Annotated in this window: 36 protein-coding genes, 1 tRNA gene and 2 pseudogenes (1 of these 39 cut by a window edge); 18 read left to right on the top strand and 21 right to left on the bottom strand. The window is 47.1% G+C overall.

Features of this window, described 5'->3' with window-relative positions:
• Nucleotides 1–902 carry the 3' portion of an MBL fold metallo-hydrolase RNA specificity domain-containing protein gene (locus G8759_RS35325; protein WP_167218476.1) on the top strand. It extends 493 nt beyond the left edge of the window, so the window shows 902 of its 1,395 coding nt (coding positions 494–1,395); the start codon falls outside the window, past its left edge; it ends in the stop codon at nt 900–902.
• A 138-nt stretch (nt 903–1,040) separates the two neighbouring features.
• On the opposite strand, the gene G8759_RS35320 is transcribed toward G8759_RS35325, so the two are convergent.
• Nucleotides 1,041–1,256 carry a hypothetical protein gene (locus tag G8759_RS35320; RefSeq protein WP_167218475.1) on the bottom strand — a complete coding sequence of 72 codons (216 nt, stop codon included), beginning with the start codon at nt 1,254–1,256 and terminating at the stop codon, nt 1,041–1,043.
• 122 nt (nt 1,257–1,378) lie between these two features.
• Between G8759_RS35320 and G8759_RS36535 the strand changes: the two are divergent.
• From G8759_RS36535 to G8759_RS35305, 4 genes and pseudogenes are all read left to right on the top strand, one after another.
• A pseudogene (locus G8759_RS36535) lies at nt 1,379–1,681 on the top strand (BatD family protein); the annotation flags it as partial.
• Between the two features lie 108 nt (nt 1,682–1,789).
• On the top strand, nt 1,790–2,830 hold the full coding sequence (locus G8759_RS35315) for a BatD family protein (RefSeq protein WP_232074074.1): 1,041 nt from the start codon (nt 1,790–1,792) through the stop codon (nt 2,828–2,830).
• A gap of 88 nt (nt 2,831–2,918) precedes the next feature.
• Nucleotides 2,919–4,022 (top strand): chorismate synthase, encoded by a 1,104-nt coding sequence (gene aroC / locus G8759_RS35310; RefSeq protein ID WP_167218473.1) that lies wholly within the window; start codon nt 2,919–2,921, stop codon nt 4,020–4,022.
• Nucleotides 4,023–4,100: 78 nt separating this feature from the next.
• Entirely contained in the window at nt 4,101–4,673 is a 573-nt protein-coding gene (locus tag G8759_RS35305; RefSeq protein ID WP_167218472.1) for a Uma2 family endonuclease, read from the top strand.
• A gap of 17 nt (nt 4,674–4,690) precedes the next feature.
• On the opposite strand, the gene G8759_RS35300 is transcribed toward G8759_RS35305, so the two are convergent.
• Nucleotides 4,691–4,894, bottom strand: coding sequence for a hypothetical protein (locus tag G8759_RS35300; protein ID WP_167218471.1), 204 nt, complete (start codon nt 4,892–4,894; stop codon nt 4,691–4,693).
• 208 nt (nt 4,895–5,102) lie between these two features.
• On the opposite strand from G8759_RS35300, the pseudogene G8759_RS36530 reads away from it, so the two are divergent.
• A pseudogene (locus G8759_RS36530) lies at nt 5,103–6,001 on the top strand (FAD:protein FMN transferase).
• 1 nt (nt 6,002) lies between these two features.
• Here the strand turns inward: G8759_RS36530 and G8759_RS35290 are convergent.
• Both G8759_RS35290 and G8759_RS35285 read right to left on the bottom strand, forming a co-directional pair.
• Nucleotides 6,003–7,097, bottom strand: coding sequence for an acyltransferase family protein (locus tag G8759_RS35290; protein ID WP_232074072.1), 1,095 nt, complete (start codon nt 7,095–7,097; stop codon nt 6,003–6,005).
• 288 nt (nt 7,098–7,385) lie between these two features.
• A complete protein-coding gene (locus G8759_RS35285; protein ID WP_167218469.1) occupies nt 7,386–8,738 on the bottom strand; it encodes a Gfo/Idh/MocA family protein in 1,353 nt (450 codons plus the stop codon).
• Between the two features lie 423 nt (nt 8,739–9,161).
• Here G8759_RS35285 and G8759_RS35280 point away from each other — a divergent pair, with 423 nt between their 5' ends.
• A complete protein-coding gene (locus G8759_RS35280; RefSeq protein ID WP_167218468.1) occupies nt 9,162–12,179 on the top strand; it encodes a TonB-dependent receptor in 3,018 nt (1,005 codons plus the stop codon).
• Nucleotides 12,180–12,431: 252 nt separating this feature from the next.
• Nucleotides 12,432–13,862, top strand: coding sequence for an APC family permease (locus G8759_RS35275; protein WP_232074071.1), 1,431 nt, complete (start codon nt 12,432–12,434; stop codon nt 13,860–13,862).
• On the opposite strand, the gene G8759_RS35270 is transcribed toward G8759_RS35275, so the two are convergent.
• Complete coding sequence (locus G8759_RS35270) at nt 13,831–16,377, bottom strand: GEVED domain-containing protein (protein WP_167218467.1); 2,547 nt, start codon at nt 16,375–16,377, stop codon at nt 13,831–13,833. The genes G8759_RS35275 and G8759_RS35270 overlap by 32 nt on opposite strands.
• 258 nt (nt 16,378–16,635) lie before the next feature.
• The gene (locus G8759_RS35265) at nt 16,636–19,593 is read right to left on the bottom strand and encodes an FAD-binding and (Fe-S)-binding domain-containing protein (RefSeq protein WP_167218465.1); all 2,958 of its coding nucleotides are present in this window, start codon (nt 19,591–19,593) and stop codon (nt 16,636–16,638) included.
• A gap of 474 nt (nt 19,594–20,067) precedes the next feature.
• Between G8759_RS35265 and G8759_RS35260 the strand changes: the two genes are divergently transcribed.
• From G8759_RS35260 to G8759_RS35235, 6 genes are all read left to right on the top strand, one after another.
• Nucleotides 20,068–23,214: a SusC/RagA family TonB-linked outer membrane protein gene (locus tag G8759_RS35260; RefSeq protein ID WP_167218463.1), complete on the top strand. Its 3,147-nt coding sequence runs from the start codon at nt 20,068–20,070 to the stop codon at nt 23,212–23,214.
• Nucleotides 23,215–23,341: 127 nt separating this feature from the next.
• Entirely contained in the window at nt 23,342–24,820 is a 1,479-nt protein-coding gene (locus tag G8759_RS35255) for a RagB/SusD family nutrient uptake outer membrane protein (RefSeq protein ID WP_167218461.1), read from the top strand.
• 200 nt (nt 24,821–25,020) lie between these two features.
• The gene (locus G8759_RS35250; RefSeq protein WP_167218459.1) at nt 25,021–28,509 is read left to right on the top strand and encodes a VCBS repeat-containing protein; all 3,489 of its coding nucleotides are present in this window, start codon (nt 25,021–25,023) and stop codon (nt 28,507–28,509) included.
• A gap of 83 nt (nt 28,510–28,592) precedes the next feature.
• Nucleotides 28,593–31,943, top strand: coding sequence for a VCBS repeat-containing protein (locus tag G8759_RS35245; RefSeq protein ID WP_167218457.1), 3,351 nt, complete (start codon nt 28,593–28,595; stop codon nt 31,941–31,943).
• 111 nt (nt 31,944–32,054) lie between these two features.
• Entirely contained in the window at nt 32,055–33,410 is a 1,356-nt protein-coding gene (locus tag G8759_RS35240; protein ID WP_167218455.1) for a vanadium-dependent haloperoxidase, read from the top strand.
• A 95-nt stretch (nt 33,411–33,505) separates the two neighbouring features.
• Nucleotides 33,506–34,171 carry a hypothetical protein gene (locus G8759_RS35235; RefSeq protein WP_232074070.1) on the top strand — a complete coding sequence of 222 codons (666 nt, stop codon included), beginning with the start codon at nt 33,506–33,508 and terminating at the stop codon, nt 34,169–34,171.
• 299 nt (nt 34,172–34,470) lie between these two features.
• On the opposite strand, the gene G8759_RS35230 is transcribed toward G8759_RS35235, so the two are convergent.
• The 3 genes from G8759_RS35230 to fabD all read right to left on the bottom strand — a co-directional run bounded on the left by G8759_RS35230 (nt 34,471) and on the right by fabD (nt 36,586).
• Nucleotides 34,471–35,148: a TetR/AcrR family transcriptional regulator gene (locus G8759_RS35230; protein WP_162388804.1), complete on the bottom strand. Its 678-nt coding sequence runs from the start codon at nt 35,146–35,148 to the stop codon at nt 34,471–34,473.
• 375 nt (nt 35,149–35,523) lie between these two features.
• Nucleotides 35,524–35,594 (bottom strand) — tRNA-Gln (locus tag G8759_RS35225).
• Between the two features lie 116 nt (nt 35,595–35,710).
• Nucleotides 35,711–36,586: an ACP S-malonyltransferase gene (fabD, locus tag G8759_RS35220; protein WP_167218453.1), complete on the bottom strand. Its 876-nt coding sequence runs from the start codon at nt 36,584–36,586 to the stop codon at nt 35,711–35,713.
• 414 nt (nt 36,587–37,000) lie between these two features.
• On the opposite strand from fabD, the gene G8759_RS35215 reads away from it, so the two are divergent.
• The 3 genes from G8759_RS35215 (at nt 37,001) to G8759_RS35205 (ending at nt 40,570) form a co-directional block, all read left to right on the top strand.
• Nucleotides 37,001–37,696, top strand: coding sequence for a succinate dehydrogenase cytochrome b subunit (locus G8759_RS35215; RefSeq protein WP_167218450.1), 696 nt, complete (start codon nt 37,001–37,003; stop codon nt 37,694–37,696).
• A gap of 93 nt (nt 37,697–37,789) precedes the next feature.
• Nucleotides 37,790–39,727, top strand: a complete 1,938-nt coding sequence (locus G8759_RS35210; protein WP_167218448.1) for a fumarate reductase/succinate dehydrogenase flavoprotein subunit — start codon at nt 37,790–37,792, stop codon at nt 39,725–39,727.
• Between the two features lie 90 nt (nt 39,728–39,817).
• A complete protein-coding gene (locus tag G8759_RS35205) occupies nt 39,818–40,570 on the top strand; it encodes a succinate dehydrogenase/fumarate reductase iron-sulfur subunit (RefSeq protein ID WP_162388800.1) in 753 nt (250 codons plus the stop codon).
• Between the two features lie 115 nt (nt 40,571–40,685).
• Here G8759_RS35205 and G8759_RS35200 read toward each other — a convergent pair whose 3' ends face one another.
• The 10 genes from G8759_RS35200 to prfA form a co-directional block, all read right to left on the bottom strand.
• On the bottom strand, nt 40,686–41,990 hold the full coding sequence (locus G8759_RS35200; protein ID WP_167218445.1) for an enolase C-terminal domain-like protein: 1,305 nt from the start codon (nt 41,988–41,990) through the stop codon (nt 40,686–40,688).
• Nucleotides 41,991–42,004: 14 nt separating this feature from the next.
• Nucleotides 42,005–43,120: a mannonate dehydratase gene (locus tag G8759_RS35195; protein ID WP_167219413.1), complete on the bottom strand. Its 1,116-nt coding sequence runs from the start codon at nt 43,118–43,120 to the stop codon at nt 42,005–42,007.
• 136 nt (nt 43,121–43,256) lie between these two features.
• Nucleotides 43,257–44,114, bottom strand: a complete 858-nt coding sequence (locus tag G8759_RS35190) for a 2-hydroxy-3-oxopropionate reductase (protein WP_167219412.1) — start codon at nt 44,112–44,114, stop codon at nt 43,257–43,259.
• Between the two features lie 82 nt (nt 44,115–44,196).
• Complete coding sequence (locus G8759_RS35185) at nt 44,197–45,642, bottom strand: GntP family permease (RefSeq protein ID WP_167218443.1); 1,446 nt, start codon at nt 45,640–45,642, stop codon at nt 44,197–44,199.
• Between the two features lie 71 nt (nt 45,643–45,713).
• Nucleotides 45,714–46,493 carry an HpcH/HpaI aldolase family protein gene (locus G8759_RS35180; RefSeq protein WP_167218441.1) on the bottom strand — a complete coding sequence of 260 codons (780 nt, stop codon included), beginning with the start codon at nt 46,491–46,493 and terminating at the stop codon, nt 45,714–45,716.
• A 116-nt stretch (nt 46,494–46,609) separates the two neighbouring features.
• Nucleotides 46,610–48,139: a SusD/RagB family nutrient-binding outer membrane lipoprotein gene (locus G8759_RS35175; RefSeq protein WP_167218438.1), complete on the bottom strand. Its 1,530-nt coding sequence runs from the start codon at nt 48,137–48,139 to the stop codon at nt 46,610–46,612.
• Between the two features lie 42 nt (nt 48,140–48,181).
• Nucleotides 48,182–51,679 (bottom strand): SusC/RagA family TonB-linked outer membrane protein, encoded by a 3,498-nt coding sequence (locus G8759_RS35170; protein ID WP_167218436.1) that lies wholly within the window; start codon nt 51,677–51,679, stop codon nt 48,182–48,184.
• A 136-nt stretch (nt 51,680–51,815) separates the two neighbouring features.
• On the bottom strand, nt 51,816–52,946 hold the full coding sequence (locus tag G8759_RS35165) for a FecR family protein (protein ID WP_167218434.1): 1,131 nt from the start codon (nt 52,944–52,946) through the stop codon (nt 51,816–51,818).
• Nucleotides 52,947–52,970: 24 nt separating this feature from the next.
• The gene (locus tag G8759_RS35160; protein ID WP_167218432.1) at nt 52,971–53,570 is read right to left on the bottom strand and encodes an RNA polymerase sigma factor; all 600 of its coding nucleotides are present in this window, start codon (nt 53,568–53,570) and stop codon (nt 52,971–52,973) included.
• A 249-nt stretch (nt 53,571–53,819) separates the two neighbouring features.
• Nucleotides 53,820–54,893 carry a peptide chain release factor 1 gene (gene prfA, locus G8759_RS35155; protein WP_167218430.1) on the bottom strand — a complete coding sequence of 358 codons (1,074 nt, stop codon included), beginning with the start codon at nt 54,891–54,893 and terminating at the stop codon, nt 53,820–53,822.
• Nucleotides 54,894–55,100: 207 nt separating this feature from the next.
• Here prfA and G8759_RS35150 point away from each other — a divergent pair, with 207 nt between their 5' ends.
• Complete coding sequence (locus G8759_RS35150) at nt 55,101–55,682, top strand: hypothetical protein (protein ID WP_197933073.1); 582 nt, start codon at nt 55,101–55,103, stop codon at nt 55,680–55,682.
• A gap of 1 nt (nt 55,683) precedes the next feature.
• On the opposite strand, the gene mnmH is transcribed toward G8759_RS35150, so the two are convergent.
• Nucleotides 55,684–56,712 (bottom strand): tRNA 2-selenouridine(34) synthase MnmH, encoded by a 1,029-nt coding sequence (mnmH, locus tag G8759_RS35145; protein ID WP_167218426.1) that lies wholly within the window; start codon nt 56,710–56,712, stop codon nt 55,684–55,686.
• Between the two features lie 89 nt (nt 56,713–56,801).
• Nucleotides 56,802–57,548 (bottom strand): pyridoxine 5'-phosphate synthase, encoded by a 747-nt coding sequence (locus G8759_RS35140; protein WP_167218424.1) that lies wholly within the window; start codon nt 57,546–57,548, stop codon nt 56,802–56,804.
• Nucleotides 57,549–57,671: the final 123 nt, after the last annotated feature.

The raw sequence follows: 57,671 nt of genomic DNA, 5'->3' as shown, positions 1-57,671 counted from the left end.
GCGCATCGGTAAGTCTCACGATCCGTGAGAATGGCGCAGAAAAGCAGCTGTTCTTTAGTGGCGATATTGGGCGGCCTGACGACAAAATTCTCCGCTCACCTGACAAATTTCCACAGGCTGACTATATCATCTGCGAATCGACCTATGGTGACAGGCTCCATGAGGCCGAGCCTGACATGAAAGCGCATTTGTTACGAATTGTTAAGGAAACGTGTGTGGAAGGGCGTGGTAAACTGATTATTCCTGCTTTCGCCGTTGACCGGACCCAGGAATTGATTTATGCGCTGGACCAGCTATCGAGTGAAGGAAGCCTGCCCCGACTGCCTGTTTATATCGACAGCCCAATGTCGGTAAAGGCAACCGAGGTTATGCGCGATCATGAAGAAGATTTTAATCCTGATATTCTGGCTTATATCAAAAAAGACGGCGACGCTTTCAATTTCCCTAACCTGCACTACATAGCGGATGTTGAAAGCTCAAAAGCGATCAATGATAGCCGTGAACCGTGTATCATCATTGCGCCGTCGGGGATGGCTGAGGCTGGCCGTATCAAGCACCATATCAAGAATAATATCGAAAAGCCAAACACAACTATTTTATTGGTTGGATATGCATCGCCTACCAGCCTGGGCGGTGCGATCAAACGGGGCGATAAGGAGGTTACTATTTTCGGTGATCGTTATCCGGTTCGGGCGAGGGTAGAGATTATGGATTCTTTCTCTGCTCATGGTGATTACCGGGAAATGATCCAGTTTCTGAGCTGTCAGGACCCGGCACGCGTCAAAAATGTATTTCTGGTACATGGTGAGTATGACAAACAGGTCATCTGGAAAGAGAAGTTAGAAGCCGTTGGTTTCAGGAATATTGACATTCCTGATATGAAGCAGAAAGTGACGCTGTAAGAACGGTACCTGGTATACGGTTGCCTAATTACATTCGTATAGTAGCCCTGTGTTAACTCATTTAAATCACGAACATAAAAATACCCCGGCTTCATCAACCGGGGTTTATTAATTTTGCAGGAAAGTAGAGTTGCTTTGTCAGGTAAAACGAACCCGGGCGAAGCCTCGCGTAAAGCAACGGTTCAGTACAACACGATACACTTTACCAAATTGGGCGTAACACCAGCGTTTAAGCTGTCTTACTTCTTTAGGGATAAGCATTTTGATGGCTTTAGCCAATTCTTTTTCAAACAGGGCTTTATCAAAACTCACCTTCTGAAGGATGGTTTTGATATACTCAAGCATAGAAAGCATGGTCTGTCATTTTTTTTGGTTAAAGAAGCTTATGGATACTGAAAGAGGTTGACTGGTTCGTTCTTATTGGGCTACTTAAACCGTAACGGCTGATGGCATAAAATTGTTGCCCCAAATTAACAATGATGCTTGCAATATTCCGCAATTTTCTTGCATTATTTTTTTGTGTCTCAATTGCTGGCTTTAGCCAAGTAATTGAAAATGATATAACTATTGAGTTAGGTCAAACAAATTTTCCGATTGAACGGCCCTTCACTATTTCTGTTATCATTCCTAACAGTGATTCCCGCCCATCTATCACTTTTCCTGATATCGCGGGATTTACCAAAAAAGGAACCTCTGCGAGTGTTACGCCCAGTGAAATTGGTGGAAAAACAATTACTAATCAAGTTATTACGCAAAATTATCAGGCACGGGCACCGGGACGTTTTCGAGTCCCGCCATTTAGTATTCAGGTCAATGATGAAACGGTGCAATCGGAGGGTACAATTTTGGTAGTCCGTTCGTCGGCAACGGCGTCAATTCCTACTAATTTGACGACCACAGCCATTGTTCCTCCGCCTAATGGGTCGGCCTTCCTGTCGCTTCGAGCCTCTAAATCCATAATTTTTTCGGGCGAAAGTGTAGCACTGACCCTGTCGTTTTTTGTCGCCGACAATTATCCTTATAAGCTAAGTTTTACTGCTCTGGATAAGCAGTTGCAGGCAATCAATAAAAAAATCCGGCCGGCCAATGCGTGGGAAGAAAACCTGAATATAACCGAGCTAAATCCTGTTCCTGTATCGGTTGGCGGAAAAAAGTTTCGGGAATTCCGGCTTTATCAATCCGTTTTTTTTCCATTATCGAATCAGACGTTGAAATTACCGGCAGTGACCCTGTGGCTGGGCAAGGAGCCTATAATTGGCCCCCCATCGGCTAAGCCAGAAACGATTGTCTTTACCAGCAAACCGCTTGTTGTAGCCGTTCGGCCGTTACCGGCGCATCCCTTGCGGGGGCGGGTTCCCGTTGGATTATTCCGCCTGGACGAAGGCCTGGAACGGCAGCGAGTGAGCGTCGGTCAAAGTGTTCGCTATACATTTTCTGTGACAGGTGAAGGTAATATTGCGACGCTTCCGGCACCAGAAACGCTTAGCGACACCACCGCTGTTGATGTGTTTCCCCCCAAAGAGCGCCATACCGTTAATAATTCGGGCACGGAGGTTACGGGGCATAAAACGTTTACTTATTTTGTTGTACCCCATCAGAATGGCGTGATTTCATTGGTCAATCGCTTTCAATGGATTTATTTTAATCCGCAAACAGCCCGATATGATACACTTCGACCACGTTTACAGCTACAGGTCGGCAAAAAAGGATCGGCGATCGCCATAAATTCAACCGTAGAAGCTGCGTTGTCTGGCACAAACGGCGAAACCGTTGTTGTAACACCAGCCGGCGACTCCCTGTATGCCGGTATCGAAACGATAGATAGCACGCATCAACCCCTGAGTATTCCGGTTTTAATTCGAGCGATTGCCAATGTGTTGATTGTATTGATGCTATTAGGAATGATCTTTGTATTTTTTAAGAGGTAAATGAGTGGATTCGAGATGGTGCATTCGAGAAAAGATCGCTTATGCGATTCTGTATCTGAGCATCGGCATCCACTATCCATAAGCAAGCATGAGTAGTACGTACGGAACACTATTTAAAATTTCTACTTTCGGCGAATCACACGGGCCAGCCATTGGCGTGGTTATAGACGGTTGCCCGGCCGGATTGACGTTTGATACTGATTTTATTCAGCACGATTTAGATCGGCGTAAACCCGGTCAGTCACGAATTACAACCCAACGGCGTGAAGCTGATGAATTTGAGGTATTGTCGGGCGTGTTTGACGGGAAAACACAGGGAACACCCATCGCACTATTAATTCGCAATACCGACCAGCGAAGTAAAGACTATGGCCATATTGCCGAACAGTTTCGGCCTTCCCATGCCGACTACACCTATCAAACTAAATACGGCTCCCGTGACTATCGGGGTGGTGGGCGGTCATCGGCACGAGAAACAGCAGCGCGGGTTGCTGCGGGTGCGGTAGCTAAACTGCTTCTGGCGCAGCAGGGTGTTCAGGTTCAAGCTTATGTTTCGCAGGTTGGTACGATGAAACTCGAAAAAGCATATGCTGACCTGAATCTGGCCCTTGCCGAAGAGAATCCTGTTCGTTGCCCTGACCCCGAAATGGCCGAACGCATGTTTCAATATATTGACGAAACTCGCAAGCAGGGCGATTCGATCGGCGGAATAGTCGATTGCGTCGTAACGGGGGTCCCGGTTGGTTGGGGCGAGCCGGTTTTCGATAAACTCCATGCCGAATTGGGCAAAGCGATGTTGAGCATCAATGCTGTTAAAGGATTTGAGTACGGCAGTGGATTTGCGGGTGCAGGGTTGTATGGTTCGCAGCATAACGACGAATTTTATACGGATGAACAGGGGCGAGTTCGTACCAAAACGAACCAGTCGGGCGGAATTCAGGGTGGAATCAGTAATGGCGAAGACATTTACTTCCGCACAGCTTTCAAACCCGTAGCAACCATCATGCAGGACCAGGACAGCGTAGATATTCATGGCCAGCCGGTAACGGTGTCAGGAAAAGGCCGACACGATCCCTGTGTTGTACCACGTGCCGTGCCTATCGTTGAGGCAATGGCCGCCTTAGTACTCGTGGACATGTACCTGCGCAACAAAGTCTCGCAGATAGACCGCCAGGAGGCCGGAATTTTGTAGATTTGATTTCAGCCTGGAATAAATTCTTTCAGTGCAGACTTATATTGGCAATAACGGTTGATAAACCAACTGCTCAACATGGAAACGAAGATAACCACCTCCCGCACGAAACGTCGATCGGCACCGCAAACGGTTGCCGAATTCGAAAAGTGGCTTGCCCGTAAAAAAACGGATGCAAACTATGAGTTCGTTCGGGGGAAAATCATCCGAAAACCCGCGATGAAGCAGGAAGAATTGTTTATTGCTCGATTTTTAATGCGTGCCTTCGCCAAAACGCAGTTATACCAGCAAGGAGCAGAAATGTTGTCAGAAGGAGATGCGTATGTCGATGCGTTTCGCAAACGAATTCCTGATTTGGCTATTTTCACCGATGAGCAGATAAAAGAGGCTAGAAGGGGTAAACGCTTTATGCCTCCCTTAGCCATCGAAATTTTATCGGACTCAGAGTCGCAGAACGATGTGCTGGAGAAAGTGCAGGATTACTTTGATGCCGGTGTTCAACTGGTCTGGTACATTGCTCCGAAACAACAGAAAATTTATGCCTACTCCTCGCCCGATGATATCAGGGTATTTAAAGGGCAGGATGTTTGTTCAGCTGCCCCTGTTGTACCCGATTTTCAATTTGTGATCGAGGATTTATTCAAGGCTTGATCCAAGAATGAGCATACCTACTTTTTCTTCAGAACAGCCTGCATAATGGCAAACCCCAAAAAACCAAAGCCAATAGCCTGCCCCAGAATACCCAGTGTCAGTAAGGTCCCGGCTGCATCGGAAGAGTGATTTCGTGCCCACGCACCAATCAGGAGAAGCACAATTCCGATTATCCAGAAGGCTGCGGCCAGTAAAACGAATTTATTTTTGATCGTGACCATAATACGATTAGCAAAATTTCCCGTAGAAGCCTTATCTCAATGTCAGGGTAGACGCTTCTACGGGTTAATAAATTTACACTACAAACGCTTAAGACGCATCCTATTTTCTTCCCAACTGGCAATCCGTCTGCTGATCGCCAATTTATTACTTCCCGCTTTCTGTACGGCACAATCGGTCGCACATCGCTTTACGTTTCATCGGGGATTGATGGGCACACAATTCAACGTAATTTTTTATACTGCTGATAGTGTGATGGCGCAGCGAGCCAATGCCGCCGTTTCTGCCAGAATGGACTCCCTGAATCAGATCATGAGCGACTATCTGGACGGGTCCGAAATTAATCGTTTATCGGCAACTAGTGGTTCCGGCCAGTGGGTACCTGTGTCTGCGGAGTTGTTCGATGTCTTGACTAAGGCACAAACCATAGCTCAACTCTCAAACGGGCGCTTTGATCCCACCGTCGGGCCATTGTCGCTTTTATGGCGCAGAGCAGTTCGGCGAAAAGAATTTCCGACGGCAAAAGAACGCCGTCGGGCCAGACGATCAGTGGGTTATCGGTTGATGGAATTGGATAGCAGTCGCCGTTCAATTAGACTTCGACGGTCTGGTATGCGTCTGGATGTGGGTGGTATTGGGCAAGGTTTTGCTATCGATGAAGCGTTAAAGGTATTGCACCGGTTCGGAATCCAGTCGGTTCTGATTGACATAGGGGGGATATTCTGGTAGGCGATGCACCGCCAGATAACCCGGCAGGCTGGCGTGTCGGAATTGGATCAGGAAAGGCCGAAGATGCCGATACAACAACCGTTTTTCTCAAAAATGCAGCGATAACGACATCGGGCGACACCTATCGGTTTCTGGAGTATAATGGTCGACGTTACTCACACATTATGGACCCGCGTACTGGTCTGGGCCTGCATCATTTTGTGCGGGCTACTGTGATGGCTCCCAACGGTTACCATGCCGATGCGCTCACGAAAGTATTTAGCGTGGCCGGGTTGACGAAGAGTCGTCGGTTAATTGACCGTTGGCCGGGGGCAAACCTGTTGATTATCGAAAACAAAAAGGGCCAATTACGCCAATGGCAATCGGCCCCTTTCCGGTAATCTACACCTGTTCCACATAAGCAAGCTTCTCGTTCAGTTTGATCTGCTTTGGTTTTAAGCCGTACAAGATACGGGTGAGAACAAAAGGACGGATCAGGAAATGATATAGCGTAAATAAAAACAGAAAGCAAACAAGGATCAAAGCCGCCAACTTCACTGCAATGGGGCTGTTCCATTGAACTATATAATAGCCTGTTGCTACAATAATCGTTTGATGAAGAATGTAAAATGGGTAAATGGCTGAAGTTAAATATCGGAGTGTTGGATTCGTGAAATTTAAATACCGTTTGGCGAAACCAATACTAGTCAGAATGGTTGACCAGATATGCAGACCGTCACAAAGTCCGTATAAATAGAGTGAATTATCCTGTTGTTTCGGCAAACTGACCGCCCAGTAATAGTTCCAGAATAAAACGGCCATACAAAGCAGGGAAACTGATAAAAAAAACTTGCGGTATTTTTCGCAGGTAATCCAGAAGGATGATAAATCGCCGAGAAAGTAACCGAAAAAATAGAACGTAATTGAGGAGTTAAATACAAACCAATCATCAAATAAACTGCCCTGAGCTGGCCATTGAATGTATAACGTAAAATAGTATAGTATAAAGGGAATAGCGAGTGATAGATTGGCGAGTGGATGACTAAAAAATGGATTGATTTTTTGCTTCCAGGTTCGAAGGGCTCGAAGGTTTAATAAATAGAAAATGGGCAACAGCAAAATTGTAAATACGAATAAGTAGACTACAAACCATAAATGACTCCAGGTAAGAGTTCCCTCAGGATAGGGGATAAAGGTCCAGACTGAGGGATAGAAATGCCAGTAGCTTTCATCGATCCGCTTTTCCTGTAGCCGCTCAAAATACACCTGCAGGGGAATAACAAAAAGCATGGAGAACAGCAACGGGATGAATAACCGGATAACTCGCTCCCCGAAAAATGAAAGAACCGACCGTTTCCGTAAGGAAAAGCTAACTCCGACTCCTGAAATGAAAAATAATAAGGGTAGCCGCCACTGGTGCAACCAGATTATAAGCCGATCGAGGATTATCGAATGTTCTTCGTTTTTGATCTCCCAGCCAAACTGCACAAAGGGCATGGAGCAATGAAAAAAGATTAAGACCATGAAGGCGAGAACTCTGATCCAATCGATGTAGTGTTCTCTTGAGTGCTGAATGGTAGCCATAAAAAGGATTAATACTTGTCCAGATAGCTACCAGATGCAAGACCGGTTGTTGGGGTTGCATCTGCCACTCAAACTATTTATTAATCAGGGAGATATGCATGGTTTTGCATACTGAAATAGTTTATCTCTGAAACACAATAAGGCCGACTGCACAGTTGGCAATCGGCCTTATCTTAACTAGATAAACCAAAGTATCCGGACTTACACAGCTATTGTTTTACCCGGTACTGCTATGGGGTAGAAACCGTCTTTATCGGGTAAACTCTTTGGCATGGCATCCCAGGCCAGCGTTGAGGGAAAAAGGTCGATCTGTGAATTTAGTGCTTCATCCCACTTCACAACTTTACCGGAATAAGTAGCCATACGACCCATAATGGCCGTCATTGTGCTTTTGGCGACACGTTCGGCATCCGCAAACTTATATTCACCTTTGGCAATGGCTTCGAACAATTCGTCGTGTTCAATCTGGTAGGGGTTCCCATCGGCTTTGCTATCGTGGGTATAGATCGGCTGACCGTTATAGCCTACCAATGCGCTGGTTTTCTTTTCCATCCCTTCAACCTTCCCTTTGGTTCCCAGGAACATTTCGTCGACCCGGCTGTAGGTGCCTTCATAGTGTCGGCACTGGCTGTTTATGGTTGTGCCATCGGCATAGACAAAATCGACAATATGGTGATCGAAAATTTCGCCATAGTCTTTGCCTGTTCGGACCTGCCGACCGCCCGTTCCCTGGCAGGATACGGGATAACTGTTTTTCACCCAGTTGGCCACATCAATGTTGTGAACGTGCTGTTCATTGATGTGGTCGCCACAGAGCCAGTTGAAATAATACCAGTTGCGCATCTGGTAGTCCATTTCAGTCTGATTTGGTTTGCGGGGTTTCTGCCAGACTCCTCCGCTAACCCAGTACACCTGTCCGCCCACGATGTCGCCTAACGCACCGTCGTGGATGCGCTTAATCATATCGCGGTAGCTGGGTTGGTAGCGCCTTTGCAAGCCTACGACTACGTTCAGTTTTTTCTTTTTGGCCTCTTCCGCAGCTGCCAGCACCCGACGAACGCCCGGTGCATCGGTAGCAACGGGTTTTTCCATGAAAACTTGCTTGCCCTGCCGAACAGCCTCTTCAAAATGACTTGGCCGGAAACCAGGTGGAGTGGCCAGAATTACGACATCCGCTAAGGCCATAGCCTGTTTGTAGGCATCAAACCCAACGAACTTATGGTCTTCCGGGACGTCTACTTTTGGTGTTCCGTCAGCCGCTTTAGCGCCACGTCCGATCAGAGCTTTATAGGCATCGTCAAGACGGTCGCGGAAGGCATCAGCCATGGCAACGATTTTGACGTTTTGTTTTGTGCTAAGAGCCTGTTGAGCAGCACCCGTCCCACGACCACCACAGCCAATCAAAGCTACTTTTATTGTATCGTTCGCTGAAAAATGATAGCCGGGATGGCCAGCTTCGGCCTTTGCGCTGAACGGTAGGCTGCCAAGCAGGGCACCACCTGTCAGCAGGCCGGAGGTTTTGAGGAAATCACGCCGGTTTGATTCGTTCGTCATTGTGGTAAGAGAGTATCGGTTGAGAAATAAGATGCTTAACAATGAAAAGGCATCCTTATGAGATATTTACTACTTTATCTGTGGTCGAAGATCCACGAATTTGTGGGCTATTGTTTAGTGAATTAGTCCATCAGGCGATCGACGTGGTATCGGTTTCTTAAAACCGATAAGGCTGGAACGGTTCTCTGGTGCGATTCTCAAAACCTCGTTGTTCATGCCAGATGCAGTTAAGCAAACCACAGGGGTCAGGTTTAAAAATATGAATAGATGTGAAAAACACTCTTTAGGTCTAATACGACAGCAAAGCCATTGAGGAAATAATTAATTAATGTCAAGATTTTCTTGCACAGAATAAAGACTTATCCGTATGTTTAGCATCAAAGTAGGTATTCTCTAAGTTAACTATTTATTAACCAGCCACCTATGCAAAAATCAATTACTCACACATTCCTCTTGCCTGTGTTTTTCTGCTTGTTTTGTGTGGGGGCTATGGCTCAAACGCGGATTTCAGGCAAAATAACTGCAGAAGCGACGAAAGAGGAATTAGCCGGTATCAGCATTATCGTTAAAGGAAAAGTTATTGGTACGATAACTGACCAGAAAGGTAATTTTTCCTTAACGACGAATACGCCTACTCCTTTCACTATTGCTATCTCTTCGATTGGTTTTCAGTCACAGGAAGTGGTAATTAATGGCGATCGAAGCGACCTGAACGTTGCGTTAAAAGAACAGGTCACTTTAGGGCAGGAAGTCGTTGTATCGGCCTCACGGGTCGAGGAAAGCGTTCTTAAATCGCCGGTATCGGTCGAACGGCTGGATATTCGAGCGTTTCAAGCTACGCCATCAGCATCGTTTTATGATGCGATCCAGAATATCAAGGGCGTTGATATGAGCACCCAAAGTCTGACCTTCAAATCAGTCAACGTACGTGGTTTTGGTGCTAACGGTAACACAAGAGTTGTTCAATTACTGGACGGGATGGATAATCAGGCACCGGGCCTGAATTTCTCCGTTGGCAACATTGCCGGTGTGTCGGAACTGGATCTGGAAAGTGTTGAACTCTTACCTGGCGCGGCTTCTGCCCTCTACGGTCCTAATGCAATCAATGGGCTACTCTTAATGACATCGAAAAGCCCGTTCCAGTATCAGGGGCTCAGCGCATATGTGAAAGGTGGCGTGATGAGCGCCAGTAACCGGTCAACGGCAACCACACCGTACTACGATGCGGCCTTTCGTTATGCCAAGGCATTCAATAACCGTCTGGCGTTTAAGGTAGGCGTTTCGTACCTATCGGCTAAAGACTGGCAGGCGACCGATTATCGGGATCAGGGATTTTCAAATGGGTATACGCTTGAAACGGGTAATCGGGCCAACAATCAGGGCTACGATGGCATCAATATATACGGTGATGCCAGTGCTAACCTATATTCCAATCTCTATGGAAATGGTCAGCCCGGCACTGGGGCCGACGGTTCATCGCAGATATTGGGCCTGATTGCCAGTACGCCAATTCCGCAGGCAGGCAATAGAACCTTGCCGCAACTTACTGGCCTTACACCCCAACAGATCTTCAATAACATTATTCCGAACCTGAATATCTCGCGGACAGGCTATCAGGAAAGCGAACTTGTCAATTATGATGCTACTAATCTAAAGCTAAATGGAGCTTTGCATTACCGTTTGAACGAAAACGTAGAAGCCATTCTGCAGGCAAACTGGGGTACTGGAACAACGGTTTACACAGGAGCTGATCGCTATTATATCAAAGGCTTTAAGTTAGGGCAGTATAAACTCGAACTGAAAGGGTCCAACTTTTTCGTACGGGCTTATACCACGCAGGAACGCTCGGGCGATGCTTATGCTACTGGTATATTAGGGCAAGGGATCAATGAAGCCTGGAGCGGTAGTGCTGCCAAGTGGTTCCCAACCTACTTTGGTACTTATGCCCAAACTGCGTTTCAGGGATATACCACCGCTTTTTTAACGGCTCTTGGTTCAGGACAGTCACCTGCAGCTGCTTTGGCTGCCGCACAGGCAACGGTTACGAATCAACAAAGTGCCTGGCTTAATGTGGCTCGGGGCGCGGCTGATCAGGGGCGCTTACTACCTGGTACCGCTGGTTTCCAGCAGGCTTTCGATGCGGTCACCGGGAAACCTATACCAGGTGATGCAACGGGCGTTGGAGCCCGGTTTTTAGACAAAACCAATCTCTATCATGGTGAAGTGATGTATAACTTCAGCAAGGTAATTGATCCAAAACTGATTGAGTTGATTGTAGGTGGAAATGTGCGACGATATGCCTTGAACTCAGAAGGAACCCTGTTTGCCCGTGATGAAAACGGCAAAGAGTTTACGATCGATGAATATGGGGTTTATGCGCAGGCATCGAAAACGCTGGCTGACGTACTAAAACTGACGGGATCGCTTCGTTACGACAAAAACCAGAATTTTAAAGCACAGGTAAGCCCTCGGTTATCGGCGGTGTTGACAGTGGCCAAGGTGCATAATTTCCGGGCATCCTTTCAACGCGGTTTCCGCATTCCAACAACGCAGGATCAGTACATCGATTTGACTACACCTACTGCACATTTAATAGGTGGTCTGCCTTTGTTTAAGCAGCGCTATAATTTTGCTGGCAGCCCCATTTATACCCTTCAGTCTGTACAGGCATTTGGAGCCGCCTTGCAGACGGGTGGTGCTGCGGCCTTGCCACAAGCCCTCGGATTACTTAAAACCGCTGTTGATCCTGGCTATGACCCTGAGCGGGTAGAAACGTATGAAGTGGGTTATAAAGGGCTGATTGGTAATAAGTTATTTATTGATGCTTATTACTACTACAATCGATTCCTTAATTTCCTGGGTACACAAACAGTAGTACAGGGAAAGCAACCTGTTTCGCCAACGAACCCTACGTCAACGTTACAGCTTATCAGTGCGGCAGGTCGAAATGTTTATTTCTATCCTGTCAATTCGACAACCCAGTTGAAAAATGCTGGTTGGGCAATTGGTTTGGATTATCTGCTACCAGGCAATTATACTATCGGAGCTAACGTATCATCGAACTATTTGATTGATCAGGATCAGATTCCGACTGGATTCGTGACATTCTTTAATACGCCGAAGTATCGGTATAATCTATCGTTTGGCAACCGGAATATTGCGGGCAGTAATTTCGGGTTTAACGTCGTATGGAGGGCGCAGGATTCGTTCCGATGGGAATCAAGTTTTGCCAATACCGAAGCTACAGGCCGTCAGCAGACAATCATTCCGGCATATAGTACGCTGGATGCTCAGATTAGCAAAAAAATACCTGGCGTTAAGTCTATTCTAAAAGTTGGAGGCACCAACCTGATTGGTAAGCTGTATCAGCAGTCATGGGGTAATCCAAGTGTTGGGTCGATGTATTACATCAGCCTTACCTTTGATCAACTGATGAATTAAATCAGGTAAATTCTAAAAAAGCGTCGCTGCCAAATCTTATGGCAGCGACGCTTTTTTGTTTTTCATACTAATTGGCTGACATTATAAAGACTGTATGTCCTTTACTGATGGATCAACGAGCTTCGCTTAAACTCATTTACGCGTTATCCGGACACAAGCTCCCAAAAATACGGGTGGGAAATCGAACTTTTACGCTTCGAATGACCGTTGCCTGATCGTTTGGTAGATCATTCTCTTTTTTCCATTACGCTATTGATTGATTCTACACCTTCCAATCCTTCAGAGCCACCGATCCCCCCATTATCGGATACGGATTCAGCGTTACCACGCCGACTAAATCTGCTTCAGGGCACGGCTCTTAACATGATTGATATGGTCGGAATCGGCCCGTTTGTCGTGTTACCCCTGGTTATTAAAACGCTGGGCGGACCTCAATTTCTATGGGCCTGGATATTAGGAGCGTTCGTTTCGGTGATCGATGCGTTTGTCTGGGCGGAATTGGGCGCAGCTTTTCCTCAGGCCGGAGGAAGCTATAATTTTCTGAAAATTTCGTACGGAGAAAAACGCTGGGGACGTTTGCTATCCTTTTTGTATGTCTGGCAAACACTGATTCAGGCTCCTTTAGTGATGGCTTCAGGAGCAATCGGTTTTGCGCAGTACATGTCTTACCTGATGCCGCTGGAAGAATGGCAGCGTAAAGCGGTTTCTGGCGGAGTTGTTCTGGTTATTATTGTATTATTATACCGGAAAATCGACTCGATTGGGAAAATCGGATTGATTATGTGGGGTGCGGTGCTGGTAACACTAGGCTGGATTATTATCGGTGGATTAAGTAATGCCAGAATTCCATTGTCCGACACATTTGAGTCGATGAGTTCAGTGAGTGGTGGATTGCTGGCAGCTGGCCTTGGTCATGCGTCCGTGAAAACAATTTATTGTTATCTGGGCTATTATAACGTTTGCCATTTAGGTGGTGAAATTCAGCGGCCAACCCGTAATATTCCGGCCAGCATGTTTATTTCCATTGCCGGCATTGCTGGTCTTTATCTACTCATGAATCTCAGTGTAGTCAGTGTGGTTCCCTGGCAGGAAGCCCAAAACAGTGACTTCATCGTTAGCCTCTTTATCGAAACGCTTTACGGGCCAAAAGTGGCACAATTTGCTACTGTGCTGGTGTTACTGGTGGCTTTTTCGTCTTTATTTGCGGTCTTGCTCGGGTATTCTCGGGTGCCTTATGCTGCTGCTGTTGATGGGCAGTTTTTTCCAATCTTCGCCCGTTTACACCCGACCCGCCAGTTTCCTTATGTTTCGTTGCTGTTTTTGGGCGGATTAGGTTTCGTCTTTAGCTTACTTTTTCGCCTTGGCGATGTCATTACGGCCATTCTGGCTATGCGGATCGTTGTGCAGTTTGTCGGGCAGGCCATTGGTTTATTGCTCCTCCACCGCCGACGGGCAATTACTGAATTTCCGTTTCGAATGCCGCTTTATCCATTGCCGGTGCTTCTAGCGATCAGCGTATGGCTCTTTATTTTCTTTTCAACGGGCCTGACATTCATGCTCTCCGGGCTCATTGTCATTGGTGTTGGCATAGTAGCGTTCCTGCTCTCAGCTGGTTTGCGTCAGCAATGGCCGTTCAATCGGAGCGATACGGCTATGGGACTACACGAAGATCAATCCAGCTAACATCGTCTTCCCCATTGAGGTTATTGCCGGTAGGATTTGCTGACCCTGGCGTTGAATCAGGATCCAGCGTAGAAACTGACCAGATCTGAGCCGCGTTCATAATAGAACCGGTTGTATTGGGTATTGCCGTAAACACCATCTGGGCCGATCCGCCTGAGGATAGCGAATTTATCGTTCCTTCGATGATGGTGTAGTTAGCTCCTGTTGCCACAACAATAGCTCCTGTGGGCGAATTGGTTAGGGTCAACCCTCGCAATGTATCACGTACAACAATAGTATTCGCTGATACTCCCCCGGCATTTATAACTGTGACGGTAAACGTAACTGGCTGCCCAGTCGCTGGAGTACGGGTACTTGCGCTCATAAGCACAGACAGATCAGCTTTTGCCGGGTCAGGAGTTGGCTGACTGGAAATAACGGTGGGGAGCGGTGTCTGATTCGGATTGGGCGAAGCATACACTATTGTGCTACTGAGTGAGGTACGAATATCTACTGTTGCCGCATCGTCCTGGCCGTCACCGGTTCCTGATCCCGGTTGTGAATTAGGATCGTATAGACTACTTGTTAGTATCTGGGCCGAATTGACATAGACACCCGGCTGAGTAGGCTTCAACTGATACACAAAGGTAGCCGAAGCCCCACTGTTGAGCGTGATACCGCTCCCACTTACGGCTGTGCCAGAGCTTGATACACTGGCATCACTACTGACAAAGCTAAGATTAGGCGGCAGATTGTTTTGCCAGCTGATGCCCGTTGCGTTACCAGGACCTCTATTTTGTAGGGTCACCGAAAAGCTGACCGGTTGATTCGTGGCTGGCGTTCGGGCATTCGTTTGCATACTTAAGCTAAGATCTGCTGAAGGTTGAGTACCAACTTGTATCTGATAATCTTCCGTTTCGCCATAGAGATAGATTCCGCATGGATCGGCAGGAATGGTATTGTAGGCGTCGACTATTCGTAACGCCAAATTACCGCCCGTTAAATTGGCCGGGAATGCGATGCTTCCGGAAAATTGCCCTGTGAGTGTAGCAGGGGTCTGGTAGAGGAGTTCATTACTTTCATACGAACCATTCCGGTTCAAATCTGCCCATATTGTAACGCCCTGCTTATAGCTTGATGGTAATAATGTGACAGTAAATGACGATGATTGCCCTGCCACAACCGTTGTAGAAACAACCGTGCTGGAGCTATAACCTCCTAATGAACAACCAGAACTTTGGCTCAGGATACTGCCATTAAGTACAAAACCACTTAAGCCGTCACCTTCTGTACAGGTATAGGAACTGTAGATGGGATGGCAGGTAGGCGTCGTGACATTAGCCGTTGGGCTGATTCCCTGCGTTGTGGCGTTTGATGGTTTGATACGATAATAATAGGTGGTTAAAGGGGCCGTTTTGGTGTCTGTGTAACTGGTGCTGTTGGGAGCTACACCACCAATGGACACGAAACCAGTGTTGGGCAATGTAGATCGTTCAATGAAATAGCCCATTTCATTGGTTCCATTATCCTGCCAGGCTATTAATACGTTACCATTATTGATCGTAGCCACGACGTTACTGGGTGCTGAAACACTCGTGGGTGGACAATCCAGTGAATAAGCGGTGTGCGATTGCCGTAATGCCAGCCCTGCCTGCATTCGATCATACTGCCCCTGCGTAAAATCATGCGTACAGGGAAAGTAGTATGACATAATGTTAGTCGTTGATGGTGCAAAAGAGGCCCCCTGCGAATCTTTAGCGGTGCCATTATATGTTTCGCAGCCATTGATATAAATTGTGGTTGCACCCGGTAAACCATAAGGGTCGGCAGGGGTGTCGCACAACTCGTCGCCTGCCAGTGCGCAATTGGCTCCTGCACCTCTGGTTACCAATTCGTCGGTACCTGAACTCAGGTTGCCAAACGTATGGAACAAACCAAAGTTATGACCAAGCTCATGGGGAAGTAAGCGGTTGCCCAGATCGACCTCATCCGACTCATTCAAAATAAATGAACGCGTCGCCTGAATTGTGTTGTCCGGAAAATACGCATAGCCTCCTAATCCACTCTGGCTAAAGGCATTGACATAATATTGATTTAAAGCATTGGTGGCATCATGTCCATTAACGGATGTTTCATTAAAGGCCTGAAAGCTGTTATAGAGGTTATCGTTATCTATATATTCAGGTGAAGTGCCACAAAAATAAAATTGAATGCCACTACCGTTGAGAAGGTAGTAGCTATTCGTGGTTGCTATAATATTATTCATTTTAGCCAGCGTTATGCCACCAGTACCATCGCTACGCCGGTAAATGTGAGGGCGGATTGGTACATAGGTAAGGCTGGCCAGCGGCTGCCCCGAAGCCTGCTTCATACTTAATGCGAATGCTGCCAGACTAGTGAGTGTATGGCGTTCTTTGGCAGATAAATCGGGTGTAGCACACACGAGCGAAACGCTGGACGGAGCACGTTGAGCCGATGAAAAAAATGGAAGCAGAAAGCTAAGGCAAGCAATCCATACCCGTAAATAATATACCATTCCTATGAAATCGTAGTTAGAAAGGCGGCATTTGTTTATCAAATCTCAATTATTGTAGCCCCAATACCAACGGGCAAGGGGACTTTTTACTAGTGTTTTGATTATATGGGTAAATGAGCTGGGAGCCAAGGTTTAAAAGTACAAGATTTAACCTATCTAAATAATATAGTGAATAAAAAGGCGTATAGCCGACATTTAACATGGATACAAAGGGCGTACTGTCTCTGCATAGCGCTCAGTTATGCAGAGACAGTATAGTTATTTCAAAGCCTCAAATAAAATCTCGGCAGGGTGTTTAGCCTTACGGGCTGTTCCATCTTTAATCTGGTGACGGCAGGAGGTGCCGGGCGCGGCAATAATCACATCGTCGGGCTGCTGACGAACAGTAGGGAACAGTACCAGCTCTCCAATCTGCATGGAAACGTCGTAGTGCTCAGCTTCGTATCCAAATGAACCGGCCATACCGCAACAGCCCGAAGGAATCAGCTGGGTGGTGTAGTTCTGAGGTAATGACAAAGCCTTTTTTCCGGGCACCAACGAGGATACTGCTTTTTGCTGACAATGCCCATGCAGTTTAATAAGCCGTTTTTCATCCGTGAACTGCTCGGCGCGAATGCGCCCGGCGTCTGATTCACGAGCAATAAATTCTTCAAAGGTTAATGCATTCTGTGCCAGATGCTTAGCATCAGCCACCAGTGATTCATCGACCAGATCAGGATATTCATCACGGAAGGTCAGAATGGCCGAAGGCTCCAATCCTACTAATGGGGTTTCGGCTGTAACGACATCCTTCAATAATCGGATATTACGCTCCGCCAGTGTTTTTGCGTATTTAAGCATCCCTTTCGACAGGGCAGCACGACCGCTTTCGCCATGCTCAGGAATGACGACGATATAGCCCAGCCGGGCAAACAACTGAATCGCTTTCTGACCAACTTCAACATCGTTATAATTCGTGAACTCGTCGCAGAACAGAAAGAGTTTCTTGTTGGTAACGGTTCGTTTTTGGTCGTTAGCCATACGACTGGATGCCCAGCTCTTTAACGTTGTGTTGCTCAATAAAGGCATTGTTCGGTCGGGGTGGAAACCAACCAATCTGTTGGCAATGCGCCGGAGTGAGGGTGTTCCTAATACGCCGTTCCATGCCCAGGGAACAAGGGCTGCCATACTCGACAGCCGGGCAAAGTTAGCAATCAGCCTCGAGCGGACGGGTACACCGTTTTTGTCGTAGTATTGTTGCAAAAATTCGGCTTTTAACTTAGCTACATCTACATTCGATGGGCATTCATTTTTGCAGCCTTTGCAGGACAGGCATAAGTCGTATACCTCTTTAATTTCTTCGTGATCAAATCGGTTTTCCTTCGGTGAGCGCGTCAGCATCTCCCGCAGAATATTGGCCCGCGCCCGTGTTGTATCCTTCTCATTACGGGTAGCCATGTAACTAGGACACATTGTTCCGCCAGATACCTGCGTTTTTCGACAATCGCCCGAACCATTGCACTGCTCAGCGTGCTGCAGAACATTTTGATCTTTATAGCGGAAATAAGTCTTAAACTCTGGCGTTTGCTGGCCTGCTTCATACCGCAGGAACGTGTCCATCGGGGGCGTTTCTACGATTTTTCCAGGATTGAAAATGCCTTCCGGGTCCCAGGTATGCTTAATCTGCCGCATTAGTTCATAATTATGCGGTCCAACCATTTGCGGGATAAATTCCCCCCGTAATCGCCCGTCGCCGTGTTCACCGGAAAGCGAACCGTCGTATTTTTTTACCAGCGTTGCAATCTCTTCGGCAATCATTCGATATTGCCGGTGGCCTTCTTCCGTTTTAAGATTTATGATCGGGCGAAGGTGTAATTCTCCTGATCCTGCGTGAGCATAGTGCACGGAATGCATGTTATGCTTTTTCAGAATCTCGTTGAAATCATGGATGTAGTCAGGCAGATCGTGGACATCTACGGCCGTATCTTCAATGACGGCTACCGCTTTTTCGTCGCCGGGGAGGTTACCAAGCAGGCCGAGTCCGGCTTTGCGGAGTGTCCAGATCTTTTTAGTATCCTCGCCAAACAGTAAAGGGTAATGATAGCCTAAGTTTGCCGCCCGAAGCTCAGTTTCCATTTCAGCTGCCAGCGACTCGATTTCGGCACGGGTATCGCGCGAAAGGTCTACAACCAGAATGATCGGAAAATGGTCTGTGGGCGTTTTTTGGACAAAAAAGCTGTTTTTCCGTTGTTCAGGATTAGAATCGGCCCGTTCCAGAATAATGTCATCAATTAATTCAACGGCGTAGGGCTTATAAAGAAGCGATACTAGGGTAGCCCGTAGTGCCTCATCAATGGAATGACAATGGATACAAACTAACCCGCTTTCTTTGGGCGGGAGCGGAACAAGGTTTAGTTTAATTTCTGTCAGAAAACAAAGCGTTCCTTCTGAACCTGCGATGAATTTGGCCAGATTAAATGGCTCTCCACCCGGTGTAAAAGGTTCCATATCGAGCAAGGCATCTAATGCATAACCCGTATTCCGTCGTTCGATGGTTTTTTTAGGGAAGTTTCGGCGGATTTCTGCCTGATTTTCCAGATCAGACAAAATCGCGTTTGTCTTCAGTAGAATGTTATCGGCTACTGTTGCGGAGCCATTCTTTCGGCTTGCTTCACTGACCTGTTTTGTGAAATCCCAGTTACTCAAACTGCTAAACTCTACCTCTTCTCCATCAGCAAGTAGCGCTTTTACGGATAAGGTATGCTCGCGCGTTGCCCGGTAGACGACCGAGTTCGATCCGCAGGAATTATTGCCGACCATACCACCAATCATGGCCCGGTTCGCCGTGGAGGTTTCGGGCCCAAAATATAGACCATATGGTTTTAGAAACAGATTCAACTCGTCTCTGACAACACCCGGCTGTACACGTACCCAACGCTCTTGGGGATTGACTTCCAGAATTTTTGTAAAGTGCTTGGATACGTCAACGACAATGCCGCTGCCAACAACCTGCCCCGCGAGAGATGTTCCGGCTGTGCGTGGAATGAGCGATGTTTTATGCTGCCGGGCAAAGGCAATCAGTGTCTTTAAATCATCAATTGTTTTGGGCACCGCAACAGCCGTTGGTACTTCACGATAGGCCGAGGCATCCGTTGCGTAAAGTGTACGATAGGTGCGGTCGTCGTAGACATTGCCGGACAGTTGTTCAGACAAACGGCGTATAACTTCTGAATCCATAATACTAAAACAGTGGCATTAGCCAGAATTTAGGCAAAATTAGCTGTTAATACGCCAAAATTATCAACCGGACCTGTGAAATTCATAAGTCTGTCCAACAGGAAATAGTTATAATAATCTGAAGCATTTATATTAATTATCTGCTTGATTATAAAGAAGATATATTCTAAATAAGTAATAGGTAAAATATAATCGATCAGATTTAATTCATGGTTTTTAACAATAATTATGATACAATATTGACTGTAGTTAATCCGATTTTAACTATAGTCGTTGTATTTTAAGCATGAGATTTAGTAATTTGCCGTCTGGTTCGGGTATATGTTCTATAAAATCTAACCAAGTTACCAAAACGTTCGTATGGACGTAAAAACCAATCGGACAGGTAGAGTTTTGGAGGACGAAGCGGATAAATAGCATACCATCTTTAACCTAAATCAACATACCATATTTTAAACTTTTTACTGTAAACCTATGATGGACAAATCCTACACTAGTAGCCACTTATGTGGTTACGTAGGTCCGGTTGGGCCTTCCCAACCCCAGTCATTGAGACGGAACACTTTATTCGGGTTTCTGACAATGCTGGTAATGCTGCTGTTGAGCAATTCAACGGCGTGGGCGCAGGGACGCACTGTAACAGGAACAGTAACTGATCCGGCTGGATCGAAGCTACCAGGGGTAAGTGTCCAAATTAAAGGTACGCAACGCGGTACCAACACGGATGCTGAAGGCAAGTATAACCTGACTAATGTACCTGACAATGCGACGCTGGTTTTAAGTTTTATTGGTTATACATCGCAGGAAGTGGCAGTTGGAAACCGTTCGACGGTAGACGTAAAATTAGCTGATGATACGAAAGCACTCGAAGAGGTTGTCGTTGTTGGCTATGGTACGGCTAAACGGAAGGATTTAACAGGTTCAGTAGTACAGGTTACGGCGAAAGACTTTAATGCGGGTGTCAATCCAAACCCGTTGCAGGCTATTCAGGGTAAAGTGGCCGGTTTGGTTATTACATCGCCGTCGGGTGACCCGAACCAGCAGCCAACGGTTCGTTTACGGGGCTATACTTCGCTGGCTGGTGGTAGTGACCCGCTTTATGTGGTTGATGGTATGATTGGTGTGCCAATCAGTACAATTTCTCCACAGGATATTGAATCAATGGACGTGTTGAAAGATGCTTCTGCTGCGGCTATTTATGGTTCACGGGCTGCCAATGGTGTCATTCTCGTTACCACCAAGCGTGGTAAGTCGGGTAAAACAACGGTATCATTCAACAACTACGTTGGTATTGCCACTATATCGAAACGGTTCGACATGCTGGATGCTCAGGGATATCGTGATGCCGTTACTGCAATTAAAGGAGCGTCTGCATTAACGGATTTGCAGCGCTTTCCAGCGGGTAACTACAATACAGACTGGGTGAAAGAAATCACCCGTACTGCCGTTACCAACAACCACGATCTTGCTATTGCCGGTGGTTCACCGAATTTTAGTTATCGTGGATCGTTAAACTACATCAATCAACAGGGGATCGTTAAACGATCAGGTTTTGATCGTATTACGGGACGAATCAACCTTGACCAGAAGGCGTTCGACAACCGGTTAAATGTTCAGTATAACCTGTCGTATGCAGAAACCAACAAAGATTTTCCCGATAACAGTAACACTGGAGCTCCGAGCGTTGGTGGTTTTCTTAACCGGGCTACTACCTTTCTTCCTACACTGCCCGTTCGCAATGCCGACGGTTCTTATTATGAAGTAGGGGGTAGTTTCGATTTATTCAACCCTGTAGCTGCTCTGGAAAACTCGGTTAATACCGCCGTTCAGCGCTATTTGCAGGGTGGTATTACCTTGCGTTACGAGATTCTGGATGGATTGACGTTAGGCGTAAGCGGGCAGTTGCAACGCGATAATACGACAAGCAATTTTTATACAAACCCAACAATAAAAGCATTCGCTGCCAATAATGGGCGGGCAGGCCGGAACTATACCGAGTCGAACACCCGATTGCTGGAAACGACGGCTACCTATACGAAAGGATTTGGCGCTCAAAACAGTAATTTCTCGGTCTTGGGTGGATACTCGTTCCAACAATTTGATAATGACGGTTTTGGCGCAGCTAACTCAGGTTTCCTTACCAGCAATATTAACTACGATAACTTAGGTTTAGGGTCTGGTACATTGGTATTGCCAGGTAATGGGTATGCCACCTCTTATCGGAATCAGTCGAAACTGATTTCGTTCTTTGGCCGGGCAACGGTTAATCTAAATGATCGCTATAACATTACAGCCACGGTACGTCGTGATGGTAGCTCTAAATTTGGCGCTAACAACAAATGGGGTATTTTTCCATCCGTTGGCGCAGGTTGGACAATTACAAACGAGTCGTTCTTTCCAAAGAGCAACACGCTTAATTTCCTGAAACTACGTGTAGGCTACGGTCAGACAGGGAACTCCGAAGGTATAGCCGCCTATAACTCCATTCAGTTATATGGTCAGAAAGGTACCTACTATGACGGATCGCTGGGCGACTTCCTGCCGGGCTATGGCATCACGCAAAATGCGAATCCAAACCTGAAATGGGAGGTTCTGACTTCATCTAATATCGGGTTGGATTTCCAACTGTTTGGTGGTCGTTTTGCCGGTACGCTCGAATACTACAACAAGCTAACGAAGGACATGTTGTATCCTTATTCTGTACCAGCTGATGGTATAACCTACTTTGCCAATACAATTCTGGCCAATGTTGGCTCGATGCGGAATGCTGGGGTTGAGTTCTCGTTCGGTGGCGATATTATTCAGAAGGGTGACTTTTCCTGGAATTCCAAGTTAGTAGCTGCCTACAACAAAAACACGATTGTAAACCTTAAGAGCGATCAGTTTGACTCGGGTACCGTTCGGTTCAATGCTTTTGGCGGTCGTGGTTTGTCTGACGTATTCGCGTCATACATTACAGTTGGTCAGCCATTAGGCGAGTTTAATAACGTTCCAACGTTCGTTGGCTACAATGCAGATGGCTTACCCTTACTGAAGGCAGGTTCTGGTGACACACCAGTTACTGATGTATCGAAGGCCGATGCAGCTGCCGCTATTGCTGCCGGATCTCCGCTGAAACAAGGTAATCCACAGCCATTCCTGACGGGAGCATTTATTAATACATTCCGCTACAAGGGTTTTGACTTATATTTCCAGCTCCGCGGTACTTTTGGCAACAGCATCCTGAATAACGTCCGGTCAAACCTGATGCTGCCGGGTTCTATTCTGGAAACGAACATGTTGAAAGAAGTAACGACATTGCCAAAAGGCTATGGGGTGAACGTATTGTCGACAAACTGGATTGAAAGTGGCACGTTTGTGCGCTTCGATAACTGGCAGATCGGCTATAACGTACCGCTACCGGCCAGCAAGTATATTACCAATGCCCGCATTTATCTGGGTGGCAATAACCTGTTTGTCATTACAAAATATAAAGGCATTGACCCCGAACTGCAGGTAAAAGCTGATTTACAAACAAGCGGTGGTGTACTTCAACAAGCGCCAAACTCTGTAGGTCTGGACAATAGCGGAATTTATCCAAAGACCCGCCAGTTCCAGTTAGGTGTAAATCTGACATTCTGAGTTGTTTTTCACAAACTGAATTAAATCCAAAAAATAATTCAGTTTGTGAAAACTGTTCTATTTAACACATCGTTAGTATATCACATGAGGTTTTAACGATGTAACTCATTAATTATCAAAAACTTCTATGAAACGAGTAACCATAAAAGTGCTTCTGGGCTGTTCGGCACTGATGCTGGCAGGTCAGTCCTGTACAGATCTTACCGAAACTACCTACGATGTCATCCCTACCAGCGGGACATTTGGGAGCACAGCAGCCCAGCAGGCTGCACTCATCGGGCCACTCTACAATGGCTTAGGTGACTACTACGGTAATATGGCTAACCTGAATACTACCACAGACGAACAAATTGTTCCGACCCGTGGTGGTGACTGGAAAGATGGCGATAACTGGGTACGATTATATACCCACACCTGGGACCCTGTTACTGATAATGGTCAGTTCAATGGCCCCTGGACGTGGTGCTATAATAACATTACGTCCATCAATCAGCAGTTAGGGACGCTCAGTGATGCAAAAACCAAAGCCGAATTACAGGCTTTGCGTGCCTTCTTCCATTATGAAGCAATGGATCTGTTCGGGAACGTGATCATTTCTAATGCCGTTGGCGCTGGCACACCGAAACAAAGTACTCGGGCCGAAGTATTTGCATTCGTAGAGAAAGAATTGCTGGCGGCTTATCCGAATTTGAGTGATGTATCGGGTGGTGCTTATTATGGCCGCATGAATAAGTACGTGGCCGATATGATTCTGGCCAAATTGTATCTGAATGCTCAGGTGTATACGGGTACGGCTCGCTGGGCTGATGTTGTAACGCGCACAAATAATGTTATTAGCTCAGGCAAATTTCAGATCGTTGGCGATTTCTTCAGCAACTTCGTTACGCAGAATCAGAACTCGGCGGAAATTATTCTGGCCACCCCGTTCGACAAATCGAAGCGGACAGGCTTCCGTCCACAGATGCAGAACCTGCATTACCTGAACCAGTTGACCTATAATTTGGGTACGGCTCCCTGGAATGGTTTCGCTACGGTAACAGAGTTCTACAACTCCTTCGATGACAAGGATATCCGCAAAAAAATGTGGATTGTTGGCCCGCAATATAAAGCAGATGGCACTCCCCTCCTTGAGGATGGTGGTGTACCATTCGCGTTCAATCCTGATATTCCGGCACTGGTTTTACCCGCTGGAGCTGTTGGACGAATGGCGGGGGCACGGAGCCAGAAATATGAAATTCAGAAAAACAACAGTTTTACGGAACAGGATAACGATTTTGTCGTTTATCGCTTAGCCGATGCATACCTGATGCGGGCCGAAGCTAATCTGCGCTTAGGCAATAATGCATTGGCGCTGACCGATGTCAATGTAATTCGTAAACGGGCAGGTATGCCAGACTTTACGGCATTAACGCTGGATGACATTCTGGCTGAACGCGGTCGAGAACTGGCCTTTGAATACCATCGCCGTCAGGATCTGATTCGTTTTGGGCAGTTTACCAAAGCTTGGCGCTTCAAACCAGCTTCACAAAGTTTCCGTACGCTGTTCCCAATTCCAAAGGATCAGTTGTCGCTGAACCCGAACCTGAAGCAAAATCCAGGTTACTAATTCAATTACTATTATCTGGTAAAGAGCAGGCTCATTAGGGCTTGCTCTTTGCTTTTATGACTTATTTAAAGCCAACTAATTGCCGGAAAACGGCAAAAAAGCCACTAGAGATTTCTTATCTTTGTAGTCCTTTTCTACGACTCTTTCCAGACCTTTTGCTACTTCCATAACAATACGTTTTTATTTATGTACCTGTGCTAATGCGCATCAGTTTCCTACTTCTGACAATAGGTCTATTAACCGGTTGTCATTCCAAACAGCAGACCCCCTCAGATCCGCTATTTCAAAAACTGCCTGCTGAAGAGACACAAATCAATTTCACCAATTCAGTAACCGACGATAAAGATTTTAATATCTTCAATTACCGTAATTTCTACAATGGCGGTGGGGTTGCAATTGGTGATGTCAACAATGATGGCTTATCAGACGTGCTGCTGATTGCCAATATGGGAGATAATAAACTATTTCTCAATACCTCAAATCGGGAGTCAGCATCAATGGAGTTTTCCGACGTTACGGCTAAAGCTGGCGTTGCCGGTAAACGAGCCTGGAGTACGGGTGCAACGTTCGCTGATGTAAACGGCGATGGACTACTGGATCTGTACGTGTGTAATGCGGGTATCAGACCGGGTGATAAGAGAGGTAATGAACTCTTCATCAACAATGGAATCGGGTCAGACGGTATTCCTACATTTACTGAACGGGCCGCCGAATATGGACTGTCAGATGGTGGATTTTCGACACATGCGGCTTTCTTCGACTACGACCGCGATGGCGACCTGGATATGTATCTGCTTAATAACAGCTTTATGCCGGTCGGTAAACTAGTTTATGCAAATATCAGATCGCAACGTGATTCGCTGGGTGGGCATAAGCTATTTCGGAACATGACTGTTGAGAAGGGCGATCAGCAGAAAACGAAGAGTAAAAAGAAAAAAGTGGGCGGAAGCGCGCTTTCTGTCCCTCACTTTATTGACGTTTCAGAAGAAGCCGGTATTTATGGGAGTTTGATTGGGTTCGGGCTGGGCATTACCATTGGTGATGTTAACGAGGATAACTGGCCGGATATTTACATTTCAAACGACTTTTATGAACGGGATTATCTCTATATCAATAACCGCAATGGTACCTTCCGGGAGTCGATCAAAGAGGCCATGCCTCACACGAGCCTTTCGTCGATGGGGGCCGATGTAGCCGACATCAACAATGATGGCCGATTGGATATCTTCATCACCGATATGTTACCGGGAAATGATCGTCGGCTCAAAAAAACATCCACTTTTGAGAGCCATGATCTAGAGCAGATTAAACTGAGTCGCGATTTTCATTACCAGATCATGCAGAATATGCTGCATCTGAATCAGGGCAATCAACCCGGAAATGCAGGTTTGCCGGTTTTTAGTGATATCGCACGGTTTTCAGGCGTTCAGGCAACCGATTGGAGTTGGGGTGCACTAATTTTTGATATGGACAACGATGGCTTGAAAGACATATTTGTTGCGAATGGTATTGCCAAAGACGTAACGGATCAGGACTTCGTGAATTTTTTGGCCGATCGCGAAAACATGGCTCAAATTGCCAGACAACGAGCGTTTAACTTCAAAGAATTTCTGGACAAAGCCCCCTCCGAAGCCGTTCCTAATTATGCTTTTCACAATGAGGGAAATCTGCAATTCACAAACAAAGCTTTCGATTGGGGGCTATCTGAACCCGATTTTTCAAATGGCGCAGCTTATGGCGATCTAGATAATGACGGAGATTTAGATCTGATTGTCAATAATGTAAATGCTCCGGTCGCCATTTATAAGAACCTGTCTATCGAGAATAATAAAACGAACTACCTGAAAATAAAACTGGAAGGAATAGGTCTCAATCGAAACGCAATCGGTGCGAGCGTGTTTGTGTACCAGCATGGTATAGATAGAAAGCCACAAATGCAGGTGCTACAACAGATGCCGAATCGTGGATTTCAATCGTCGGTTGATCTCAACATGGTTTTTGGCCTTGGAAAGCATCCTCAGATTGATTCTGTTGTGGTTATATGGCCGGATGACCGTATGCAAACGCTACATCAGCCCAAAGCGAACCAAATGCTGACCTTACGACAGGAGGATGCTTCTCAACGTTGGAAAGCAGCTATTATCCAGCAGGGACCCATCTTTCTGGATAATTCAAGTACATCAGGACTGAATTTTGTTCATAAGGAGAGCCCATTCGTAGACTATAACCGCGATGCACTAGTAAAGCAACAGTTTTCTACCCAGGGGCCAGCTTTAGCGACTGGTGATGTAAATGGAGATGGCCTGGATGATGCCTTTTTAGGAGGAGCTAGCGGGCAACAGCACCGGTTATTTATTCAGCAGGCTGGCCGATTTGTGGATAAAACACCGGCTGCGATTCGGCAGGATACAACTTATGAGGCTGTCGATGCAGTTTTATTTGATGCTGATGGCGACCGGGATTTAGACCTATACGTTGTGTCTGGAAGTAATGAGTTTGGAGCCGAGGCCGACGAATTACTAGATCGCTTATACCTGAATGATAGCAAGGGGGGATTTACGCGTTCAGAAACCGGCCTTCCAAATCTGAAAGCCAGTGGCTCCTGTGTAGCGGCTGCCGACTTTGACCAGGATGGAGATATCGATCTATTTATTGGCTCCCGATTGATTCCGGGCCAATATGGTCGGAATCCTGCCAGTTATTTGCTTACAAACGATGGTACGGGGAATTTTAAGAATTACACCAAACGGTCGTTACCAGATGCTGACCAGTTAGGTATGATTACCGCTGCAACCTGGGCTGACCTCAATGGCGATCACTATCCGGAACTGATTGTGGTAGGAGATTGGGAGCCAATACGCGTATTTGAAAACAAGCATGGACGATTGAGCCAGACGCCGGAAATGACGATTTCTGCGGCAACGGGAGAGAATCTGAAAACAGAAGGTTGGTGGAATTGTGTTACTGCGGGTGATGCAGATGGCGATGGGGATCTCGATCTATTGGTTGGTAATCTGGGGCAGAATTCGCGAATACGAGCTACCCAAAGCACGCCCGCTGAACTTTATGTTGGGGATTTTGATCATAATGGTACAGTCGAACAAATTATTAACTGCGCCGATGAAACAGGAGAACTGTATCCGATGGTGCTGAAGCAGGATTTGCAGAAAGAGATGCCCAGTATCAAGAAGAAGTATGTCAAATTCGGCGATTATGCAGGCAAAAAAATAACTGATCTTTTAGATGAAGATCAGTTAAAGCAGGCAGTAATAAAACGATCGTTTACCGGCGCATCAGTATTGCTGCTGAATACTGGCAAAGGCAAATTTATGTTTCAACCACTGCCTATCGAAGCTCAGATTTCGCCCATGTGCAGTGCTGTATTTATGGATTATGATGGCGACGGCCGACCAGATCTGGCCTTGGCGGGAAACTTTTTTGATGTGCTCCCCGAAATCGGTCGCTATGATGCCAGCTATGGTGTTGTACTTCACAACGAAGGCAAAGCAACCGATCATTCTATTCAGTATAAGGCGGTAAATCCGGCTGTCAGTGGATTCTTCGTCCGTGGGCAAGTCAGGCGGATGAAGCTTTTAGCCCAGAGACAGCTCATTCTGGCTAAAAATAATGACCGTGTTCAAGTGTTTGCGTTAAAACAACCACCGGCAACGGCCAGAAAACCCTTATAACACCCGGAAAATTGGCGACCATTAGCATCCAGATGCACCGTCTGGATAAGTATCATGGCAGAAACGTCAATAACTTACCTACAATGAAAAGAATTAGTCTATTACTGGTTGCCTGTACGTTTTTGTTGACAGGCTGCAATTCATTTAAATCGGAAAAGCCGCTTTTCCAGACTCTTGACTCAACGCAAACGGGTGTAGGTTTTATCAATCATCTCGTACCGACCGAAAAAATCAATATCCTTGATTACCTCTACTTTTATAATGGTGGCGGTGTTTCTGCTGGTGATATCAACAACGACGGCCTTACCGATTTATACTTTGTTTCAAATCAGGGCAAGAATAAGTTATACCTTAATAAAGGCAATTTTAAATTCGAGGATATTACGGCCAAAGCAAGTGTCGAAGGATTTTCGGATTGGCAAACGGGTTCGACTATGGCCGACGTGAATGGTGATGGCTTTCTCGATATATACGTTTGTGCAGTGGGTAATTTTCGGGGATTAGAGGGTGCCAATGAATTATATATCAACAATGGAGATGGAACATTTTCCGAAAAAGCGGCTGATTATGGGTTAGATTTTACAGGCTTCTCTACCCAGGCGGCCTTCTTTGACTATGACCACGATGGCGACCTTGACTGTTATCTGCTTAATCATGCCGTGCATACATCCCGCAGTTATGACCGGGTTTCTGCCCGTAACCTACGCCACAATGAGTCTGGCGATTACCTGTACGAAAATCAGACTGTATCAAAAGCGGGAAAGAGCCCGGCTGGAAAAATTGCCCGATTCACCAACGTGAGTGAAAAAGCGGGCATTTTCGGAGCCGCTATGGGCTATGGACTTGGTATTTCGGTAGCTGACCTTAACAACGATGGTTGGGAGGATTTATACATTTCAAACGATTTTCACGAAGACGACTACTATTACATCAATAACCAGAACGGCACATTTACTGAGAGCATAAAAAAATCGTTTCAGCATACTAGTCGCTTCTCAATGGGTAACGACATTGCAGACGTCAATAACGATGGATTCGCTGATATTGTGACACTAGATATGTACCCAGAGGATGAAACAGTTGAAAAATCATCTTTGGGCGAAGATCCACTTGATATTTACCTCTATAAACTGGCCTTCGGCTACATGAACCAATATAGCCGGAACTGTCTGCAACTAAACCTATCCGGAAAGAAATTCATGGATATTGGTGCTATGGCGGGTATGGCTGCTACCGATTGGAGCTGGTCACCATTGCTGGCAGATTATGATAATGATGGCATAAAAGACCTGTTTATTACGAATGGTATTGTACATCGGCCTAATAATCTGGACTACGTCAAGTTTGCGGCCGATGACTCGTTACGGTATGCGGTTGAAACATCACGTTCACTTGATGAACGAGCCGTCAAGCTGATGCCTGAAGGAAAAGTACACAACTATTTATATCGGGGTACACCTTCCCTGAGATTCGACGATAAATCGGTTGCCTGGGGGTTTGAGGTACCAAATTATTCGAATGGGGCTGCTTATGCTGATCTGGATAACGACGGTGATCTTGATCTGATTACGAACAATATTGATGACCCTGCCGGGCTTTATCGAAATGAAGCTAATTCTCTATTTCCTGATAACAAATACCTGACGGTTAAATTGAAGGGCGATTCACCGAATACATTTGGGGTAGGGGCAAAGGTTATCCTGAAGTATAACGACACTACATTAGTGCAGCAACTGATGCCAACGCGGGGTTTTGAGTCGTCGGTAGCTCCTGAATTATTATTTGGCCTTGGCCACCATGACAGCATTGACTCGCTGATCGTGATCTGGCCAACTCAGCGCATGGAGGTTCACAAAAATGTAAAAAGCAACCAGCAAATCATTCTGAATCAAGCCGATGCTAAACTCGATGGAGCAACTTTTCAGTATACTGCTCCCGCTAGGCAAGCCCGCTTCGTCGATGTGACAAAATCAGACTCAATTCCATATCGCCATCTCGAGAATAGCGAATATTTCGATTTCGTCCGCGAGTCATTAATGCCGTTTAAAGTATCGACAGAAGGTCCGCATCTGGCCATTGGTGATGTAAATGGCGATGGTTTAGCTGATGTATATGCAGGCGGAGCCAAATGGCAGTCAGGTAGTTTACTGATTCAGCAACCTACTGGCCGATTTACTACGTCGAATCAACCGGACTTTGTTCGTGACTCAACGTACGAAGACGTTGACGCCGTTTTCTTCGATGCTGATGGCGACAAAGATCTGGATTTGTACGTAGTATCGGGAGGGAACGAGTTTTACGGTCAGATGACCGAGCAGTTTGATCGACTTTATCTGAACGATGGGCAGGGTCATTTCAGCCGTTCGGCAACTGCATTACCGCCTATGTACGATAATAAAAGCTGTGTTCGGCCAGTTGATATTGATCGAGATGGTGATCTGGACTTGTTTGTTGGCGGGCGAGTGGTAGGGTTTGGCTATGGTAAATCACCCAATTCATATGTACTGATCAATGATGGAAAAGGCAGATTTTCGGATCAGACCGATAAGCTTGCTGCCGGATTGCGTAAAGCCGGGATGATTACAGACGCTGTCTGGGCCGATTCCGACGGCGATAAAGATCAGGATCTGATTCTGGCCGGTGACTGGATGCCTATCCGGATCTTTGCCAATGACAAAGGCAGGTTTTCTGAAGTCAAACCGATCACGGCAGACGAGACCCCCTTAAATGGATTCTACCAGCGAGTCATTGCTGCTGATTTTGACCGCGATGGCGATATCGATCTGATGGCGGGTAATCTTGGGACGAATACCAAATTCCGAAAGGCGCCTGATTCGCAGTTACGCATGTGGGTAAAAGATATAGACGGGAATCAAAGTACGGAGCAAATCATAGCCTATAATCGTGGAAAGGACTGGTATCCGCTGGCCTTTAAAGATGAGTTGGGTAAACAGATGCCCAGTATTATTAATAAGCGATTTACCGATTATGTGTCATTTGCGGGCCAAACACTGGATAATATCTTAAAAGACGATGATTTAAAAGGGGCTGAGGAGTATTCCGTTAATCAATTCGCGTCGATTTATCTGGAAAACCAGAATGGTAGGTTTGTTATCCATGAACTACCCATGATGGCCCAGGTTTCAAAGTTATTTGCGCTACAGGCTATAGATATTGACAACGACGGCGATCTCGACGTGTTAGGCGGTGGGAACTTCTATGGGGTTAGTATGTATCAGGGGCGTTATGATGCTAGTTATGGATTAGTATTGATAAACGATGGAAAGGGGAATTTTACTGCGTTGTCGCCCGTAGATTCTGGATTTCTGCTTAATGGTGAAATTCGTGATATTCGCCCCATCCAGACACCAAAGGGATTACTGATTGCCGTCGCTCGAAATGGAATGGGAATACAACTCTTTAAGCCATTGTAATTAGTCAGAATCGGTATCTGACTCCATTTTGTCCGATATTTTCCCTTAATTTTGTAACAATTGGTTGGTAAACAACTGATCAGATTCCGTATTAACTTGTCAAACTATATTATGAACGTTTCGCTTCGATTCAGTCTTCTACTGGCCATTCTGCTTGTTACATTTGCCAGTTGCCAGAAGCCTGCATCTTCAGCCGAATACAATGCCAGGGCTGCCAATGCAGAAAACTATAATGCGGCTTTAAACAAACTGACACAGGTTATTATTCACGATATTTTTTCACCACCAGTTGCCAGCCGGATTTATGCGTATGCTAATCTGGCGGGTTATGAAGCACTTGTGCCTTATGATGCTCAATATGAGTCATTAGGTGGGAAATTAAAACGATTTCAGGCAAGCCCGAAGCCTCAGGCTGGAAAGGAGTATTGTTTTCCACTCGCCAGTACACATGCATTGCTGACCGTTGCGCGTGCGCTCACGTTCACTGTTGAATACTACGACGAATTTGAAAAGTCGTTTTACCAGCAGTATAAAAAAGATGGCCTGCCTGATGACGTTTACGATCGTTCGATGGCTTACGGAGAAACGATTGCCAAGCATATTCTGGATTATGCTGCGAAGGATAACTACAAGCAAACCCGTGGTTTTAAGCATACCGTTACCAACGAAGAAGGAACCTGGGTACCAACGCCCCCGGCCTATATGGATGCTGCCGAGCCGCAATGGAACAAAATACGTTGCTGGGCAATGGATACCTGCAACCAGTTTATGCCTCCACGTCCTTTACCGTATAGTTTAAAAAAGGGAAGCCCTTATGAAAAGGAACTGGATGAAGTGTATCAAACCGGCAAAAACCTGGATAAGCAGAAGCAGGACATTGCCTATTTCTGGGATGATAATGCCTTCGTTATGAATGTTGCTGGCCATGTTATGTATGCCAGCAAGAAAATGACTCCCGGCGGTCATTGGCTGGGAATTGCCCAAACTGTGGCCCGGAAGAAAAAGCTGAATATGATGCAAACTGTTGAGGCATATGCACTTACTTCATTTGCGTTGACCGATGGTTTCATTTCCTGCTGGGACGAAAAATACCGGAGTAAAACGGTTCGGCCCGAAACCGTTATCAACAAGTCTATTGACCCCAAATGGACTCCCTTTCTTCAAACACCACCCTTTCCCGAATATCCCAGCGGCCACAGTGTGATTTCAACCGCAGCGGCTACGGTATTGACAAGCCTCATGGGCGACAACGTTGCCTTTACCGACTCAACCGAATTTCAATATGGGCATGGTGTCCGGTCGTTTAAGTCGTTCCGGGATGCTGCCGATGAAGCATCGATCAGCCGAATGTATGGCGGTATTCACTATAGATCAGCTTTAGTGAATGGACAGATTGAAGGGGAACAGGTAGGCAAGTGGGTCATTCAAAAAATTCATACCAGGAGATCGGCCGTAGCGAGCCGATAGCTAGTAAAAAATGCAAAAAAAGGAACCGCTCGTTGAAGGCGGTTCCTTTTTTTTGTAATTGGTAAGTTATACGCTCATAACGCACTTTGTCTGCTATGGTAATACGTTTTCTGGCATTGTTTAGCATCATTTTATCGGCGCAGACAACAAAACTGCAAGCGCAGTCATCAGCAGACTCGACACAAACGCGAGCCAATCAAAATAGAGAAACTTATCGTACCCTTAGTCGTTCGCCGGAAGATTCAACACGCTCGGTTTTTAATTTTAAAGCGGCTCCCTGGTATGTGCGTTCTTCGCCATTTTTGATTTATACAGGCGCCGGAAAGCCCAACGATCGTATTGCACAGAGTATAGAGATTGGTAAAACATTTAATGTAATCGACCTGGGTATTGCTTTTGGGCGAAATTCACTGCGTCCGGATTCTACGCTGTTCGTTGAAGGCCGGGTAACAATGGATGTTGCCAATTACGGCGTCTTTGCCAATGAAATGACAATTGGAGCTGGCCGGGTCTTCGATCAGCAGGGGAGTCTGATGCTGGAACTTACCTATAATATAATCGCTCAGGTAGCTCCTCGCCTGGGAATTGGCCTGACAACAGGCTACTACGACTTTAGCAACGAAACCACCGATGCATCGAAAACATTCTACGGAATCTGCATCCGTTATGGACTAATGCGTACCGATTCCGGGGCACTAATTCGTGTGGGTAGACCTCGGGTTGGCCGGACTGGTCGATCAGGCCATGCGCACGGCCGATAAGCGAATCTAATAGCCATTTATTCCTGAAATGCTATTATTAGAAGAGTTGGCTTTCTGGAGTAGCCGTGTAGACTCACGCAAGTTTCACATTAACAACGAAATCGGCGCCAATGAGTGGCAGGAAAACACCGACACAATGCGTTCATGAGTCGCTGGAGTATGCCATACAAGCAGCTCAGGAGTTGGGCCTGATTTGAAAACTGTACAGGTTCAGTAGGTCGATTTAAACAAGTCGAGCTTTTAAGTTATAGATTAGCACTAATCTATAACTTAAAAGCTCGACTTGTTTAAACTAAAACTTACCACTGGGCCATTGGCAGATGAGCCGACTGTAACTCCAGATTAACCTCTTTTGACTGAATCGCCATTTTATTCAGAGCGATATAAATGGTTTTAACCGCATTTTCGATGCGTTTCCATCCTTCTTCACTCCGAAGATCAATACTGATCATGGTACGATCGTTCTGAGCCATGATCGTTAGGTAGGTCATAGCGCCAAGAACAATGGCCGAAATGGCCTGTGTATCGGCCCCCTTAACAAATGAAAGCTGCTCGACAAGGCGTGTCATTTCTTCGTCTTGTGCTCGTGCTGTTGTTTCTGCAATCGAATCATTTTCGATAACAGTTGCTTTCAGGATTTCACGGGCTGCTTTAAATGTACGGAAATAACGATAGGTCTGGATAACTTGGCGATACCAGATACGAGCCACATCAGACTCTTGTAAAGGACGAATTTGGTCTAAGACAGCTGGGTTGAATACTGGGAATAGTTTGCCCATTTTTACATAGTATTCCAGAAGTCCTTCCATACCGCCGAAGTAGCGATAAATCAGCACTTTACTGACATTAGCCTTCTCTGCAACCCGATTGACTCCAACTCCTTCCAGACCCCTCTCTGCAATGACTTCTTCTAACGCTTCAACGATGCGCTGAGTTGTTTTAGCGCGGTTGCGTCTGACCTTTTCGTCCTTCTCCATGTATCTAAAATGCATTAAAATTCAAAACATTATATCAATCTGACGTAAACAGAAAGGCACGGTCACATTGAGATTGTGTGTACAGCAAAATTGTAACGATAAATTATCAGTATTAACACGAATTATATTACCTATCACTCTTCATGTACAGAACGAATTTTGTTAAATGATCTTATAGTCAATTATAAATTCGTTTTGTCACGAACCGGCAGCTATTGTTACATCTGGTTACTATCTTGGCAATAATAATCATTTCTTGCACAATTAGCAAATTAAATAGTATTTATAATGCAACAAGTTGAAGTATCCGATTTTTTCTTTTTGATAACTAATAAATGAAAAAAGCCACCTAATTTACATTAAGCGGCTTTTTTGTTGCCCGAGAAGGATTCGAACCTCCACAAACAGAACCAAAATCTGTCGTCCTACCCTTAGACGATCGGGCAATTGCGAGTGCAAAGATAACAGGCTGATTGTGTCAAAAACAAGTATCTGCCTTAAAAAAATCTGATTTTTGCTTCGCTCTCCCAGTTTTATGCTGACTATCAGCCGGTATTTTTGCTTATACGGATGCTACTACAGCAGTTGATACTATTTTTTTTATTAGTCCCTGTAAAACTTTTCCCGGACCACATTCCGTAAATTCAGTTGCGCCATCGGCAGACATTTTTTCAACCGACTGGGTCCATCGAACTGGTGCTGTTAACTGGGCAATCAGGTTCGCTTTTATTGCACTCGGATCTGTTGTTGGCTGAGCGTTTACGTTCTGGTAAACTGGGCAGCGGGGCTCACTAAATGACATCGCTTCGACGGCGTTGGCAAATTCTTCGCGAGCGGGTTCCATGAAGGGAGAATGAAATGCGCCACCTACTGCCAGCGGTAAAACACGTTTTGCCCCGGCGGCCTTAAGTTGTTCGGCTGCCAGTTCAATTCCTGAAATACTGCCCGAAATCACAACCTGTCCGGGACAATTGTAATTGGCAGGTACTATAATTTCACCGGTAATTCCTGCGCAGATTCGCTCAATCACCTCATCGGCTAAACCCAACACGGCGGCCATGCTGGATGGAGCCAGTTCGCAGGCTTTCTGCATGGCAGTTGCCCGAATTGAAGCCAGTTTCAGGCCATTCTCGAACGATAATACACCAGCCGCTGTCAGGGCAGATAGTTCACCAAGCGAGTGCCCTGCTACCATATCAGGAGCAAATGATTCCGCAGTAAGGGCCAGCACAACGCCATGGAGTAACACTGCTGGCTGCGTATAAATGGTTTGTTTTAACTCTTCGTCTGTTCCTTCGAACATAATCCGGGTCAAATCATAACCCAATAGTTGATTCGCCTGATCGAAGAGTTTACGAGCTGCTTCGGAGTTTTGGTAGATATCACGACCCATACCCCGGAACTGGGAGCCCTGGCCAGGAAATACGTATGCTTTCATAAAATAGGAGACAAACGGATGACAGGTGATTTTTTGAAAATGTATGCTGATGACTGCCGGTGTGAGCGGCAAAATAACATGACTTCTTGCGTTTATTCAAGAAATAGACTCTTCTTGCGAATAAGCGATTGATTATCAGGATTCTCGGTTAAAGACACGACTAGTCTGTTTAATAGATAGGATACTTTTGACTTATTCTCCTCTTTTTAGCCCGCAAAGGCAAACAAAAATTTGACACACTCTGTTAGCAAAACAGGCCGTTTGTCTAATTTTTACCGGCTCTATATTAGACAGAAGTTCGTTGAAAATGGGGCGTAAAGTTGTTTGCATGGGGTTTGTGCTTTAGCTTTGATGCGCCGTTTAAATCGGCTTTTTCTCAATAGTTTACCACTAAATTTTCGTGTCATTTACCATATGGCTTGGGTAATACAAACACTATCCAGCTCCCTCGGCCGAAAGGTTATCATGTCGCTGACGGGGCTTTTTCTCAGTACCTTTCTGATAGTTCACATGGCTGGTAATTTACAGCTTTTCAAAGGGGATAATGGACGGGCTTTTAATGAGTACACATACTTCATGACCCACAATCCGCTTATCCTTACTGTCTCTTATCTGCTGTATACGTCCATTCTGGTACACGCACTTATGGCCTGGATACTAACCCGCCATAATCAGGCGTCGCGGCCAGTGAAATATGCTTACAGTAAGCCCGAAGCGAATAGTGACTGGTCGTCACGTAACATGGGTATTCTGGGCACAATCCTGTTGCTGTTTATTATCATTCACATGCGGACGTTCTGGTACGAGATGCACTTTGGATCTGTTCCGATGGCCGAATATGATGGTAAGGAGTACAAAGACTTGTATGCCGTTGTGAAAGTAGCTTTTAGCCAATGGTGGTACGTACTCCTCTATGTCGTGTGTATGGTTGCCATTGGCTATCACCTGGCTCACGGTTTTCAGAGCGGCTTTCAAACGCTTGGCCTTCGGCATAAGAAATACACCCCCCTGATTGAATTTGTGGGCAAATACTTTTTTGCGATCATCATTCCTGCGGCTTTTGCAGCGATGCCGATTTACGTGTTTTTACAGGTTCATGGAATTATATAATGAGTGAAAGAGCGAATGAGCGAAAGGGCGACTAGTAATCTTCCAGTCATCCTTCCACTCTTCCACTCTTTCGCCTTTTACTTTTTAGAAGGAATGAAACTGGAGTCTAAAATTCCCGAAGGCCCTTTAGCCGAAAAGTGGGCACGGCAGAAATTCGGCTTGAAACTGGTAAATCCGGCCAACAAGCGGAAATACGATATTATTGTCGTTGGTACAGGTCTGGCAGGCGCATCTGCTGCTGCATCGCTGGCCGAACTAGGTTATAATGTTAAAGCATTTTGCTTTCAGGATAGTCCGCGCCGGGCGCACTCTATTGCAGCTCAGGGTGGTATAAATGCCGCAAAGAACTACCAGAATGATGGTGACAGCGTGTTTCGGCTGTTTTACGATACGATTAAAGGGGGCGACTACCGCGCTCGCGAAGGAAACGTCCATCGGCTTGCTGAAGTCAGTGTCAATATTATTGATCAGTGCGTAGCGCAGGGTGTGCCGTTTGCTCGTGAGTACGGCGGCTTACTGGCAAACCGGTCATTCGGCGGATCGCAGGTGTCGCGTACGTTCTACGCTCGTGGCCAGACCGGGCAGCAGTTGCTGTTAGGTGCCTACTCGGCGTTGAGCCGTCAGGTGGCCAATGGAAAGGTGAAATTGTTTCCCCGCACCGAAATGCTTGACCTTGTCGTTGAAGGCGGCAAAGCGAGAGGCATTATTACCCGGAACCTGATTACCGGTAAAATTGAGTCACATTCGGGCCACGCCGTTCTCCTTTGCACAGGAGGCTATGGCAACGTATTCTATCTGTCGACTAATGCGATGGGATCGAATGCTACGGCGGCATGGCGTGCTCACAAAAAAGGAGCTTTGTTCGGTAATCCTTGTTTCACGCAGATTCACCCAACCTGTATTCCGGTATCGGGCCATTATCAGTCGAAACTGACGCTGATGTCGGAGTCGCTACGGAATGATGGTCGGGTTTGGGCACCCAAATCAAAAGAAGACGCGCAAAAAATTCAGAAGGGTCAGCTGAAAGCGAATGACCTTGCCGAAGATGCACGAGATTACTTCCTCGAACGCCGTTATCCTTCGTTTGGTAACCTCGTGCCGCGCGATGTCGCATCGCGTAATGCCAAATACGTCTGTGATGAAGGTCGTGGTGTGAGTAAAACCGGTTTGGCGGTATATCTGGACTTTGCCGACGCGATCAAACGCGATGGCCAAAAAACCATTGAGGCCAAATACGGTAACCTCTTCGAGATGTACGAAAAAATCACCGGCGAAAATCCATACGAAACGCCGATGATGATCTATCCGGCTGTTCACTACACGATGGGTGGCTTGTGGGTAGATTATAACTTAATGACCACGATTCCTGGTCTGTATGCACTTGGTGAAGCAAACTTCTCCGATCACGGTGCGAACCGACTTGGCGCTTCGGCCTTGATGCAGGGGCTGGCCGATGGTTATTTCGTGATTCCTTACACTGTCGGTGATTATCTGGCAACCATCGGTCCTGCCGATAAACTGCCTGTTGATGCGCCGGTATTCAAGGAAGCCGAAAAGAAAATACATGACCAGATTGATCGCTTATTAGCTATTAAAGGTGAGCGGCCTGTTGATGATTTACATAAGGAACTGGGCCACATCATGTGGGAATACTGCGGAATGGGGCGTACTGCCGAAGGGCTGACAATTGCCCGTGAAAAAATCAAGGCGCTCAAAAAAGAATTCTGGACGAATGTAAAAGTGTTGGGCGAATCGCAGGAAATGAACCAGGCTCTGGAACAGGCATCACGCGTAGCTGACTTTATCGAATTGGGCGCTTTAATGGTTGAAGATGCCCTCAATCGGAATGAATCGTGTGGTGGACACTTCCGGGAGGAGTACCAGACACCCGACGGTGAAGCCCTCCGCGATGATGCCAATTATGCCTACGTTGCTGCCTGGGAATATCAGGGAGACGACAAGCCTGAAGTGCTTAACAAAGAAGAACTGGTGTTCGAAAACGTGAAACTGACCCAGCGGAGTTATAAATAAGTTTTCAGCGATGAGTTTTCAGCTTTCGGTTAGCGGTTGGCGTAATGACCAGCTAAAAACTGAAAACTGAAAACGGAAGACTCTCAAACAATGAAAATTAACCTAAAAGTCTGGAGACAGAAAAATAGCAATACAGAAGGTAAACTAGTCGAATACCATCTCGATAATGTATCGGAAGATATGTCGTTTCTGGAAATGTTCGACGTATTGAACGATTCCCTTACCCGAAAAGGCGAAGACCCTGTTACGTTCGATCACGACTGTCGCGAAGGTATTTGCGGCACCTGTTCCATGTACATCAACGGACGGGCACATGGTCCACAGACAGGGGCAACAACCTGCCAGTTGCACATGCGTTCGTTCAACGATGGCGATACGATTGTGGTTGAACCCTGGCGAGCGCGGGCCTTTCCGGTAATCAAAGACCTGATGGTCGATCGCTCGGCTTTTGACCGGATCATTCAATCGGGTGGCTACGTATCCGTTAACACAGGATCAGCCCGTGATGCGAATGAAATCCTTATTCCGCGGACTATTGCCGATGAAGCGATGGATGCCGCTGCCTGTATTGGTTGTGGAGCCTGTGTAGCTGCCTGCAAAAATGCGTCGGCTATGCTGTTTGTTTCGGCTAAAGTATCGCAGTTGGCCATCTTGCCACAGGGACAGGCAGAACATAAAGAGCGGGCCGAGCGTATGGTTGCGCAAATGGACGCCGAAGGATTTGGCGCATGTTCGTTCACGGGGGCATGTTCGGTAGAGTGCCCAAAATCAATTTCGCTTGACCACATTGCCCGTATGAACCGCGAGTATCTGGGCGCGAAACTGACCTCGAACAACGCCTAGTAAACGTATAATCAGTATCTATAAAAAGTCCGGACTTTCACGAGAAAGTCCGGACTTTTTTGTTTAATAGCAACGGCACAGCTGTCTTTTGTACGCTTCAGTCGAATTGACTGGATTACCAGCGAACCGATTTAAATGTCCATCCCGGTTGCACTTTCTGCATTTCCACCTGATCATCACGTTTCGTCAATCCACAGTCCAGATAATTCTGATGAAGTTTTGCCAACGCGTTCCGGTCCAGTTCAACACCCAGACCTGGCTCCTGCGGAACCGCAACCGACCCCTCTTCGAATGTAAAGCGGCCTGAGGTTATGATTTCATCCGATTGCCAGGGGTAGTGCGTATCCAGCGCGTAAGGTACGTCGCGCAGGGCTGCGCCCAAATGGACCATAGCCGCTAATGAAATTCCCAGATGGCTATTGGAGTGCATCGATAAGCCGCGACCAAACGTTTCGCATATACCCGCGAGTGTGATGGATGCCCGCAAACCACCCCAAAAGTGGTGATCACTCAGAATGATGTCTTCCGATCCAATGGCAATACTGTTCGGAATGTCTTCAAACGAGGTCGTACACATGTTTGTGGCCAGTGGCGTTTTAATCGCTTTTCTAACTTTTGCCATGTTTTCCTGGCCTCGGGTCGGATCTTCCAGGTATTCAAGAATTGGCTCCATCTGTCGGCCGTATTGAATCGAGGTTTCGACCGTCCAGAGTGCATTTGGATCAACGCGTAAGGGTACACCAGGGCCAAATGCTTCATGCAACGCAAACATCGCATCGACCTCCTGCTGGGGCTCAAAGACACCCCCTTTTAGTTTGATCGACTGGAAGCCGAACTCGGCACACATGGCTTTGGCCTGGGCCACAATTTCGGTAGGATTCAGCGCACTGCTTTGTCGGGCGGCTGCCCATCCCTGCGCAGCCGGATCCGTTTTGAAAGCCAGTTCTCCGCCCGCTCCTTCGTATTTATAGAACAGATAAGCCGAAAAAGGGACCCGATCGCGCATTTTTCCACCCAAAAGATCAACAACCGGGCGACCCGTAACTTTCCCGATAATATCAAGACAGGCGACTTCAATGGCACTAAAAATATGAACCAGTTTTCGCTGATCCCAGGGCGTTTCTCCCCGGTCTGCTGCGGTTTCGATCCCAAACTGATTGACCAGAACCTGCCTGATGTCATTAAGCTGGAATACATCTTTCCCAATCAGCAAACTTCTGGATGCTTCGAGCGCGGCATCGATATCTTTGTTACCCGGAATTTCACTGATACCCGAAATGTTGTCATCTGTTATCAGCTCGACTATTGTGCGCAAGGCATAGGGCGCATGTAAACCAGCTGCATTCAGCAGGGGAGGGTCAACAATGGCAATGGGGGTAATGTGGATTTGAGCAATGCGGGGCCCTGTTTTTGACTGCATAGTGGTTTTATTGCTTATGATACTTCGTCTGCTACCGTCTGAAGAAGTCCTTTTATGTAGCCGTAGCAGAATGAAAAGGCCTGTAAATCAGCGGCACTGTCGGCATGATGTGGCACATGGTCAGGCATGACCATGCCTGAATAGCCAACATCGCGTAAAGCCCTGACCACATGCAGAAAATTCATGTCGCCGTTATCGGGATAAACCTCCTGGAAGTTGTTCCAGCCACCCTTGATGTTACGCAAATGAACGTTAAAAATCTGGTTTCGCTCACCAACCCATTTGATGATCGGCATAATTTCCGTTTTTGGGTCATTCAGCCCTTCGGCGATTGATCCGATGCAAAAATTGAAACCATGATATTCACTATCATACAGCTTGGCAAATCGTTGAATACCCTTAAAAACATCCGGGCTATTCCAACGGGTTATCCCCCGAAACCCAACGGGCGTTGGGGGGTCGGCAATGTGATTGGCTAGTTTGACCTTATACTCTTTGGCAACCGGAAGAATCCGGTCGAGGAGGTAAGTAATGCGCTCAAACATCTGCTCGATAGATACATCCCCGGCTATGGTTTTGGGCGCATTTTGTTTGACGGCCTCTTCGTAATTCCAGGTGCTATAGATGGCATTGCCGCGTTTAGGATCGACTGTTTTTCCCGTCCGTAAAACCGGAAGAATTGTTGTGTTATAGTTTAGTACCTTAATGCCTGTTTTTCCGGCAACCTGAATCATCTGCTGAAGGATCTCGATTTCACGATCGCGTTCCGGACTCTTTCCGAGCATGACATTCGGATATTCGGCCTTGTCGATTCCAGACGAGGCTAAGGGAAAGTGGTAGGCGTCCAGACTAATGCCGTATTTTTCACAGGCTTCTTTCTTTCTCAGCGAATCGTCCAGATCCCAGCCTTTGCCAGGAATCGTTTTAGGAGCCCCTCCATCCAGATTATACACCCCATGTCGGGCTTTGAACTCCAGGTTTTCGGTTGATGTGCCACCCGATTGACAGCCCACTTTCATCAGTACTTTTTTGGGTTTGGCCTTGCTGTCGGCTTTTGCCAACTCGGGGCTCCACGCGGCTGCTCCCACGGAACCCGCGGCAATGACTCTAATAAAATTCTTACGTTTCATCATGTTAAGGTTCGTTAAGGGTTTTGGTTTTAAAGCATTCATTGAGCCAGGATTTTCGCCAAAAAACAGACTAGGTCATGAATTGGTACAGGATGAATCTGGGTCTGGTTTTAACGAAAATCCTGGGTACGATAAATTATTCTACTAGTAACAAGAGCGAACTATGGTCTAATTCGCCGTTTCCCTGAGCTACGGCAGCCTCCATTTGAGCGGCTACCAGAGCAGTACCTTTGAGAGGTACCGAAAATTCTTCGCCAGCCTGTAGGGCAATGCCCATATCTTTCTTATGTAATTTGATCTTGAAACCCGGCTTGAAATTGTGATCGATCATCCGTTTTCCATGCAGGTCGAGGATACGGCTTTGCGCAAAACCACCCAGCAGAACCTCCCGCATTTTTTCAAGATCTACGCCCGCTTTTTGAGCCAGTGCGAACGCTTCCGCAACGGCCTGAATCGTAATGCCAACAATCATCTGGTTGCAGGTTTTGGTCATTTGTCCGGCACCTGGTTCGCCGATGTGAACAATGTTTTTTCCCATCGCCTGAAATAGAGGCAGGGCACGCTGAAAGGCAGATTCACTACCGCCCACCATAATAGACAGCGATGCGGCTTCGGCACCAACCTGGCCTCCCGAAACCGGTGCGTCCAGGGCGTCGGCTCCTTTTGCCTGCATTAAGCCGTAAATGTTCCGTGCGGTTGAAGGGGCAATGGTCGACATGTCAATAAATAAGGCTCCTGCCTGAATACCTTCGAGCACTCCGTCAGGGCCAGACACGACCTGTTCGACGTCGGGCGAATCGGGCAGCATCGTAATGATAATGTCATTCTGTTGAGCCAGTTCTTTACTCGTTGCGAACGATTGCGCACCCGCTTCAATTAGGTCGCTGGCTGCTTTACTTTGGCTCAGTACCGATAGCGAATAGCCAGCCTTAATCAAGTTCAACGCCATGGGCTTGCCCATGATACCCAAACCAATAAATCCTACTTTTTCCATTTTATAGAGGTATTTTTCCTGCAAATACGGACCGTATCGGCGAGAAACAAATGTCATTTAATAACAATGTCGTATCAGCGTATTAAACCAGTGGGAATAATTGTGCTGCAATCATGATAACGACCAAGCCTGTCAGACCCATCACTACCAGTAAGGGCGAAATGGTTTTCAGGGCCTCACGTTCCGTTAAGTTGCTTAGTTTGCAAATGATCCAGAACCCTGCATCATTCATCCAGGGTACTAATTTTGACCCGCAGCCAATCGCCAGACCTAAATACAGTGGGTGAAATTCCAGGTGTGCATTGCTGGCCATTCCTGACAGAATGCCCGAAGCCGTGATCAGCGCTACCGTGGCCGAACCCTGCGCGGTTCGGACAACGGCGGCAATGAAAAACGCCATCGGAATCAATGCCATCTGGTAATCCTTCGTCATGTCGGCAATACGCGCGCTAATGCCGGTTTGCTGTAACATACCACCAAAAGCGCCACCCGCTGCCGTGATCAGGATGATACCTCCTCCGCTCATCAGAGCCGCCTGCACGAACGGGGTTAGTCCTTCTTTGTTGCCCTTTTTCTCTTTGGCCAGCACCAGCAGAGCTGCAATACCACCCGTAACGATCGCGATATTCTTATCGCCAAAAAACTTGATCAGGCTGATCAGCTTCCCTAAAAAGGGCGACTGAGTAAGCGGTGTTCCTGGTGTAGCCATCGCTGTGAGGGCTGTATCTGCACAGATAAAGACCAGGGGAATCAAAACGGGTAAAAGCGACAGTCCCAGCGCGGGAAGATGAATGGTCTCTTTGGCTGCAATTAGTTTGATGTCTTCCAGTTTTGCATCCAGCGAATCACGCAGCGGAATCGGCCATTTTCGGTTGGCCCAAAGCGCAAAAAAATACCCGGCCGTTATGGTGAAAAGTCCAACTATAGTGCCGCCGATCATCATCATTCCAATCGGAATGTGCATTTCGCCCACCAGAAAGAGTGGTCCTGGTGCGGGTGGAACCAGCGAGTTAGCCATAGCTGCTCCGGCCATGATGCAGAGCACCAGCAGGAGGTAGTTTTTGCCAATTCGCAGGGTCATGGCCTTCGCCAGTGGCATCATCAGAAAAATAACTGTATCGAAGAAGACGGGTATTCCCAAAAAGAAGCTACTCACCAGAAACGCAATGGGCGCCTTTTCGATGCCCGTTAACCGCAGCATTGACCGTATAATTCGTTCAGCGGCTCCGCTCTCCAGCATGCATTTCCCAATGATCGCGGCCATCGCGATCAGGATGCCTATTTTGCCGCAGGTATTCCCGAATTCAGTGGCAATGCGTTCGCCGATTCCCTTTTTCGCCAGGGCCAGGGCAGCGGCCGGTGCCGTGCCTTTCGATAAAGCAAATTGTTCGATGGCCGAAGCTGGTGTCATTAATGCAACCACGAAAGCGCCTAGTAACAGAGCCAGAAATGGATGCAGCTTCAGGCCAATTATGCCACCTACTACGATAATTACGCCTACAGCTAAGATTATGAGCGGATCAGTCATTAAACAAAGGTTTATGAGAATAGTGAGTGGGCAGTCTGCCAGTACAAGCAGACGACTATCGACTTTATTGGTTAGCTGGTTTTTGAGACTGATCGGAATGCATCCAGTTTGTTCGCCAGGTTTCGGGCGCCATCGGCAACAAACGTGGCATCGGCCCCGCAGGCAATTAGCCGGATGCCGAGGTCGTGATAGGTATTGTAATCATCGGGATTAAAGAACAGAATGCCAGTAGCCTTCCCGGCTTTTTGGGCTGCGTTGATCGTTTCTTTTAAGGCTTCTTTAAATCGGGGATGGTCAAATTGCCCGAAAATGCCCAGTTCCATAGATAGATCGGCGGGACCAATAAACAGCACATCGACACCGTCGATAGCAGCTACTTCGTCGAGGTGATTGAGGACTTCAACGGTTTCGATCTGAACCACGCCCAAAATCGTATCTCTGGATTCCTGATAATACTGGTTGAATTGCTGAGCGAAGCCGGTAGCGCGTACCATCTTGGCAACCCCCCGGCTGCCATGCGGAGGATAATGTAAGCCGTTTACGACCTTTTGGGCATCTGCCGGATTGGTAATTTTTGGGCACATGATCCCTTCGGCCCCCATGTCGAGCACCCGGTGAATACGTTGACTTTCGGCACTTTCTACCCGTACAATAGCCCCAGCAGACGTATGTTCAAGAGCCTGTAACTGATACAGCGCATCTTTCTCCGATCCGGCACCATGTTCCAGATCGATCAGCACCCAGTCGAATCCGGCCTGGCCAACAATCTCTGCCGTAAGAGAACTGCCAAGGTTTAACCAACACCCGTTGAGTGTATCGCCTTGCTTAAGTCGTTTTTTTAGATTCTTCATGTAAAAGAAAGGTGGAATAAGGAAGGCTTTACTTTATCAGGATTTATTGAAAGCCGTGCCACGGTTAGGAAGCACATGGTTAGAAACCGTGGCACAGCTTTTAACAAAACTCCGGTCTACTTTTTATCCCACCAGATTCGGGTATCGAGCAGATTAGGCCCCTGTCGGCCAATCGCCTGTTGTACATTGATTTTATTAACATTCAGCTCAGCATCCGTATAGGTCAATCGACGAATAAACGGCTCTGTTTTCAGATCACTGCCCGGATACGGATTCGGCGTCAACACAGGAAAACCGGACCGACGGAAGTTAGCCCATGTTTCTGGACCCATGAGAAATGAAGCGACCCAATATTGCGTATTGATTTGTTCCAACTCTTTGCCCGTAGCCAACGGATTGGCCTGTAAATAAGTCGCGATGGCAGCGTCAGGAACGGCAGTACTTGTTCCATAGCTGGCCAGTTGCCGCATGTGCGAACGCACGCCATTGGCGTATAATGTAGCCGGATCGCCCGTTGTCCATTTCCGGAACGCGGCTTCGGCCAGTAACAGCTGGGTCTGGGCATAGGTAACCAGAAAGCTGGGAGCCAACAGAGCGGCCATTCTCGTTTTGTCGAGCTGACTGTAATCCCATAAACTAGCGAGTTTGCTGGCGGTTACAGCCGCACTAATCGTGGTATTATCATAGCCCAGCGGTGCACCGATCTGAACCCCGGGAGTCCGATTGGCCTTTGACTCAATCTGTTGGGCTCCACTAGTCGCGCCCACATACCGAACCGCAATGGAGGCTAACCGTGGATCGTTGGTTTTGCTCAGATAGCTGACGAAATCTTCGGCCAGATAAAAGAAGGCAGATTGACCGCCATTTAACTGAGAGCCAACAGGGTTGGTAAAACTGGCGGTATGGCGGATAATCGCGTTGTCATCATTGGACTGCATGACACCACCGGCAACAGCTTTTCCAACGTATTCGGCGGCTTTGGTCGGGTTTGCTTTGGATAGCCTCATGGCTGCCCGGAGCAAAATGGAATATCCCAGACGTTTCCATTTAACGACATCGCCATCATAGAGAATATCGCTGGCTACCTTTGTTTTGGTCGCATCCAACGCAGCAGAAGCAGCATCCAGTTCAGTTAAAAGATCCGTATAAACAGACTCCTGCGTATCGTAAACAGGTGCTACGATACCTTCCAGATAACTTTTTCCGGCCTGCGTATACGGTATGTCGCCGTAGGTGTCGGTCAGCACCATAAACGAATACGCCCGCCAGATTCGGGTCATATTGTACAGGTTCGTGCGGGCCGGATCGTTTTTCGTTTTGGCGATGACATCCGTCAACTCCTTGATAACCGATTGGTAATACGTATTCCAGTTGCCGTTCGATACCGTCCGGTTATCCTGATTAAAGTTAGCTGCCGACCCCTGACCACTAAAGGGTGTGATCATTTGTTTGACGATGGTCGTTTCATAGCTTAAGTTACCATAGCCCGGTGCACTGGCTACAATGGCGGTGTTCAATTGAAAGGCGGGTTCTACGGCTGTCAGCGCAACGGGATTGACGTTCATTTCGTCGAATCCTTTATCGCAGGAAGCCAGCATAAAGAAGGCTAGTACCCAGATTGGCAGGTATTTATTGATTTTTTTCATAGTAGTCCGTTTTTGTGGGTTGACAATAGCTGTGGGAAAATCTTAAAATTTGACGTTAAGATTAAATCCGACACTACGGGTTATTGGCAAACCGGTTGCTTCAAGGCCTATCAAATTATCGGAGGGAAAGCCGAACTGCTCAGGATGAATATTGGGGACCCATTTCTTGATGACAGCTACGTTATTGGCCACGGCGTTTAACCGAATTCCTTTAATGAACTTGCTGGAAGTTGGTAGAAATCTGGTGAAGTCGTAGCCGATCGTTATCTGCCGCAGCTGCCACAACCCCGCATTGTAGACAAATTCTTCGGCGATGTTCTGCGAACGAACGGTTTCATAAAAAGCCTGGACCCCCGATTTGGTCTGATTAACTTCGCCACTTGGATTGACGCCATTCCCGATTACATAGTTTTCTGCCCGTCCGGCTAAGGTGGCTTTGTGCAGGCCATGCCGCCAGGCATTGTGGTTTGTTCCGGAGATCATCTTATGGCCGAGCTTGAAGTCGATCAAAAATGAGAGATTAATGCCTTTGTAGGTAAAGCTATTGGTGAAACCACCAACCCACTTGGGCAAAGCACTACCGAAGCTGATCTGCGTGGCAGTTCGGAGCGGACGCCCATTGCCCGCGTCAAAAACCTGTCGGCCCTGTGCATCTCGCAGGTAGCCAAAACCAAACAACTGACCCATGGGCAGACCAACTACCTGACGCAGTTCCCCGGTAAAATCGCCGGTTCCGACGGTGATCATATTATCGCTGACACTACTGCCCAAATCGAGAACTTTCGTTACGTTATAGGCCGCGTTAATGTTGACATCCCAGCTAAAGTCGACTCGCTTAAGGGGTGAAAACGTCAACAGCATTTCCAGGCCCCGATTCTGGCTTTGACCGACATTGATCAACTGCGTCAGGTATCCACCCGCGTCGGATGTCTGGGCTCGCAGAATTTGGTCCGACGATAGTTTGTCGTAATAGGTCAGGTCTAATCCTATCCTGTTGTTGAATAGTTTCAATTCCAGTCCCACTTCTTTTTCGGAAACACGCATGGGGCGCAGATTGGCGTTGGGAACCGTTGACCCGCTAATGCTGGCTAAGGGCTGGGCAGCTCCACTCGGTGATGGAAACTGCTGGGCGTTTATTCCGTAGAAAAGGTTATTGGCATAGGGCTGTACATCGGTATCACTACCTACTTCAGCATAAGCCGCTCTGATTTTTCCAAAAGAAAGCCACCCTGGTAAGGCGCTGGCGAATGCTTGCGAAAAAACGAAACTGGCTGTTACAGAGGGGTATAAAATACTCCGATTCTCGGGCGATAGGGTAGAAAACCAGTCGTTTCGGACGGTTCCGTTTATAAACAGAAAGTCCTTGTATGAAACCTCTGCCGACCCATAGAGCGAATTAACCTGCCGTTCTGATAATTCATAAGTAGCATCTTTTTGGCGACCATTGCCTATTGTGTATAGTCCTCGGGTGTAGAAGTCCTGCGCAAATACATTGTGCCGACTAATTCTGCGATACATCTGGTTACCACCAATGTTTGCATTGACGCCAAAAACGCCAAATGTATGGTTGGCTCCCAACAGGAAATCCGTATTCAGCTCTCGTACCGTCCGTGAATCCTGCACATATTGGCCATTGACAAAACCTGCCGGTGCGGCAGGTTGCCGCTGGCTGCCGGTGGGTAGGTTGTAATCCTGTTCACGCGCGTAATAGTCCTGGCCAACCCGTGCCTGTAGAAACAGCCAGTCCGTAAAATTGTACCGAGCCGTCAGATTCCCGAACACCCGATCGGTGCGCACATTCTCGAAGCGTTTCAGGGCAAAATAGGGATTGGTTCGGTTGGTGAACCGTGACCAGAGGACTTCATTCCCATTCGCATCAGACGCATATTTTTCCAGCAGGTCCAACGGCATGGAGTTGGCCATGCTAAACAATACAACCGGGCTATAATCCTGCTCAGCAATATTCGGTGGGTTTTTCCGGTACTCATTGGAATAATTCACATTGCCCGAAATGGTCAGCTTCTTCGCCAGTGTTTGGGTAAATCCCAGATTAACGGTTTTGCGGTTATAGCCCGAACCCGGCAGAATCGTTTTGTTGTCCAGATTGGAAATCGACAGGTTGAACCCCCCGAATTCGCCACCCGACGAAAGACTGATGGTGTTTGTCCAGGTTTGTCCGGTGCGGTAGTACTTCGTTATTTGATTCCGTTGCGGTACATAAGGTACTTCAACGCCATCGAATAAAATCTGGGTCATGCCTGGCTGGAATTTTTCGCCAAAACTCCATTGGCCCGACGTTGGAAAGGGAGCTGTTGGACGAACACCGTTTTCACCCTGACCGTATTCATACTGGTAGTCGGTGTAGTCCAGTGGGGTGTCTGTCGTAAAATTGGTGTTGTATTCCAGGCCAATACCCGATCCGGTTCCTCTGGTTTTGGTCGTAATCATAATCACCCCATCTTTAGCGCGCGAGCCGTAGAGGGCCGAGGCCGCTGCGCCTTTCAGAACGGTCATAGTTTCAATATTGTCCGGATTAATGCTGCTCAGCCCGTCTCCGCTGTCCGAAGTCCGGTTGCTTCCCTTATCAGATACATCTCCTCGGGCACCATAGTTTGTGTTATCAATTGGTACGCCATTGACAACGATTAGGGGGGAGTTATTGCCGCCGAAGGATGATTGGCCACGAATCCGGATTTTACTGGTTCCGGCAGGTCCTGACCCTAGCGAGGTTATATTGACACCCGGAATTTTGCCTTGTAGGGCGTTCATGAAATTGGCCGTTCGGTTAACCGTTATCTGATCGGAGGTAACCGTAGAGGTGGCATACCCGATGCTTTTGGCCTGTTTTTTTATACCCAAAGCGGTTACAACGACTTCGTTCAGTGCTTTACTGGCCGGAGCGAGCGAGACCCGAAACGTTGATTGATTGCCCGCCACCACCTCTTTGCTGTCGTAGCCAACGAAGCTAAAGACCAGAACCGAAGCACTTCCGTCCGGAATATCCAGTTGAAAGTTACCCTCTGAATTAGAGGTAGTACCGCGTTGCGATCCTTTCACGATGACACTTACGCCCGGTAGACCAGCTCCTTTTTCGTCCGTTACCTGGCCCGTGATCGGTCGTTTAGGCGCGGCTTCCGGATGGTCGATTGGTTCAACAAAGCCGGTGTCGGTAGAAGCCGGTGCGCTGGCTGACAAAACGATCTTTCGGCCTACCAGTTCATAATTGACAGACAGCGGTTTGATGTACTTAATGAGTACCTCTTCCAGGGTCGAATTATTTACCTGAACGCTTATTCGTTGCTTAGGGTCGATTACCTGAGAGCTATACACAAACTGTACACCCGTTGCTTTTTCAATATCGATCAGTATCTTTTTGATCTCCTGATTTTCAGCACGTAAAGTCAATCGCTTGCTCAGGTATTCCTGGGCCTTACTCGAGTGGGCATACGATACGCCCACCAGAAGGAACATAACTAAACTTTGTGTTAGAGAAAACCGCATAAGTTTTAGCCAGAGTTGCCCGGAAAGGTGTTTTTCCATAGTTTTGGTAAGGTTTAAAGGTTCGGATTTCGGAACTTCTTCCACTGAGCGGTTACTTTGGCGAGTCGACTCTCAATGGATAGACCTATCGGCAGTGGCTTAGCCACTGCCCTTGTTTTTATGCATTCACTGGCACTTATCGATAGCTTTTTCGGCTAAGCACAATTTGCCCATCTATTATTTCGTATGTCGCTGAAGCGGCTTTGCAGAGTAAATCCAGCTTTTCATAAAGTGACTCACTCGAAAGAGCGGCCGTAATTTTGCACCCCTCAAAGCTTTGTTCGTCGAATTGAATCGGAATACCGTAGCTGGTTTCTAATTCCCGTAAAATCGCTGACAGGGCAACATCGTCGTACACGAAAGTTATTTCTTTATCGCTTTTTCGGACAAGGGCAGGATTTGCCACCAGGGTTTTTGTCAGATTACCATCGCTTTTCTCGAAAATGGCTGCCTGATTCGCATTCAGTATCAGGCCGTTAACCTCCTTGTTGTAGGAAGTACGTTCGGGATTGGCCTTATACACAGACACTTTCCCGGAGAGTACCTGCACCGTAATCTTTTTGTCGAGATCGAAAGCGCTTACCACAAAACGAGTGCCCAGCACTTTGGTGACGGTTTCGCCGGAATAGACCATAAAAGGCTGTTTTCGACGCTTAACAGAGAAACTTCCTTGCCCTGCCAGATAAACTTTCCGTACATTTCCAACAAACTGTGAGGGGTATCGAAGGCGACTTTTGGGGCTTAGTAACACTTCCGAACTATCGCTAAGCACGACACGAAGCAGTTGCTTCGTATGGTTAAACGTCTCAACAAATTGATTGGCTGAACCGTCTGGCGAATGGTTGGGACCATCGGCTTTCCTGGTAATTAACGGCGTTGAGTTGGTGTGGATAGAATACCAGCCTAGCCCGACCACGGCTAAAAGGAGCGCAGCAATCCCGGCTGCCCAGCGGAAACCATACGGGAGCCTTAACGATGTTTCGGACCGAAAACCAGATAAAAAAGGCGATTGATTGGGTACTGATGAACCTGTGGCTACAATAAACCGCTCGACTTCTTTCCTTATCTCGGCTTCGCTGATTCGTTCGGGAGCAACGGTGGCGGCCCGAATGAACTGCTCCGCCTGATGAAATGCCTCCCGTTTTTCGGGGTAATGTTGCAGAAATGATCTCCAGAAAGTTTCCCGGCTGCTGCGTCCCCGAACCCATTCTTCAAAGTCTTTATCATCAATAAAGTCTTCTACCCGATATGATTCATAATTCTTCATTGCTGTCTACGGCTTAGTCTAAAATTAGATCCTCTCCAGAAAATAAAGGAAGAGCCCAATCGTGTTGACAGGCCAGTTTTTCCGGAGGCTATCCAGCGATTTATGAAGCAGATTGTAAACCGATTGACGGCCAAGATTCATGATGTCCGCAATCTGTTCGAAGCTGAGATTCTGATAGAAACGCAGGTAAATGAGTTCTTTCTGGCGTTCTGGTAAATGATTGATTACGTGCTCCAGTTTTCGGATCTGGTAGATTTCATTTTCTTCTTCAATGAGCCGTATATCAGCCGCAAACTCGACCGAGAACGAATATTCGTCGGAGAGTGCTGATTGGTGCGTCGCCTGTTTTTTCGACAGTTCGCGCAGGATACGGGTTTTAAGAACGACGAGTAGATAAGAGCGGACATTACCGACCGAATTGATCGATGCCTGCATCTTCCAGAGATTGACGAACAGCTCCTGAATACAGTCTTTTACAAATTCACGATCGCCATGCAGGCGCATTCCCCAGTGGAACAGGTCAGCATAATAACTCTGCATGATTTTGGCCAGTGCGTACATATCGCCCGCCCGATATTCCTGCCAAAGTTGTTGTGCTTCTTCTGAAGGTAGCCGTCTGCTCATAAGTCCAGGTGCCTTTATTACATGAGCAGTTTTTAACGAAAACTTAACCTCCTATTTAAGATTATTTTCTTAAAAAATTAGAAAATACTTATGTTGATGTGAGCGATTATGGCTTACTAGCGTCCTGGAGGTTTAGCTATGCGTGCTTTTTTCTTGATTCTTTTTCAATTATTATCAGGATAGAAAGGCCAAAAACGCATAAAACCCGGTTTTCGCCGGGTTTTATGCGTTTGGTAGGAAATAGTTTACCTATGCGGCTGCACCTTCTTTCAGTCGCTCGGCGTTTTCGGCAATGCGAAGTTGTTCGATAAAGTCGCCAATGTCGCCATCCATGACGGCAGGAAGGTTATAAACCGTCAGGCCAATGCGGTGATCAGTAACCCGGCTTTGTGGGTAGTTATAGGTTCTGATTTTGTCGGAACGGTCGCCACTACCCACCATTGTTTTGCGTTGCGATGCAATAGCTTCATTGTGTTTCTGCAACTCAATTTCGTAGAGCCGCGAGCGTAGAACGGTCAATGCTTTATCGAAGTTTTTCAACTGTGAACGCTCATCCTGACACTGCACAACAAGCCCCGTTGGAATGTGAGTCAGACGAACAGCTGAATACGTTGTGTTTACTGACTGACCACCCGCACCCGATGAACAGAACGTATCTTTCCGAATGTCGTTCATGTTCAAGTCAACATCAACCTCTTCGGCTTCGGGCAGCACGGCTACGCTGGCCGCCGATGTATGAATCCGGCCCTGAGTTTCGGTGGCGGGTACGCGTTGTACGCGGTGAACCCCCGACTCAAACTTCAGCTTGCCGTATACATCTTCTCCCTCGATTTCGGTGATAATTTCTTTGTAGCCCCCCGATGTGCCTTCTGTATAATCGACGAGCGACATTCGCCAGCCCATTTTTTCGCAGAATCGCTGGTACATTCGGAACAGGTCACCGGCAAAAATAGCCGCTTCGTCGCCACCGGTGCCGCCCCGGATTTCCAGAATGACGTTTTTGCTGTCGTTGGGATCTTTCGGAATCAGCATTTCCTTCAGCGTCTCCTCCAGCGTTTCCCGGCGTGGCAGCAGTTCATCTAATTCGGCTTTTGCCATTTCCCGAAAGTCTTCATCTTTTTCGGTAGAAATGATTTGTTTGGCGTTTTCGATCTCTTCGAGCAGTTGCTTGTAGGCTTGATACTGCACAACGATCTTTTCCAAATCTTTATATTCTTTGCTCAGTTTCATGAACCGTTTCTGGTCCGAAACGGCCTCGGGCTGCACGATTTGCTGAGCTACTTCGTCGAAGCGTTCGCTAATGGCTTCTAACTGATCAAGCATATATTGGGAAGACGTTAGATACTGGATACTTGGACGTTTGACAAAAAGATACAGCTAATTGATCTGATATCGGCTGTCTACCGTCCTGAAAAACAAAATTACAAAAATCCCGGCAGTTAGGCTTTATGTTTGCAGGCTGCAACCAAGCCTTTTGTGGGATCGTTCTATCTATAAATGACGAAACGTAATCGTATTAAGTTCCTGTTTATGAAACGCTCAGTAATTCTACTTTCCTTGCTAATCAGCCTTTTGCTTGCCTGTGGACCCGACCGGGTACAGTATACGAATGAATTGAAACAGGAGATGGCGGATTCGAAAATCAAGCGTATTACCGATGCGGATCTGATCGAAACAATTGATAATATGGGAGGAAAGGTGAGTGCTGTGGTCGAGAAAGAATTAGCGACCGGACTCTCAAAAACGACTAATCCCGCCGATCGTGCGAAACTCTGCCAATTGCAGAACCTGCCCCGTGTGAAGGCCATTGCCGAACGTTATGCGCTTGATATTCGCCTGCTGGGAACTGCCGATGTGAAGAATAAATCATTTAGCCAGAAAGAACGCGACATTCTGGATGCTTACCTCTATAATGCAAAACAGAAATTAGCGCCTATTTCGAACATTCAGAAAATCACGGATACGCTCTTTGTTTACAACCTGGCTCTTCCTGCCGATAGTCCGATCTGCAAAGCCTGTTTCGGAAAACAGGAGATCCCATTTGCGGTATGGCGGCTGGCGTTCAGCAAACGGGAGGTAATTCGACGGATGAATTCAACGAAAAAGAAATAAACTATAGGGAGTTGGCCCAGTTAATGAGCTGTTTCGCTGTTTCGACTGGATTGTCGGCTTGTACCGACAATGAATGAACCATTGTTGAATCACGCTGCGATAAACCATGTAGATAGGCTTTATCATAGTAATCGAGCGTCAGATCGGCAACCGTGGCGTAGTCGTGGTGAGCAAGAGCATCAAGTGCCTCTTTTGTTACTTTTCCACCCAGTCGTTTCCGAATCCGTTCCGTTGCCGCAATGAGTAGCCCATGATCTATGCCCGTATATTCGGAAACCAGTCGGCAAATCCGAATTTCTTTAGGCATGTCGACAAAAGCTACCTGAGCGGATCGCATCTGCTGCCAAAGCGCCATTGGAATAAAGCAGGAACCAATGTTTCGGCTCTCGTCTTCAAGCCAGATCCGCCGATTGGGATTTAGTTGCCGCCAATTCTCATATAAGACGTTCTCGAATTGTTCGGTAGCGGGCTGAGCCGCCTGCCCGATAGCACCGTATGTTGACCCTTTGTGATGCGCTAACGCTTCGAGGTCAATAATTTGTTCGCCCTCTTGTGCCAGTGCTTTCAGAATCTCGGTTTTGCCGCTACCTGTTTTGCCGCCCAGAATGAGGAGGGGACGGGGTTCCGTAAAAGCAGCCAGCACGTCGTTACGATAGGCTTTATAGCCACCCGCCAGCGTCGAAGCAGTTAGTCCTGCGGTGTCGAGAAGCCAGGCAAAAGAGCCGCTGCGCATACCACCCCGCCAGCAATGGACCAACACTTCTTTGGTTTGCGGATTAAGCTTTTTCGACTGTTTAACGAATCCTGCCAGCTTGGGACCCACTAAATCAAGACCTAGCAGAACGGCTGCATCTTTACCGGCATTCTTGTATTTTGTACCAACCTGTGCCCGCTCGTCATTGTCGAACAGCGGAATACTGATCGCTCCCGGAATATGAGCATGGTCGTATTCGCCCGGTGACCGAACATCGATAACGGGAACGGTTTGCGCCTTATCTAAAAATTCTTCGACCGATAGCTGATGAACCATTCCTGACCAGGATTACACGGATTTAGGGATTAATCGGATTTTGCTCATTACTGTTCGTACTAGTCGTTAAAACCTTGTGAATCGTTAAATCAATGTAAGCCTGCGAGGCCGCCCGGCGCTTCAGACGATAGACAGCGTAAATACATCTGGATCGTATTCTCAAGCCCAAAGTAGAGCGCATCACAGATCAAGGCATGACCGATAGACACTTCTTTGAGGCCGGGTATCTGTTCGTCAAAGAAACGCAGATTTTCCAGACTCAAATCGTGTCCGGCGTTGAGTTCAATACCCAATTCGTTGGCTTTGCGGGCCGCCCTCACAAAAGGGGCAATGGCCATGTCGCGATTGTCGACATAATGGGCAGCATAGGGTTCCGTGTATAATTCAATTCGGTCGGAACCGACCGCCTTGGCTCCCTCGACCATACGCTCGTCGGCATCTACGAAAATAGAAACGCGAATACCATCTGATTGGAAGGTGTCGACCAACCGGCGAAGATGATCGGCATGGCGGATCGTATCCCAACCGGCATTCGACGTTATGGCATCGGGCGCATCCGGAACGAGGGTTACCTGTTCAGGTTTCACACGTTTTACCAGCTCGATAAATCGCTCGTCGGGATTGCCTTCAATGTTGAATTCAGTAGTAACTACCTCTTTCAAATCCAGTACGTCCTGATAGCGGATATGGCGCTCGTCGGGGCGGGGATGCACCGTAATGCCCTGAGCACCAAAGCGCTCACAGTCAAGAGCCACCTGTACAAGATTCGGATTGTTGCCACCCCGCGCATTTCGAATCGTGGCAATTTTGTTGATATTAACGCTTAAACGAGTCATTTTCGCTAATGAGTGATTGGGTGAATGAGCGAATACGTGAATAAGCCTTCACAGATTTGTAACTTTGCCGAACCGATGATGGTTCATGGATGAGTAATCAATCAACCATTCTCTGCTTTACAT

The sequence above is a fragment of the Spirosoma aureum genome (assembly GCF_011604685.1).
GTDB lineage: Bacteria > Bacteroidota > Bacteroidia > Cytophagales > Spirosomataceae > Spirosoma > Spirosoma aureum.
The sequence above is the reverse complement of the archived record's forward strand: the minus strand, read 5'-3'. Positions and strand labels throughout refer to the sequence as shown.

Excerpts from the sequence above, each read along its gene's own strand:
- G8759_RS35230 (WP_162388804.1), bottom strand. The coding sequence starts at position 35,148 with ATGGAGAAGGACGAAAAGGTCAGACGCAACCGCGCTAAAACAACTCAG.
- G8759_RS35170 (WP_167218436.1), bottom strand. The coding sequence starts at position 51,679 with ATGGAAAAACACCTTTCCGGGCAACTCTGGCTAAAACTTATGCGGTTT.
- fabD (WP_167218453.1), bottom strand. The coding sequence starts at position 36,586 with ATGAAAGCATACGTATTTCCTGGCCAGGGCTCCCAGTTCCGGGGTATG.
- prfA (WP_167218430.1), bottom strand. The coding sequence starts at position 54,893 with ATGCTTGATCAGTTAGAAGCCATTAGCGAACGCTTCGACGAAGTAGCT.
- G8759_RS35200 (WP_167218445.1), bottom strand. The coding sequence starts at position 41,990 with ATGCAGTCAAAAACAGGGCCCCGCATTGCTCAAATCCACATTACCCCC.
- G8759_RS35250 (WP_167218459.1), top strand. The coding sequence starts at position 25,021 with ATGCGCATCAGTTTCCTACTTCTGACAATAGGTCTATTAACCGGTTGT.
- G8759_RS35300 (WP_167218471.1), bottom strand. The coding sequence starts at position 4,894 with ATGGTCACGATCAAAAATAAATTCGTTTTACTGGCCGCAGCCTTCTGG.
- G8759_RS35280 (WP_167218468.1), top strand. The coding sequence starts at position 9,162 with ATGCAAAAATCAATTACTCACACATTCCTCTTGCCTGTGTTTTTCTGC.
- G8759_RS35240 (WP_167218455.1), top strand. The coding sequence starts at position 32,055 with ATGAACGTTTCGCTTCGATTCAGTCTTCTACTGGCCATTCTGCTTGTT.
- G8759_RS35270 (WP_167218467.1), bottom strand. The coding sequence starts at position 16,377 with ATGGTATATTATTTACGGGTATGGATTGCTTGCCTTAGCTTTCTGCTT.
- G8759_RS35245 (WP_167218457.1), top strand. The coding sequence starts at position 28,593 with ATGAAAAGAATTAGTCTATTACTGGTTGCCTGTACGTTTTTGTTGACA.
- G8759_RS35285 (WP_167218469.1), bottom strand. The coding sequence starts at position 8,738 with ATGACGAACGAATCAAACCGGCGTGATTTCCTCAAAACCTCCGGCCTG.
- G8759_RS35235 (WP_232074070.1), top strand. The coding sequence starts at position 33,506 with ATGGTAATACGTTTTCTGGCATTGTTTAGCATCATTTTATCGGCGCAG.
- G8759_RS35290 (WP_232074072.1), bottom strand. The coding sequence starts at position 7,097 with ATGCCCTTTGTGCAGTTTGGCTGGGAGATCAAAAACGAAGAACATTCG.
- G8759_RS35195 (WP_167219413.1), bottom strand. The coding sequence starts at position 43,120 with ATGAAACGTAAGAATTTTATTAGAGTCATTGCCGCGGGTTCCGTGGGA.
- G8759_RS35165 (WP_167218434.1), bottom strand. The coding sequence starts at position 52,946 with ATGAAGAATTATGAATCATATCGGGTAGAAGACTTTATTGATGATAAA.
- G8759_RS35140 (WP_167218424.1), bottom strand. The coding sequence starts at position 57,548 with ATGACTCGTTTAAGCGTTAATATCAACAAAATTGCCACGATTCGAAAT.
- G8759_RS35190 (WP_167219412.1), bottom strand. The coding sequence starts at position 44,114 with ATGGAAAAAGTAGGATTTATTGGTTTGGGTATCATGGGCAAGCCCATG.
- G8759_RS35205 (WP_162388800.1), top strand. The coding sequence starts at position 39,818 with ATGAAAATTAACCTAAAAGTCTGGAGACAGAAAAATAGCAATACAGAA.
- G8759_RS35260 (WP_167218463.1), top strand. The coding sequence starts at position 20,068 with ATGATGGACAAATCCTACACTAGTAGCCACTTATGTGGTTACGTAGGT.
- G8759_RS35255 (WP_167218461.1), top strand. The coding sequence starts at position 23,342 with ATGAAACGAGTAACCATAAAAGTGCTTCTGGGCTGTTCGGCACTGATG.
- G8759_RS35185 (WP_167218443.1), bottom strand. The coding sequence starts at position 45,642 with ATGACTGATCCGCTCATAATCTTAGCTGTAGGCGTAATTATCGTAGTA.
- G8759_RS35175 (WP_167218438.1), bottom strand. The coding sequence starts at position 48,139 with ATGAAAAAAATCAATAAATACCTGCCAATCTGGGTACTAGCCTTCTTT.
- G8759_RS35180 (WP_167218441.1), bottom strand. The coding sequence starts at position 46,493 with ATGAAGAATCTAAAAAAACGACTTAAGCAAGGCGATACACTCAACGGG.
- mnmH (WP_167218426.1), bottom strand. The coding sequence starts at position 56,712 with ATGGTTCATCAGCTATCGGTCGAAGAATTTTTAGATAAGGCGCAAACC.
- aroC (WP_167218473.1), top strand. The coding sequence starts at position 2,919 with ATGAGTAGTACGTACGGAACACTATTTAAAATTTCTACTTTCGGCGAA.
- G8759_RS35160 (WP_167218432.1), bottom strand. The coding sequence starts at position 53,570 with ATGAGCAGACGGCTACCTTCAGAAGAAGCACAACAACTTTGGCAGGAA.
- G8759_RS35305 (WP_167218472.1), top strand. The coding sequence starts at position 4,101 with ATGGAAACGAAGATAACCACCTCCCGCACGAAACGTCGATCGGCACCG.
- G8759_RS35265 (WP_167218465.1), bottom strand. The coding sequence starts at position 19,593 with ATGGATTCAGAAGTTATACGCCGTTTGTCTGAACAACTGTCCGGCAAT.
- G8759_RS35150 (WP_197933073.1), top strand. The coding sequence starts at position 55,101 with ATGAAACGCTCAGTAATTCTACTTTCCTTGCTAATCAGCCTTTTGCTT.
- G8759_RS35210 (WP_167218448.1), top strand. The coding sequence starts at position 37,790 with ATGAAACTGGAGTCTAAAATTCCCGAAGGCCCTTTAGCCGAAAAGTGG.
- G8759_RS35320 (WP_167218475.1), bottom strand. The coding sequence starts at position 1,256 with ATGCTTTCTATGCTTGAGTATATCAAAACCATCCTTCAGAAGGTGAGT.
- G8759_RS35215 (WP_167218450.1), top strand. The coding sequence starts at position 37,001 with ATGGCTTGGGTAATACAAACACTATCCAGCTCCCTCGGCCGAAAGGTT.